At 70.8% G+C, this 57,671-nt stretch carries 49 protein-coding genes and 1 tRNA gene (2 of these 50 cut by a window edge); 16 read left to right on the top strand and 34 right to left on the bottom strand.

The window, feature by feature from the left end; all coding sequences use genetic code 11:
• Positions 1 to 65, bottom strand: partial view of a hypothetical protein gene (locus HS041_RS17785; RefSeq protein WP_230879108.1) — the beginning only. 499 nt of this gene lie to the left of the window's left edge; the window shows 65 of its 564 coding nt (coding positions 1-65); the start codon lies at positions 63 to 65; its stop codon lies beyond the left edge, outside the window.
• 313 nt (positions 66 to 378) lie between these two features.
• On the bottom strand, positions 379 to 2,490 hold the full coding sequence (uvrB, locus tag HS041_RS17780; RefSeq protein ID WP_196441779.1) for an excinuclease ABC subunit UvrB: 2,112 nt from the start codon (positions 2,488 to 2,490) through the stop codon (positions 379 to 381).
• A 149-nt stretch (positions 2,491 to 2,639) separates the two neighbouring features.
• Here uvrB and HS041_RS17775 point away from each other — a divergent pair, with 149 nt between their 5' ends.
• Genes HS041_RS17775 through HS041_RS17765 form a run of 3 tightly spaced genes read left to right on the top strand, consistent with a single transcriptional unit; the run spans position 2,640 to position 6,375 of the window.
• Positions 2,640 to 4,298, top strand: coding sequence for an SPFH domain-containing protein (locus HS041_RS17775; RefSeq protein WP_230879107.1), 1,659 nt, complete (start codon positions 2,640 to 2,642; stop codon positions 4,296 to 4,298).
• A gap of 4 nt (positions 4,299 to 4,302) precedes the next feature.
• The gene (locus HS041_RS17770) at positions 4,303 to 5,556 is read left to right on the top strand and encodes an SPFH domain-containing protein (protein ID WP_196441778.1); all 1,254 of its coding nucleotides are present in this window, start codon (positions 4,303 to 4,305) and stop codon (positions 5,554 to 5,556) included.
• Positions 5,557 to 5,604: 48 nt separating this feature from the next.
• Positions 5,605 to 6,375: a sporulation protein gene (locus HS041_RS17765; protein ID WP_196441777.1), complete on the top strand. Its 771-nt coding sequence runs from the start codon at positions 5,605 to 5,607 to the stop codon at positions 6,373 to 6,375.
• A 169-nt stretch (positions 6,376 to 6,544) separates the two neighbouring features.
• On the opposite strand, the gene HS041_RS39770 is transcribed toward HS041_RS17765, so the two are convergent.
• From HS041_RS39770 to polA, 7 genes are all read right to left on the bottom strand, one after another.
• Complete coding sequence (locus HS041_RS39770) at positions 6,545 to 7,177, bottom strand: hypothetical protein (RefSeq protein ID WP_196441776.1); 633 nt, start codon at positions 7,175 to 7,177, stop codon at positions 6,545 to 6,547.
• Entirely contained in the window at positions 7,170 to 8,174 is a 1,005-nt protein-coding gene (locus HS041_RS17755; protein ID WP_196441775.1) for a DUF1328 domain-containing protein, read from the bottom strand. The genes HS041_RS39770 and HS041_RS17755 overlap by 8 nt, the downstream gene beginning before the upstream one ends.
• Positions 8,175 to 8,315: 141 nt before the next feature.
• The gene (coaE, locus tag HS041_RS17750) at positions 8,316 to 8,909 is read right to left on the bottom strand and encodes a dephospho-CoA kinase (RefSeq protein ID WP_196441774.1); all 594 of its coding nucleotides are present in this window, start codon (positions 8,907 to 8,909) and stop codon (positions 8,316 to 8,318) included.
• A gap of 49 nt (positions 8,910 to 8,958) precedes the next feature.
• Positions 8,959 to 9,417: a GNAT family N-acetyltransferase gene (locus HS041_RS17745; RefSeq protein WP_196441773.1), complete on the bottom strand. Its 459-nt coding sequence runs from the start codon at positions 9,415 to 9,417 to the stop codon at positions 8,959 to 8,961.
• Between the two features lie 114 nt (positions 9,418 to 9,531).
• Complete coding sequence (gene rpsA, locus HS041_RS17740) at positions 9,532 to 11,019, bottom strand: 30S ribosomal protein S1 (protein ID WP_196441772.1); 1,488 nt, start codon at positions 11,017 to 11,019, stop codon at positions 9,532 to 9,534.
• A gap of 233 nt (positions 11,020 to 11,252) precedes the next feature.
• Complete coding sequence (locus HS041_RS17735) at positions 11,253 to 12,365, bottom strand: polysaccharide deacetylase family protein (RefSeq protein WP_307845345.1); 1,113 nt, start codon at positions 12,363 to 12,365, stop codon at positions 11,253 to 11,255.
• Positions 12,366 to 12,479: 114 nt separating this feature from the next.
• The gene (gene polA / locus HS041_RS17730; protein WP_196441771.1) at positions 12,480 to 15,185 is read right to left on the bottom strand and encodes a DNA polymerase I; all 2,706 of its coding nucleotides are present in this window, start codon (positions 15,183 to 15,185) and stop codon (positions 12,480 to 12,482) included.
• A gap of 113 nt (positions 15,186 to 15,298) precedes the next feature.
• Here polA and HS041_RS17725 point away from each other — a divergent pair, with 113 nt between their 5' ends.
• On the top strand, positions 15,299 to 15,673 hold the full coding sequence (locus HS041_RS17725) for a hotdog fold thioesterase (protein ID WP_196442559.1): 375 nt from the start codon (positions 15,299 to 15,301) through the stop codon (positions 15,671 to 15,673).
• A gap of 418 nt (positions 15,674 to 16,091) precedes the next feature.
• Here HS041_RS17725 and HS041_RS17720 read toward each other — a convergent pair whose 3' ends face one another.
• From HS041_RS17720 to HS041_RS17705, 4 genes are all read right to left on the bottom strand, one after another.
• Entirely contained in the window at positions 16,092 to 16,853 is a 762-nt protein-coding gene (locus HS041_RS17720) for an amino acid ABC transporter ATP-binding protein (protein ID WP_196441770.1), read from the bottom strand.
• Positions 16,850 to 17,701, bottom strand: coding sequence for an amino acid ABC transporter permease (locus tag HS041_RS17715; protein WP_196441769.1), 852 nt, complete (start codon positions 17,699 to 17,701; stop codon positions 16,850 to 16,852). Before HS041_RS17715 ends, HS041_RS17720 begins: the two co-directional genes overlap by 4 nt.
• Positions 17,702 to 17,704: 3 nt before the next feature.
• The gene (locus HS041_RS17710; RefSeq protein WP_196441768.1) at positions 17,705 to 18,565 is read right to left on the bottom strand and encodes an ABC transporter substrate-binding protein; all 861 of its coding nucleotides are present in this window, start codon (positions 18,563 to 18,565) and stop codon (positions 17,705 to 17,707) included.
• A 125-nt stretch (positions 18,566 to 18,690) separates the two neighbouring features.
• A complete protein-coding gene (locus tag HS041_RS17705; RefSeq protein WP_196441767.1) occupies positions 18,691 to 21,537 on the bottom strand; it encodes an AfsR/SARP family transcriptional regulator in 2,847 nt (948 codons plus the stop codon).
• Between the two features lie 307 nt (positions 21,538 to 21,844).
• Between HS041_RS17705 and HS041_RS17700 the strand changes: the two genes are divergently transcribed.
• The 8 genes from HS041_RS17700 to HS041_RS17665 all read left to right on the top strand — a co-directional run bounded on the left by HS041_RS17700 (position 21,845) and on the right by HS041_RS17665 (position 30,428).
• Entirely contained in the window at positions 21,845 to 22,408 is a 564-nt protein-coding gene (locus HS041_RS17700; RefSeq protein WP_196441766.1) for an AfsR/SARP family transcriptional regulator, read from the top strand.
• 112 nt (positions 22,409 to 22,520) lie between these two features.
• Complete coding sequence (locus HS041_RS17695) at positions 22,521 to 24,416, top strand: ABC transporter ATP-binding protein (RefSeq protein ID WP_196441765.1); 1,896 nt, start codon at positions 22,521 to 22,523, stop codon at positions 24,414 to 24,416.
• 10 nt (positions 24,417 to 24,426) lie between these two features.
• Positions 24,427 to 24,999 carry a MauE/DoxX family redox-associated membrane protein gene (locus HS041_RS17690; protein ID WP_196441764.1) on the top strand — a complete coding sequence of 191 codons (573 nt, stop codon included), beginning with the start codon at positions 24,427 to 24,429 and terminating at the stop codon, positions 24,997 to 24,999.
• Between the two features lie 7 nt (positions 25,000 to 25,006).
• Entirely contained in the window at positions 25,007 to 25,570 is a 564-nt protein-coding gene (locus HS041_RS17685) for a S26 family signal peptidase (protein WP_196441763.1), read from the top strand.
• Positions 25,571 to 26,378: 808 nt separating this feature from the next.
• Entirely contained in the window at positions 26,379 to 27,674 is a 1,296-nt protein-coding gene (locus tag HS041_RS17680) for an ABC transporter permease subunit (protein WP_230879105.1), read from the top strand.
• 15 nt (positions 27,675 to 27,689) lie between these two features.
• Positions 27,690 to 28,676 (top strand): branched-chain amino acid ABC transporter permease, encoded by a 987-nt coding sequence (locus HS041_RS17675; protein WP_196441762.1) that lies wholly within the window; start codon positions 27,690 to 27,692, stop codon positions 28,674 to 28,676.
• Positions 28,666 to 29,625, top strand: a complete 960-nt coding sequence (locus HS041_RS17670) for an ABC transporter ATP-binding protein (protein WP_196441761.1) — start codon at positions 28,666 to 28,668, stop codon at positions 29,623 to 29,625. Before HS041_RS17675 ends, HS041_RS17670 begins: the two co-directional genes overlap by 11 nt.
• Positions 29,622 to 30,428 carry an ABC transporter ATP-binding protein gene (locus tag HS041_RS17665; RefSeq protein ID WP_196441760.1) on the top strand — a complete coding sequence of 269 codons (807 nt, stop codon included), beginning with the start codon at positions 29,622 to 29,624 and terminating at the stop codon, positions 30,426 to 30,428. Before HS041_RS17670 ends, HS041_RS17665 begins: the two co-directional genes overlap by 4 nt.
• A gap of 609 nt (positions 30,429 to 31,037) precedes the next feature.
• Here the strand turns inward: HS041_RS17665 and HS041_RS17660 are convergent.
• Positions 31,038 to 32,327: an ABC transporter substrate-binding protein gene (locus HS041_RS17660; protein WP_196441759.1), complete on the bottom strand. Its 1,290-nt coding sequence runs from the start codon at positions 32,325 to 32,327 to the stop codon at positions 31,038 to 31,040.
• Positions 32,328 to 32,571: 244 nt separating this feature from the next.
• On the opposite strand from HS041_RS17660, the gene HS041_RS17655 reads away from it, so the two are divergent.
• The gene (locus tag HS041_RS17655; protein ID WP_196441758.1) at positions 32,572 to 33,459 is read left to right on the top strand and encodes a hypothetical protein; all 888 of its coding nucleotides are present in this window, start codon (positions 32,572 to 32,574) and stop codon (positions 33,457 to 33,459) included.
• A 5-nt stretch (positions 33,460 to 33,464) separates the two neighbouring features.
• Here HS041_RS17655 and HS041_RS17650 read toward each other — a convergent pair whose 3' ends face one another.
• A complete protein-coding gene (locus tag HS041_RS17650; RefSeq protein ID WP_307845344.1) occupies positions 33,465 to 34,058 on the bottom strand; it encodes an ANTAR domain-containing response regulator in 594 nt (197 codons plus the stop codon).
• 112 nt (positions 34,059 to 34,170) lie between these two features.
• Between HS041_RS17650 and HS041_RS17645 the strand changes: the two genes are divergently transcribed.
• Positions 34,171 to 34,244: transfer RNA gene (locus tag HS041_RS17645), tRNA-Leu, on the top strand.
• Positions 34,245 to 34,345: 101 nt separating this feature from the next.
• Positions 34,346 to 35,113 (top strand): hypothetical protein, encoded by a 768-nt coding sequence (locus HS041_RS17640; protein ID WP_196441757.1) that lies wholly within the window; start codon positions 34,346 to 34,348, stop codon positions 35,111 to 35,113.
• Positions 35,114 to 35,212: 99 nt separating this feature from the next.
• On the opposite strand, the gene pyk is transcribed toward HS041_RS17640, so the two are convergent.
• The 5 genes from pyk to gltB form a co-directional block, all read right to left on the bottom strand.
• Entirely contained in the window at positions 35,213 to 36,643 is a 1,431-nt protein-coding gene (gene pyk, locus HS041_RS17635) for a pyruvate kinase (protein WP_196441756.1), read from the bottom strand.
• 78 nt (positions 36,644 to 36,721) lie between these two features.
• Complete coding sequence (locus tag HS041_RS17630) at positions 36,722 to 37,105, bottom strand: DUF2784 domain-containing protein (protein ID WP_196441755.1); 384 nt, start codon at positions 37,103 to 37,105, stop codon at positions 36,722 to 36,724.
• Positions 37,106 to 37,264: 159 nt separating this feature from the next.
• Positions 37,265 to 38,947 (bottom strand): S8 family peptidase, encoded by a 1,683-nt coding sequence (locus HS041_RS17625; protein ID WP_196441754.1) that lies wholly within the window; start codon positions 38,945 to 38,947, stop codon positions 37,265 to 37,267.
• A 208-nt stretch (positions 38,948 to 39,155) separates the two neighbouring features.
• Positions 39,156 to 40,634: a glutamate synthase subunit beta gene (locus tag HS041_RS17620; protein WP_196441753.1), complete on the bottom strand. Its 1,479-nt coding sequence runs from the start codon at positions 40,632 to 40,634 to the stop codon at positions 39,156 to 39,158.
• A 14-nt stretch (positions 40,635 to 40,648) separates the two neighbouring features.
• Entirely contained in the window at positions 40,649 to 45,175 is a 4,527-nt protein-coding gene (gltB, locus tag HS041_RS17615; protein ID WP_196441752.1) for a glutamate synthase large subunit, read from the bottom strand.
• A gap of 338 nt (positions 45,176 to 45,513) precedes the next feature.
• Here gltB and HS041_RS17610 point away from each other — a divergent pair, with 338 nt between their 5' ends.
• A complete protein-coding gene (locus tag HS041_RS17610) occupies positions 45,514 to 47,079 on the top strand; it encodes a bis-aminopropyl spermidine synthase family protein (protein ID WP_196441751.1) in 1,566 nt (521 codons plus the stop codon).
• On the opposite strand, the gene HS041_RS17605 is transcribed toward HS041_RS17610, so the two are convergent.
• The 14 genes from HS041_RS17605 to HS041_RS17540 form a co-directional block, all read right to left on the bottom strand.
• Positions 47,048 to 47,665, bottom strand: a complete 618-nt coding sequence (locus HS041_RS17605; RefSeq protein WP_196441750.1) for a hypothetical protein — start codon at positions 47,663 to 47,665, stop codon at positions 47,048 to 47,050. The two genes, HS041_RS17610 and HS041_RS17605, sit on opposite strands and share 32 nt — an antisense overlap.
• 73 nt (positions 47,666 to 47,738) lie before the next feature.
• Entirely contained in the window at positions 47,739 to 48,830 is a 1,092-nt protein-coding gene (locus tag HS041_RS17600; protein ID WP_196441749.1) for a hypothetical protein, read from the bottom strand.
• Positions 48,827 to 49,546, bottom strand: a complete 720-nt coding sequence (locus HS041_RS17595; RefSeq protein ID WP_196441748.1) for a VIT1/CCC1 transporter family protein — start codon at positions 49,544 to 49,546, stop codon at positions 48,827 to 48,829. The genes HS041_RS17600 and HS041_RS17595 overlap by 4 nt, the downstream gene beginning before the upstream one ends.
• A complete protein-coding gene (gene lgt / locus HS041_RS17590; protein ID WP_307845343.1) occupies positions 49,543 to 50,691 on the bottom strand; it encodes a prolipoprotein diacylglyceryl transferase in 1,149 nt (382 codons plus the stop codon). Before lgt ends, HS041_RS17595 begins: the two co-directional genes overlap by 4 nt.
• Positions 50,692 to 50,771: 80 nt before the next feature.
• Entirely contained in the window at positions 50,772 to 51,536 is a 765-nt protein-coding gene (locus HS041_RS17585) for a DsbA family protein (protein ID WP_196441746.1), read from the bottom strand.
• A complete protein-coding gene (locus HS041_RS17580; RefSeq protein WP_307845342.1) occupies positions 51,536 to 52,051 on the bottom strand; it encodes a MauE/DoxX family redox-associated membrane protein in 516 nt (171 codons plus the stop codon). Before HS041_RS17580 ends, HS041_RS17585 begins: the two co-directional genes overlap by 1 nt.
• 348 nt (positions 52,052 to 52,399) lie before the next feature.
• Positions 52,400 to 53,194, bottom strand: a complete 795-nt coding sequence (gene trpA / locus HS041_RS17575; RefSeq protein ID WP_196441744.1) for a tryptophan synthase subunit alpha — start codon at positions 53,192 to 53,194, stop codon at positions 52,400 to 52,402.
• A gap of 73 nt (positions 53,195 to 53,267) precedes the next feature.
• Positions 53,268 to 54,473, bottom strand: coding sequence for a tryptophan synthase subunit beta (gene trpB, locus HS041_RS17570; RefSeq protein WP_196442556.1), 1,206 nt, complete (start codon positions 54,471 to 54,473; stop codon positions 53,268 to 53,270).
• A 44-nt stretch (positions 54,474 to 54,517) separates the two neighbouring features.
• The gene (gene trpC, locus HS041_RS17565; protein ID WP_196441743.1) at positions 54,518 to 55,327 is read right to left on the bottom strand and encodes an indole-3-glycerol phosphate synthase TrpC; all 810 of its coding nucleotides are present in this window, start codon (positions 55,325 to 55,327) and stop codon (positions 54,518 to 54,520) included.
• Between the two features lie 168 nt (positions 55,328 to 55,495).
• Positions 55,496 to 55,948, bottom strand: a complete 453-nt coding sequence (locus HS041_RS17560; protein WP_307845341.1) for a DUF2752 domain-containing protein — start codon at positions 55,946 to 55,948, stop codon at positions 55,496 to 55,498.
• Between the two features lie 64 nt (positions 55,949 to 56,012).
• On the bottom strand, positions 56,013 to 56,411 hold the full coding sequence (locus tag HS041_RS17555; RefSeq protein ID WP_196441742.1) for a DUF4190 domain-containing protein: 399 nt from the start codon (positions 56,409 to 56,411) through the stop codon (positions 56,013 to 56,015).
• Between the two features lie 207 nt (positions 56,412 to 56,618).
• Positions 56,619 to 57,290: a TIGR02234 family membrane protein gene (locus HS041_RS17550; protein WP_196441741.1), complete on the bottom strand. Its 672-nt coding sequence runs from the start codon at positions 57,288 to 57,290 to the stop codon at positions 56,619 to 56,621.
• A complete protein-coding gene (gene hisI / locus HS041_RS17545) occupies positions 57,287 to 57,634 on the bottom strand; it encodes a phosphoribosyl-AMP cyclohydrolase (RefSeq protein WP_196441740.1) in 348 nt (115 codons plus the stop codon). Before hisI ends, HS041_RS17550 begins: the two co-directional genes overlap by 4 nt.
• Positions 57,624 to 57,671, bottom strand: partial view of a cache domain-containing protein gene (locus HS041_RS17540; RefSeq protein WP_196441739.1) — the 3' portion only. It continues 744 nt past the right edge of the window; the window shows 48 of its 792 coding nt (coding positions 745-792); its start codon lies off the right edge, out of view; it ends in the stop codon at positions 57,624 to 57,626. The genes hisI and HS041_RS17540 overlap by 11 nt, the downstream gene beginning before the upstream one ends.

Raw genomic sequence — 57,671 nt, 5'->3', positions numbered from 1 at the left:
CGGCAGCGGGCGCAGCCGGGGGCTCCGCCGTACTCCGGGCACCCGCACTCGGCACAGCTGCGCATTCCGCTCCCGCCTCCGTCCTGATCCCCGAACCCGGCGACCATATCCGTCGGCCTCGCCCGCGGGCGAGCGGTTTACCCGCCCGGGAACGCCGCCTCCCGGGGGCCGGAAAGCGGCGTCTCCGGGCCGAGACGACGCCGGTGACCGGAGGAGCGCACCGCGGCCGCGGGGAAGCGCCCCGGATCGAGAACCGGCGCCGCGGCCGGGCGACGAGAACGCCCGGACCGGCGGAGAGCGGCGCCGCGGTTCAGACTGCGCCGCGGTTCGGACTGCGCCGCGGTTCGGACTGCGCCGTGGATCAGACTGCGCCGTGGATCAGGAGACCCCCGCCTCGCGCATGTCGCGGACCTCGCGCTTGAGCTCCTTGATCTCGTCGCGGAGGCGGGCGGCGACCTCGAACTGCAGGTCGGCGGCGGCCTGGTGCATCTGCTCGGTCAGCGACTCGATCATCTCCTCCAGCTGGGCGCGCGGCATCTCCCCGGCGATGGCCTTGGCGTGCTGCCCGGCGGCCTTGGAGGCGAAGCCGGGGACCGGCGCCTTTCCGCGCGACTGCTGGCGTCCGCTGCCGCCGAGGAGCTGCGCGGTGTCGGCGTCCTCGCGGTTGAGCGAGTCGAGGATGTCGACGATCTTCTTGCGGAGCGGCTTCGGGTCGATGCCGTGGGCCTCGTTGTAGGCCACCTGCTTGGCCCGGCGGCGGTTGGTCTCCTCGATCGCCCGCTCCATGGACGGGGTGATCCGGTCGGCGTACATGTGGACCTGGCCGGAGACGTTGCGGGCCGCGCGGCCGATGGTCTGGATCAGCGAGGTCTCCGAGCGCAGGAAGCCCTCCTTGTCGGCGTCGAGGATGGCCACCAGTGACACCTCGGGCAGGTCGAGGCCCTCGCGGAGCAGGTTGATGCCGACGAGCACGTCGAACTCACCCATCCGCAGCTCGCGCAGGAGCTCGATGCGGCGCAGGGTGTCGACCTCGCTGTGCAGGTAGCGGACCTGGATGCCCAGCTCCAGCAGGTAGTCGGTGAGGTCCTCGGCCATCTTCTTGGTCAGGGTGGTGACCAGGACCCGCTCGTCCTTCTCGGTGCGCAGACGGATCTCGTGGACCAGGTCGTCGATCTGGGACGTGGTCGGCTTGACGACGACCTCGGGGTCGACCAGGCCGGTCGGGCGGATGACCTGCTCGACCACCTCGCCCTTGACCCTGCCCAGCTCGTACGAGCCCGGAGTGGCCGACAGGTAGACGGTCTGGCCGATCCGCTCCAGGAACTCCTCCCACTTCAGCGGTCGGTTGTCCATGGCCGAGGGCAGGCGGAAGCCGTGGTCGACCAGGGTGCGCTTGCGGGAGGCGTCGCCTTCGTACATCGCGCCGATCTGCGGGACGGTCTGGTGCGACTCGTCCAGGACCAGCAGGAAGTCCTCCGGGAAGTAGTCGAGCAGGGTGTTGGGAGCGCTGCCGGCGGCCCTTCCGTCCATGTGGCGCGAGTAGTTCTCGATGCCGGAGCAGGTGCCGATCTGGTGCATCATCTCCAGGTCGTAGCTGGTGCGCATGCGCAGCCGCTGGGCCTCCAGCAGCTTGCCCTGCCGCTCCAGCTCCTCCAGCCTGGCTGCGAGCTCGTCCTCGATGCTCCGGATGGCACCGGCCATCCGCTCCGGTCCCGCGACGTAGTGGGAGGCGGGGAAGATGTAGAGCTCCTCGTCCTCCGTGATCACCTCACCGGTCAGCGGGTGCATGGTGGAGAGCTTCTCGATCTCGTCGCCGAACATCTCGATCCGGACGGCGAGCTCCTCGTACTTCGGGATGATCTCGATGGTGTCGCCGCGCACCCGGAACGTGCCCCGGGTGAAGGCCAGGTCGTTGCGGGTGTACTGCATGTCGACGAGGCGGCGCAGCAGGTCGTCGCGCTCGACCTCCATGCCGACGCGGAGCCGTGCCATGCGGTCGACGTACTCCTGCGGGGTGCCCAGGCCGTAGATGCACGAGACCGAGGCGACCACGATCGTGTCGCGGCGGGTGAGCAGGGAGTTGGTCGCCGAGTGCCGCAGGCGCTCGACCTCGTCGTTGATCGAGGAGTCCTTCTCGATGTAGGTGTCGCTCTGCGGGACGTACGCCTCGGGCTGGTAGTAGTCGTAGTAGGAGACGAAGTATTCGACCGCGTTGTTGGGCATCATCTCGCGCAGCTCGTTGGCGAACTGCGCGGCGAGCGTCTTGTTGGGCTGCATGACCAGGGCGGGACGCTGCAGCCGCTCGATCAGCCAGGCGACCGTGGCCGTCTTGCCCGTTCCCGTGGCGCCCAGCAGGACGTTGTCCTTCTCACCCGCCCTGATGCGCCGTTCCAGCTCGGCGATGGCGGTGGGCTGGTCGCCCGACGGGGTCATGTCCGTGATGACCTCGAAGGGGGCCACCTTGCGCTGCAAATCTGTTACCGGCCTCACCTGTCCCACTGTAGGCGGCAGGGCCGACAATCTTTATTCAACTGTTCGGCAAGCGGCTCGCAAGCCTGATGCCCTCTACTCTTACCCGTGCCTAAGCTCACCGAAAGTGACATAACGGGCTTTCAGTGCATGACTATCTCGGAGGTGTGATGTCCCGGCCAAGAGAGGCCGCCAGACAGGCGGCCGCGGCGGCGGCTCAGGCGATCGCGCAGGGCGGTGACCCGCGCCAGGCGGTCGGGCAGGCCGTCGGCCAGGTCGCGGGGCAGTTCTCCGGGCGGATTCCCGGCGCCGGGCAGGCACCCGGGGAGAAGGGCTTCTCGCTCAACCCGTCCGACTTCCTGGCCGCTCGCGACCAGGGGGTCTCCACCGGCACGATCATCGAGGCCCGCAGCGCCTCCCTGAACGAGGCCGGCGAGATCATCAACCGCAGCTTCAGCGAGCGCGGCCAGAACGGCGAGGCGGTCCACGTGATCTCCCCCGTCGTGATCCCCAAGGGGACCACCGCCCGGGTGGTCGTCCCTCTGGTCGTGCTGGCCCTGCTCGGCGTGGTCGGCCTGGTCGCCACCGGGCTCCCGGAGGGTGCACGGGTGCTGTTCGGCGTGCACTACTGGGCCGTGCTGGTGCTGGCCGCCGCGTTCCTGTGGTGGCGGCGGAGCGTGGTGATGGTGCCCGAGGGCTGCAAGGCCCTGATCACCAAGTTCGGCAAGCTCGTGCAGATAGCCGAGCCGGGCCGGGTGACGCTGTTCAACCCGTGGAAGCGGGTCAGCTACATCGTCAACACCACCCGCGAGTACCCGTTCAACGCCCCCATCCGCGAAGCCCCGACCCAGCAGGGCGTCAAGGCCAGCGTGGACTTGTTCCTGCAGTTCCGGATCGAGGACCCGGCCGAGTTCATCTTCGTGCTCGGCTCGGTCGGCGGCTTCCAGGCCAAGCTGCAGAACGCCATCAGCGAGGTCACCCGCTCCCTGATCTACGCCCAGCGCGCCGAGGACATCTACGACCTGGTGGGCGAGAGCACGCTCGGCATGCTGGAGAGCCTCAACCAGCAGTTCCTGCCCGCCGTACGGCTCACCGACGTGAACATCACCCACGCCGAGCCCTCCAGCCAGGAGTACCGGATGGACCTGGCCGCCCCGGAGATGATCCGGGTGGCCAAGGAGGCCTACACCTACGAGTACGAGCTCCAGCTCCGCAAGGAGCAGAACGAGGGCGACCTGGTCAAGGAGCTCGCCGGCCTGCAGGAGCAGCTCTCGGCCATCCACGCCGAGATCGCCGGCTACCAGGCCCGGATGGACACCGCGCTGGAGCGCGCCTCCCACCAGGCGAAGGCCCAGGCGGGTCAGCGGCTGGTCGAGGCGGAGTCGACCGCCAAGGCCAACGCCGCGCTGCTGGAGGCCCAGGCGCTGGACATCAGGGCGCTGAGCGCCGCCGAGGCCCCGGAGATCCTGGACTACCGTTTCCAGCAGGACCTGCTCGACAAGCTGGAGTCCGTGGCCGCGCACCTGCCCCGCGTGGTCCAGGTCGGCGAGACCGTCGACATCGACCTGCTGGCCCTGGCCCAGCAGCTCGTCGGCGGCCGCGAGACCGCGCTGTTCTCGGACGCGGACATGGCCGCGATCCGCTCCCGGATCACCGAGATCGGCAAGCGCGTCGGGGACCGCGAGGCGGAGATCACCGCCCTGCTCAACCCGGCCGTCGATCCCACGGTGTCCGCCGTGCCCGTCGCCGCGGCGGCGCGCACCGTCCCGAGCCCCGCAGCGAGCCCCGCAGAGAGCCCCGCGCCGCGTGCCGCGCAGGAAGAGGCCTGAGAGCATGAGCAGAGAGTTCTCGAAGATCAAGGAGTCCCTGGCCGCCTGGTCCGACATCCGCCAGCTTCTGCGCGGCGGTGAGTCCGGCCAGCTCGTGCCGGTGGTCATCCCCAAGGACCGCCGCGGCTTCGCCTGGGTGACGCTGCTGTTCGCCTCGCTCTACCTGGCCGGCACCGCGGTGTTCGCCGGCGGCACCTTCGGCCTGCTGGCCGGGGCCGGCGCGGTGTTGTCCCTGTTCGTCGCGGTGATCTGGCTCTGGCGCAGAGCGATCATCGAGATCGAGGAGGGCACCACCGGCGTGCGCAGCCGGTGGGGGGCCGTCACCGGCACCCTGCCCCCGGGCCGGCACTACCTGTGGCTGCCGTGGGACCGGGTCGACGCGGTGGTGGACACCTCCACCGAGATCCCCTACTCGGCGCCGATCGTGGCCTGCCCGACCGCCGAGAACGTGCCGCTGAAGTCGATCGAGTTCTTCCTGAAGTTCCGCATCGTCGACCCGGTCGCCTTCGTCCGGACGATCGGCGCCGGCAACTTCGACCTCGTGCTCAGCAGCGCCGTGCAGGACGCCATCCGCCAGCGCAGCCGCCGGGTCAACACCGAGCGCGCCTACGACCTGCGCGGCTCCGACGTGGGTGACATGCAGGACGCGCTCAACCGCCAGCTCGGCCGGTACGGCGTGCGCATCACCGGCGCCAACATCCCCGACGTGCAGCTTCCCGACACCTACCAGCAGCACTTGGCGACCAGGGAGAAGGTCGCCAAGGAGATGTCGGCCTTCGAGCGGGAGTGGGAGCTCACCCGCAAGCGGAGGATCGACACCCTGCTCATGGAGATCGAACGCTCAAAGAAAACGCGGGACGCGCGTATCGTCGAGGTGAGAGCCGCCGCCAACACCGCGCGCAAGGACGTGGCCCGCATGCTGGAAGAACACGAGACCGAGGCCCAGCGCGTGCGCTGGGAGATCGAGGCCAAGGGCAGGGCCGAGCTCACCTCGGCGGAGAACGAGGCCAAGGCGCTGCGCCGCCTGGCCGAGTCCTACCGCGACAACCGCGCCGTGCTCCAGTACGAGCTGGCCCGCCGCCGCCTGGACGTCGGCGCCCGGCTGGCCGAAAGCGCCCCGCGCCCCGTCGTCGTCCGCACGGCGGGCGGGCAGGGCGACTCGTCGGCGCTGTCCACCCTGCTCATGGCGCAGATCTTGCCGCAGCTCGGCGGGAACGGTCAGGCCAGGCCCTCCGTTGAACACAGCGCAGACCGCTGATCCACTCCGTCCCAACCCACTGAATTCTCTACCTCTGGGAGTCTCCTTATGGTGTTTCGCAAGCTGAAGGCCGCGTTCGGCGCCGGCGTCGAGGTCGACACGGTCCTGCAGAACTCCAACGTCCGGCCCGGCGAGCTCCTGCGCGGGCAGGTCAACTTCCGCAGCACCAGCTCCGACTACAAGGTCGAGGGCATCTTCATCGACTTCACCGCGGTGGTGGAGGTGGAGAGCGGCGACAACGAGTACAAGACGACCTACAGCTTCCTGCGCCACCAGGTCGCGGGCCCGTTCCACCTGGCCGCCGGCGCCGCGCACTCGTCCCCCTTCGAGATCCCGGTCCCCTGGGAGACCCCGATCAGCGCCATCGCCGGCCAGCCGCTGCGCGGCATGCAGCTGGGCGTCTCCACCGAGCTCGCCCTGGCCGGCGCGCTCGACAAGGGTGACCTCGACCCGCTGTTCGTCAACCCCCTGCCCGCCCAGGACTACGTGCTGCGCGCCCTGGACGGCATGGGCTTCCGCTTCAAGAAGGCCGACCTGGAGCGCGGCACCCTGCACGGCTCGCAGATGCCGTTCTTCCAGGAGATCGAGTACTACGCGGGTCCGGAGTACGGCCGTCACTTCAACGAGCTGGAACTGACCTTCATCGCCGGTCCGAACGCGATGGACGTCATCCTGGAGGCCGACAAGCGCGGCGCCTTCGGCGGCAGCCACGACACCTACAGCCGCTTCACGGTCCGCTACACCGACAACCCCGCCCAGGCCGACCAGGCCCTGCGCGGCGGCCTGCAGGCGATGGCCCAGAAGCGCGGCTGGTTCTGACCTCTCCCACGTCGTACGGCCCCGCCCCGGCTCTCACCGTCCGCCGGGCCGGGGCCGTCGGCCGTACGGACCTGCGATCCCGCCCGGTCACCGGAACCGGCCGGCCGGGTCAGCGCAGGCCGGGTCAGCGCAGGCCGGGTCAGCGCAGGCCGGGTCAGCGCAGGCCGGGTCAGCGCAGGCCGGGGGCACGGGCCAGGGAATCCAGCAGGGGCAGGACCTCCTCCGCCGGGCACGGCTCGCGGCGGCCCGCCGACGACCGGCCCGCGGGCGGGCCCAGTACCAGGTTGTACGCCCCCGGGCGGTGCTCCCCCAGCACGACGGTCGCCGTGGCGCCACGGTGCCCGCTGCGGTGGTACCTGCCCGCCTCCAGCCGGTAGACGCGTCCCGCGGGGACCTCCTCCAGCCGCTCGCACGCGGAGGTGACGAAGCGCTCGGTGGGCCGGATCTCGTCCACGCCGTCCAGGCTGTCCACCCGGTAGAGGCGCCGGCCCCGGCGGGTGGCGTCGTCGCGGACGTCGAGGATCTCGTTGAACACCGTGCCGGACAGGACGTAGCTCCACAGGTCCCAGCTGTGCGCGTGGGCGACGGGACACGTCCGCTCCTCGTCGCCCTCCCACAGGTGCAGGCAGAGCCCGGCGAGTCCGTCCCGGTGAAGCGGCACGCACACGAACTCCAGCGGGTGCCTGACCGCCTCGATGCGGCGCCGCCCCGTGCAGAGCTCGGTGACGGCCTGCCGCGCCCATCCGCCGATGCCCTCCACGTCGCCCTCGCGCAGGGCCCGGACCGCGCCCGCCTCATGCATACGGGTTCTCGGGGGCGACCGCGTGCCTGACGACCTCCGCGACGTCCTCGTCGGAGTAGGTGTCCGGAAGCCGCAGCTCCAGCCGGGCGAACAGCTCCCGCGCCTCCTCCACCGTGGGATCGTCGCTCAGCAGCTGGGCACGGCGCAGGTGCACCGGACGCGCCTGGTTGAAACTCTCGTCCAGTTCGTTGCGCCAGTAGTCGTAGTAGAAGCGTCCCTCTTTGATCAGCATGGCCGGGAAACGGGGCCCCCGCTCGGTGATGACCATGCACGACTGCGTCATGTCCCAGCGGAAGATGGTCATGGTGGACGAGAGCCCCACCGCGATTTTGAGGCGGGGGTACCGCTGCTGCCACCAGCAGGCCGCGAGGATCGTGGCGTACAGCTCCACCTGCGTTTCCTTGGTGGTCCAGGACCGCTCGTCCTCGTTGGGGTCGTCGACCATGCGCCGGAAGTAGTTCGCGTACCGCGCGCACAGCTCGTGGTTGGCCGGGTCGAGGATCTCCAGGCGGATGCTCAGCTCACGGCGGTTCTGCCGCGCCCGCCGCACGCATTCGGGGATCACCACCGCCCGCACGAAGGTCGCCGTCCCGCCCCTGAAGATCCACTCTTTGGCCTCGGCCCTGGCTTCGGCCAGGACGCGGGAGATCTCGTTGCCGGTCAGCACCCTCACCTTGGCCGCCTCGTCCAGAGCGGCCCGGGCGTCGGAGAGCATCCCGTCGACGGTGTTGATCCGCTCGAGCTGCTCCGGCAGCTTCTGCAGCGAGGCCTGGGCCGTCAGCAGTGCCTTGCGGGTGTCGGGGTCGGCCTCGCTGCGCCAGCGCTCGCGCAGCAGCGCCAGCGAGAGCGCCGCGAGCGTGACCAGGATGGCGCTGTTGACGTGGGCGACCGAGGCCACCCCGGTGAGCCCGAGCACGCCTGCCACGACCGCGATGACCAGTGCGATCAACGCCTCCGCGTTGGAACCCAGCCAGCCCAGCAGAGCTTTCCCTCGCATGCCACCGCCCTCGCCCCAGACAGCCGACATATCCAAGTTAACGAGGAAACGCAGAAGGTCCAGGGCTTTCCGGCGCCGGCGGCCGTCGCCCCGCTCCCGGGTCCGGGAACGGAGCTCTTGGAAGGCGTCTCTCCGGGGCGGTCAGGCCCTCGCGGAGAGCCCGGCCCAGACCTCCGCCACGCGGGCCTCCAGGTCCTCCAGGGAGCCCTCGTTGGAGATGACGACGTCGGCGATCGCCAGCCGTTCCTCCCGCGACGCCTGGGCGGCGATCCGGGCCCGGGCGTCCTGCTCGGTCATGCCGCGCACGCCCACGAGCCGGGCCAGCCGGATCTCGTCGGCCGCGTCGACGACGACCACCACGTCGTACATCGGGGCGAGGTTGTTCTCCGCCAGCAGCGGCACGTCGTAGACGACGACCGCGTGATCGTCGGCCTGGCTCTGCAGCTCGGCGACCCTGGCCCCGACCAGGGGATGCACGATGGCGTTGAGCGCGGCCAGCTTCTCGGAGTCGGCGAACACGATCGAGCCGAGCTTCTCCCGGTCGAGCGTGCCGTCATCGTGGAGCACCTCGTCCCCGAAGACCGCGGCGACCCGCGCCAGCCCTTCGGTCCCCGGCTCGACGACCTCGCGGGCGATCTTGTCGGCGTCGATCACCGTCGCACCCAGAGCCGACAGCCTCCGCGACACCTCGCTCTTGCCCGACCCGATCCCTCCGGTCAGCCCCACCTTCAGCATGATCCGCAGCATACGGGTACGGCGGGCTTTCCGGGGACCCGGCCCGCGATCACGTGGCCTCCCGGCGCATGTGCACCAGAGTCAGGTGGTCGCTCATCCGCTCCCTGCGGGCCTCACGGTAGCCGTGCCGCCGGTAGAGCCGCAGGTTGCCCTCTGACAGATGCCCGGTGAACAGGTCGAACGCGAGCGCCGCGGCCTCCTCGCCGTGCAGGGCCGCCAGCAGAGCCCCGCCGATCCCCCGGCCCTGCATGTCCGGCGCGACGACCAGCCGCCCGACCAGGCAGGTCGTCTGGGACATCTGGCCCCGGACCGCGCCGACGACGCGCGGGCCGTCGCGGGCGACGAGCACGGTGCCGGTCTCGATGACCCTGCGCACCTGCTCGACCGGCTCGATCAGAGGCGGGATGAACGGGTCCCCGTAGAGCTGGGCCTCGCTCACGTAGGCCGCGCGCTGCACGGTGAGGATCTCTCCCGCGTCCCCGGAACCGGCCCGCTCGATGACTGCCACGGCGCCACCATAGCGGAGGCGGAGGAACCGCGGCGGGGGCCGAAGCCGGGCGGGAAAAGGAGAAGGGCCCCGCCGGAGCGGGGCCCTTCAGGGAACTACCGGTGTCTCAGAGGCTCAGCTCTGACCGCCGGCGAGCTTCTCGCGCAGGGCCGCGAGAGCCTCGTCGGAGGCGAGGGCGCCCGCCGCCGGAGCGGTGGAGCCGCTGGTGGAGCTGGAGGCCGGGGTCTCACCGGAGTAGGACGTGGGGGCAGCCTCGCCCGCCTCGGCCTCGGCCTTGCGGGCCTCCTCGACCTGCTTCTTGTGCGCCTCGAAGCGGGTCTGGGCCTCGGCGTACTGCCGCTCCCACTCCTCGCGCTGCTTGTCGAAGCCCTCGAGCCACTCGCCGGTCTCCGGGTCGAAGCCCTCGGGGTAGATGTAGTTGCCCTGGTCGTCGTAGGTCGCCGCCATGCCGTACAGCGTGGGGTCGAACTCGACGTCGGCGCCCATCGCACCCTCGTTCGCCTGCTTGAGCGACAGGGAGATCCGGCGACGGTCGAGGTCGATGTCGATGATCTTCACGAAGATCTCGTCGCCGACCTGGACGACCTGCTCGGGGATCTCGACGTGGCGCTCGGCCAGCTCGGAGATGTGGACCAGGCCCTCGATGCCCTCCTCGACGCGGACGAACGCGCCGAACGGCACCAGCTTGGTGACGCGGCCCGGGACGACCTGGCCGATCTGGTGGGTCCGGGCGAACTGCTGCCACGGGTCTTCCTGCGTCGCCTTGAGCGACAGGGAGACGCGCTCGCGCTCCATGTCCACGTCGAGAACCTCGACGGTGACCTCCTGGCCGACCTCGACGACCTCGGACGGGTGGTCGATGTGCTTCCAGGACAGCTCGGAGACGTGAACCAGGCCGTCGACGCCGCCGAGGTCCACGAACGCACCGAAGTTGACGATCGAGGAGACGACGCCCTTGCGGACCTGACCCTTCTGCAGGGTGTTGAGGAACGTCTGGCGAACCTCGGACTGGGTCTGCTCCAGCCAGGCGCGGCGGGAGAGAACCACGTTGTTGCGGTTCTTGTCCAGCTCGATGATCTTCGCCTCGAGCTCGCGGCCGACGTACGGCTGCAGGTCGCGGACGCGGCGCATCTCGACCAGGGAGGCCGGCAGGAAGCCGCGCAGGCCGATGTCGAGGATGAGACCACCCTTGACGACCTCGATGACGGTGCCGGTGACGATGCCGTCCTCGTCCTTGATCTTCTCGATCGTGCCCCAGGCCCGCTCGTACTGAGCGCGCTTCTTGGACAGGATCAGACGGCCTTCCTTGTCCTCCTTCTGGAGGACCAGGGCCTCGACGTGCTCGCCAACCTCGACGACGTCCGCCGGGTCGACATCATGCTTGATCGAGAGCTCACGCGAGGGGATGACGCCCTCGGTCTTGTAGCCGATGTCGAGCAAAACTTCGTCTCGATCGACCTTGACGACGGTGCCCTCGACGATGTCGCCGTCGTTGAAGTACTTGATGGTCAGGTCGATCGCGGCGAGGAACTCTTCCTCGGACCCGATGTCGTTGACCGCTACCTGCGGGGTGCTCGAGGTGGCCTCAGTGCTGCTCGTCATGTGTGGAATTGCTCCGAACGCGGACAGATGTCGATGTGGCGAACGCGCGGCAGGCCTCTTATCGTTCAGCCGAAGGAGTTTGGCATCGACGTGATCGAGCGCGAGCCCACTCCGTCCGAGACGCGCGCGAGCCCACAGCGCAGCGATCAGCATATGAGACCAAACGGGCCTGGTCAATCCGGAGGCACGCGCCACCAAGGAGCATGCAGGGGCGCAAACGACGGCAGGAACGGTCAATACGCGTTGACCTGCTGTCTCCGCTTGGAGCTGATATTACCTCGAAGTTTGCCCGGTATGGAGATACGTTCGGGATCACCGTCTGCGGTGTAGCGCTGATCGGGGTGCTTGTTCAGCCATTCCAGCCAGTACTGCGAGCACCACTTGCGGCACTCGCCCTTCTTGCCGTTGCTCTGGATCCGCTGGATGGACCGCCAGTCGTAGTCCTCGGTGAAGGGCGACACCGACGGCTGGGCGCCGGCGAGGAAGACCCCCTTGAACGCGAACGGGGTCCCGTCCCACTTGCCGCGCTGGACCGTGGACCTGGCCCGCGGCATCGCGCCGAACGGCAGCGCGAGCGTCTCCGAGGGACCGGAGCCGAACGCGCCGAGCATCCGCTCGACCCGGACGAGCTGCTCGGCGATCCGCTTGCGGGACAGCCCCGGCAGGTACGGATGGCTCCAGGTGTGGTTGGCCACCTCGAATCCGCGCGAGGTCAGCCACTGCACGGCCCGCGCCTGGTCTGCACGGCTTTGCAGGCCGAACGGCTGCCGGTTCACCCAGAAGGTCGCGACGGGCCGGAAGTCGGGGTACTTCTGGGCGACCTGGTAGATGATGCCGACCGCCGTGTCCTTCACCGGCATGCCCGCGTCGTCCAGCGCGAAGTGACTGGCGTGACCGTCGTCGAAGGTCAGCACGACCGGGTGCTTGCCGGCCGGGATGTCGATCCTGCCGGCGGCGAACTCCCGGGCCGTGATCGGCACGTAGCCGTCCCGGGCCAGCTTCTCCATCTCCCCCCGCACCTGGTCGGGGGTGCGGTCGATGGAGGCCAGCCGCTTCTTCATGATCCGGTGGTACATGAGCACGGGGACCATCCCCGCCTCGTTGGCCTTCACCTGCCGGGCGAACTCCGGAGTGGCGACGATCGGCTCGGGCAGGCCGGCGGAGGGCAGCTCCGCCTTCGGCGGCGTGGCCGGACCCTTCACCACCCCGGGATCGCCCGAGGTCGAGATGTTACGCGCGGGCGGCTCCCCCGGGGTGGGCAGGATCAGGAGCACCCCGATGGCGACGACCAGGACCACGGCGTTGGCCACCATGATGATCTGCGTGAGAAGGGTTGGACTCCGCACAAAACTCCCGTGCCCGTCGTGATTCTGACCTGCCGTCCACCCTAGAACAGAGCCGGACAAGCCAGACCCACCCTGGCAACCACCGTCATAACCCGACGGGCACGGCCGCCGGCGTCAGTGGCCGGCGTCCTGCCAGGTGCGGCCCACGCCCACTGAGACCTCCAGCGGGACGCGCAGCGCGTAGGCCGCGTTCATCCGCGCGCAGACCAGCTCGCGGAGGGTCTCCAGCTCTCCCGGCGCCACCTCGAACACGAGCTCGTCGTGGACCTGCAGCAACATCCGCGAGCCCAGCTCCGCCTCCCGCAGCGCAGCTCGCACGTGCAGCATGGCGACCTTGATGATGTCGGCCGCCGACCCCTGGATCGGCGCGTTGAGCGCCATCCGCTCCGCCATCTCGCGGCGCTGCCGGTTGTCGCTGTTGAGGTCGGGCAGGTAGCGGCGGCGGCCCATGATGGTCTCGGTGTAGCCGTCCTGGCGGGCCTGGGCCACGATCGCGTTGAGGAAGTCGCGGACGCCTCCGAACTCCTCGAAGTATTCGTTCTTCAGGCCCCGGGCCTCCGCGACGGGGATGCCGAGCTGCGCGGCCAGCCCGAAGTCGGACAGGCCGTAGGCCAGGCCGTAGTTCATCGCCTTGATCTTGGCGCGCATCTCGCTGTTGACCTGCTCGGGCTCGATCCCGAAGACCCGGGCGGCGGTCGCCTGGTGGAAGTCGTGCCCGGACTCGAAGGCCGCGATCAGCGCCTCGTCACCGGACAGGTGCGCCATGATGCGCAGCTCGATCTGGCTGTAGTCGGCCGTCAGCAGCGTCTCGTAGCCGGAGCCGACCACGAAGCCCTGCCGGATCCGGCGGCCCTCCGCGGTGCGGATCGGGATGTTCTGCAGGTTGGGCTGCTTGGAGCTCAGCCGCCCGGTCGCCGCCACCGTCTGCTCGAACGTCGTGTGGATCCGGCCGTCGTCGGCGACCTCCTTGATCAGGCCCTCGACGGTGGTGCGGAGCTTGTCCTGGTCGCGGTGGCGCAGCATGATCGTCGGCAGCTCGTGCTCGGTCTGCGCGGCCAGCCACGCCAGCTGCTCGGCGTCCGTGCTGTAACCCGTCTTGATCTTCTTGGTCTTGGGCAGCGCCAGCTTGACGAAGAGGATCTCCTGCAGCTGCTTGGGAGAGTTGAGGCTGAACTGCTCGCCCACGGAGGCGTGGGCCGCCTCGACGGCCTGCTTGACCGCCGCGCGGAACTCGGCCTCCAGCCCGTCGAGGTGGTCGCGGTCGGCGGCGATGCCGGCGCGCTCCATCTCCGCCAGGACCGTCACCAGCGGCAGCTCCACATCCCGCATCAGGCCGGTGCCGCCGCGCGGCTCCAGGAACGCCTCCAGCGCCTCGGCGAGGTCGCGCACCGCCAGCGCCCGCAGGGCGAGGTCACGGGCGGCGTCGGCGTCGACGTCGTCGAAGAGGCTCGCCTGGCCGTCCGCCGCGGCCTCGCCGCGCAGCTCGCGCCTGAGGTAGACGCGGACCAGGTCCTCCAGCGGGAAGGAGCGCTGCCCGGGCGTCGCCAGGTACGCCGCCAGCGCCGTGTCGCAGGACAGCCCGCGCAGGTCCATCCCCTGCGCCCACAGCGCCAGCATCGGACCCTTGGCGTCGTGCACGGCCTTGGTCCTCGACTCGTCGGCCAGCCAGGCGCGCAGGGCCGCCTCGTCGCCCTCGGTCAGCCCGGCCGGGTCGACGAACGCCGCCCGACGGCCGTCCGCCTCGCCGCCCGGCGCGGCGATCGCGATGCCGTCGATCCGGCCCGTGCCGCTGGCGTGCGTGCCCGTGAAGGCCAGTCCGGCCCGCCCGCCGGGCAGCCCGTCCAACCACCCGGCCACCTCGCCGGGGCCCAGGACCGTCACCTCGACCTCGAAGCCGGCGGCGGCCTCGGCCTCCGGCGAGCCGAGGGTCTTGAAGAGCCGGTCGCGGATCTCGCCCCGGAACTCGAGCGCGTCGAGGATCTTGTCGATCTCGCCGCGGTCCCACTGGCCGATCGTGAGGCCGGAGACCTCCCGGTCCAGCGGGACGTCCCGGATGAGCTGGGTGAGGCGGCGGTTCATCAGCACCTGGTCGAGCTTGTCGCGGAGCTTGTCGCCGACCTTGCCCTTGACCTCGTCGACCCGGTTGACCAGCTCCTCCAGCGAGCCGAACTCGCGGATCCACTTGGCGGCCGTCTTCTCCCCCACACCGGGGATGCTCAGCAGGTTGTCGCTGGCGTCGCCGCGGATGGCGGCGAAGTCGGGGTACTGCGCCGGGGTGAGCTCGTACTTCTCCAGCACCGCCTCGGGCGTGAACCGGGTCATGTTGCTGATCCCGACCCGGGTCATCAGCACCGTGATCCGCTCGTCGACGAGCTGCAGCGCGTCACGGTCGCCGGTGACGACCAGCACGTTCATGTCCTGCGCCGCGGCCCGGGTGGCGAGCGTGGCGATCAGGTCGTCGGCCTCGTAGCCCGCCAGCGACAGGTGCGGCACCCGCAGCGCGTCGAGCATCTCGTGGATCAGGCTCACCTGGCTGCGGAAGCTGTCGGGGCTGGCGCTGCGGTTGGCCTTGTAGTCGGCGTACTCCTCGTGCCGGAAGGTCGGCTCGGAGCGGTCGAAGCAGACCGCCACGTGGGTCGGCTGCTCGTCGCGGAGCACGTTGACCAGCATCGACGTGAACCCGTAGACGGCGTTGGTCTTCTGCCCCGTCGAGGTGGAGAAGTTGTCCTCCGGCAGTGCGTAGAACGCCCGATAGGCCAGGGAGTGCCCATCCAGCAGCAGGAGGCACGGACGAGTGGGGGTCGCTTCGCTCTTCGGCACAGCAGAAGCCTAGTCTCCTGGTGCGACAGAAAACCTTGCCTCGCGCGACAGGAGAGATCCCCTTGACTCTGACCGGCCCCGGTGACCCCGCCTCCCTGCAGGAGCTGTTCGGCATGGCACACAAGAACACCCTCGTCGAGCGGATGGGAATCGAGATCGTCGAGGCGAGCGCCGAGCGCGTCGTCGCCAGGATGCCCGTCGAGGGCAACACCCAGCCGTACGGCCTGCTGCACGGCGGCGCCTCCTGCGTGCTCGCCGAGACCATCGGCTCCACCGGCGCGGCCCTCCACGCGGGCGCCGGCCGCACCGCCGTCGGCATCGAGATCAACGCCACCCACCACCGCTCGGCCACCTCCGGGTACGTCACCGGCGTGGCCACCCGGGTGCACGGCGGCCGCACGGTCGCCACCTACGACATCGAGATCACCGACGAGCAGGGCCGCCGCGTGTGCACCTCCCGGCTGACCTGCGTGCTTCGAGACGCCTGACCGTCCATACGGGAATACTCTGCGTGACGGGGATCTCCTGCTTATAGTGGGACCGAGGTCCTCCGCTCGGGCGGGGGGCACGGGTAGGAGCCCCAGGCTCCGCGGAGGATTTCCGCTCCGGGGGCAGGGGTAAGGAAGTCAACGCGAGCGGCATCGGCGCCCGCGGGGAGACCGAGTAGAAAACGTGCGGGGTCGGGGAAGCTCCGCACGGCGCCAAAGGTCTCTCCCGGGCCCGGGCCCCGTCGGCGCAGCCGGGATCGCACGGCCCACCAGGCCGTATGGTCCCGGCTGTGTCATGCCGCTGTGTCATGGCCGGTGTCCCGCCCACCTCGCGGGCCCGCTCCGGCCCCCGGCGGTCGTACGGCCCGCGCCCGGCGAGGCGCGGGCCGTACGACCGCCGGGATCGGACGCCGGGAGATCAGACGTCGGTGTGCGTCGGGTCGAGCACCCGGCGCAGGAACGACTTGGTGCGCTCGTGCTGCGGCGCACCGATCACCTGGGCGGCCGGGCCGTCCTCGACGATGACGCCGCCGTCCATGAAGACCACCCGGTCGGCCACGTCACGGGCGAACGCCATCTCGTGGGTGACCACCAGCATGGTCATCCCCTCCTCGGCCAGCTTGCGCATGACCGTGAGCACGTCGCCGACCAGTTCGGGGTCGAGTGCCGAGGTGGGCTCGTCGAAGAGCATCAGCGCCGGGTTCATCGCCAGCGCGCGGGCGATCGCCACGCGCTGCTGCTGGCCGCCGGAGAGCTGCGCCGGGTAGGAGCCCTCCTTGTCGGCGAGGCCGACCCGGTCCAGGTTCTCCCTGGCGATCCGCTCCGCCTCCGTCTTCCCGCGCCGCAGCACCCGGCGCTGGGCGATCGTCACGTTCTCCAGCACCGTCATGTGCGGGAACAGGTTGAACTGCTGGAAGACCATGCCGACCCGGCGCCGCGCGGCGTCGAGGTCGGCGTCGCGGTCGGTCAGCTCCAGGCCCTCCACGACCACCGTGCCCGAGGTGGGCTGCTCCAGCAGGTTCACGCAGCGCAGCAGGGTGGACTTGCCCGATCCCGAGGGGCCGATGACGCAGACCACCTGGCCGGGGTCGACGGTGAAGTCGATGCCCTTGAGCACCTCCAGGCTGCCGAAGGACTTGTGCAGATCACGGATCTCGACCGCGTGCCTCACCGGGCTCACCGTCCCTTCCCCTGGCGCCGCTCCAGCCGGGTCGCGAGGTAGCCCAGCGGGATGGTGACGAGCAGGTAGGTCACGCCGACGACCAGGATGGGCGTGGCGTTCGCGTGCGTGGAGGCCAGGTCGTTGCCGAACTTCGTCAGCTCCACGTACTCGCCGGAGACACCGAGGAACAGCACCAGCGAGGAATCCTTGAGCAGGGCCACGAACTGGTTGGTCGTCGGCGGGATCACGATGCGCACGGCCTGCGGGATGATGATCGTGACCATCGCCCTGCCGTGCGACATGCCCAGCGAGCGGGCCGCCTCCATCTGTCCCTTGGGCACCGCCTGCAGGCCCGCGCGGAGCGTCTCGGCCATGTAGGCGGCGCCGACGACGGTCAGGCCGAGGATGCCCTGGCCGTAGGTGCCGCCGGGTACCTCGAAGCCGGGCAGCGCCAGCGGCAGGAACAGGATGAGCAGGAAGATCAGCAGCGCGGGGAGACCGCGGAAGATCTCGATGTAGACGAGCGACAGCCACCGGTAGGGGCGGACCGGCGACAGCCGCATCAGCGCGAGCACCAGGCCGAACAGGAACGCGAAGAAGAAACCGCCGACCGAGTAGATCAGCGTGTTCTTCAGCGCGATCGTGAACAGCTCCGGCAGCGACTCCTGCGCCACCTCGGGCTTGGCGAAGTTCTGCGCGAGGCTCGCCCAGTCGACGAACAAAACGGCGGCGACCGCCGCGGCGACCAGGAGGACGTACTGGACGGCCCGGCTGATCTGCTGCTTCTTACGAGGACTGAGCTTGGCCCCGGCGGGGGGGTTCCCGCCAGGGCCGGGCAGCTCAGCCGTCTTCGGCTGATCGGTCATGGATCAGCCGAGCTCGCCGGGCTTCTTGCCGAACCACTTGACGAAGATCTGCTCGTAGGTGCCGTCGGCCTTGGCCTCGGTGATCGCGTCGTTGACCGCCTTGAGCACGACCGGGTCGGCGCCCTTCTTCAGGCCGACGCCGTACTGCTCGCCGGTGTCCAGGCTGGCGACCAGCTCGAACTTCTCGGCGATCTCCGGCTTCTTCAGCCAGGTGAGCACGACGGGCAGGTCCTGGACGATCACGTCGACCTGGCCGGACTGCAGGCCCAGCAGTTCCTTGGGCGAGTCGGCGAACTCGCGGGGGCTGAAGCCCGCCTTCTTGACGTGGTCCAGGCCGGTGGTCGACGCCTGGGCGCCGAGCTTGAGGTTCTTGGCCTTGACGTCGTCCAGCGACGTGACGCCGGTGCCCTTCTTGGCGAGCAGCGCCTGGGTGGCGTCGAAGTAGGGCACCGAGAAGTCGATGTTCGCCTTGCGCTCCTCGGTGATGGTCATGCCGGCGGCGGCGACGTCGCACTTGCCCGCCGCCATGGCGGCGCCACTCTTGATGACGGCGAAGTCGATGTCGACGATCTCCTGCGTCAGCCCCAGCTTCTTGGCCGCCAGGTCCACGATGTCGACGTCGAACCCGACGACCTTGTCGCCCTCCTTGAACTGGAAGGGCTCATAAGGAAGGTTGGTGCAGGTCGTCAGCTTGCCGGGGGTCACCAGCTTGGGACCGCCCGCGGCCGGGGCGCTGGAGGCGCCCTTGTCCGGACTCGCGGTGGTGCTCTCGCCGCCACCGCCACAGGCCGACAGGCCGAGCGCACCGGCGACGACCACCGCGCCCACCGTGAGCGCGCGGCGGGAAACAAAACTCAGGCCCACAACGGCCTCCTTTGGTCAGTGTCGCTTTCTGTATGGATACCTCAGCAGTGGCGATGGTTTCTCACCCGCATGAAGATGCAGGTCACCACTGTGACACAATTCGGACAACAAGCTCGGTCGCGCTGTCACAGGGCGCCCAGGAACTCCCGCACCTCATCGGCTTCGGATACGCCGAGTTCCGTCAGCACCGCCAGCGCCTCGGCCCAGCACCGGCTCGCCGATCCGGCGTCGCCCGCCGCCCGGTAGACCCTCCCGAGCAGCGACAGGGTACGCCCCCCTCCGTAACGGTCCGAGGTCGCGTCGAACATGTCGAGTGCCCTCGTGGCCGACGCGAGGGCGCCCGGAACGTCCCCTGCGGCCAGCTGCGTCTCCCCCGTCTCCCGCAGAAGGACGGCCGTTCGGGTCGTGTACCCGATGCGCTCGGCGATCTCGAGGGCGTCCGCGAGGGCGGTGAGCGACTCGCCGAAGCGGCGGGCTGCCCGGTGCGTGGTGGCCAGGTCGTCCAGCGCGTCGATCTGACCGGGATTGTCGCCCACCTCCCGGCAGATCCCGACGGACGCGACGTTGCAGGCGATCGCCTTGTCGTAGCGGCCCGCATCGCGGTGGACGGCCGCGAGGTTCGCCAGCGCGTACCCCCGCGCCAGCGCGTCACCGGCCCGCCCGGCGACGGCCAGGGCCGTCTCGTGGTGACGGGCCGCCTCGTCCATGAGACCCATCAGATGGCAGGTGGCACCGAGGTTGATGTGGCTGCGCGACTCTCTCCCGCCGTCCCCGATCTCCTGACGGACCTTCAGGCACTCCCGGGCGTACGCCAGGGCGGACGGGAGGTCCCCGTGCTCACGCCTGAGTTTGCATAGTTCATCCAGGGTGTCCGCCACGGAGACCGGGTTCCCCAGCCTCCTCGCGACCGGCAGTATCGCCTCGTTGACGCGGGCCCATTCCCCGGTGGAGCCCCGGAACCGGAACAACCAGGTCAGCGCGCGGGCCGTGGCGACGGCCGGCTCCTCGCACCCCGCCAGCCGCAAGCCGGTCCGGACCGCGGCCAGCAGGTTCGCGCGTTCGTCGTCGAACCACTCCAGGGCCTTCCCTGCTCCGGTGAACGGACCCGCGGAGGGAGGGCGGGCCGCGGGCGTCCCCTCCGTCAGCACCCGTACCGCGTGCCCGGCCAGGAGGCGGTATTCGCCGAGCAGCCGGTTGACGGCCGCGGTGATCTCGTCCGGCGGCTCGCGCTCAGCCTGCTGGGCGGCGTAGAGCCGTACGAGGTCGTGCATCCGGTACCGGCCCGGCTGGTACGGCTCCAGAAGCTGCGTCCGGACGAGATCGAACAATGCCGTCCCCGCGGCGGCGGGCGTGGCGCCGAGAAGCGCGGCCGCGCTCTCGACGGTGATGTCGGGGCCGTCGATCAGGCCCAGGAGGCGGAACGCCCGGGCGGCTTCCGGCCGGCTTCCGAGCAGCTCGTAGCTCAGCTCGAAGCTCGAGTTGACCGACAGGTCGTCCAGTTCGAGTTCTGCGAGGCGGCGGCGGTGATCCATGAGGTGCTCGGCGAGCGTCGTGAGGGACGAGCCCATCAGACTCTCGGCGCGGGCTCCCGCGATACGCAGCGCGAGCGGGAGATGACCGCAGAGCCGGGACACCGCTGCCGCGGTCTCCCTGCCGGACTGCTCGTTCCGGCCGTTCACGACCCTGCCGAGGAATGCGACCGCCTCGTCCTCGGTGAACACCCCCAGACGGATCCGCCGGTCGACGGGCAGCGTCGCCAGGGAGTCCCTGCTGGTGATGACCGTGGCGCAGGCGGGACCCGCCGCCAGCAGAGGTCTCACCTGGGGGACGTCGACGGCGTTGTCCAGCACCACGAGAACCCGCCGGTGCGCCAGGACGCTGCGGTAGAGGGCGACTCGCTCCGCCTCGGAGGGGGGCGGCTGGGTGGAACCGAGCGCGCGGAGGAACCCGGCGAGCACGTCGGCAGGCCGTTCGGGCGTGCGCTGGATCCCGCCGAGATCGACGTAGAGCTGCCCGTCCGGATACCGGTCGCGCAGCCGGTGGGAGACGTGCACGGCGAGCGTCGTCTTGCCCACGCCCGCCGGACCGGTGATCAGCACGACGGGAGATCTCCCGGCATCGACCGCGCCGACCAGTTCGGCGATCTCCCCGGCCCGGCCGGTGAAGTCGGCCACGCCGACGGGCAACTGGGCGGGGACCTGTCTTTCCTCGGCCCTGTCCGCGGGTGAGGTGCCCGGCGACCGGGCCACGGTCCCTTCGAGGATCTCCTGGTGCAGCCGTTGCAGCTCCGCCCCCGGTTCCATGCCGAGTTCCTCGACCAGGCAGCGCCGGGCCCGCGCGTAGGCGGCCGCGGCGTCCCCTCTGCGCCCGGCCCGGCGCAGCGCCATCACCAGGGAGCCCCACAGGGACTCGGAGAGGGGGTACAGGCGTACCAGGGACTCCAGCTCCGGCACCAGTTCACCGTCACGGCCGAGGGCCAGCTCGCCGCGGGCGCATCTTTCCAGGGCCGCCAGCCGCATCGAGTCGTACCGGGCCCGTTCGTCGAGGATCCTGCGCGTGTCGATGCCGGCCAGCAGCTCTCCGCGCCACTCGCGCAAAGCCGCGCGCAGGCGCGGGACGGCCTGGCACGGATCGCGGACGCCGTCGGCCGCGGAGATCGCCCGTTCGAAACGCTCGACGTCCCGGCTCCCGGCCGCGACCGTCAGCCGGTATCCGTCCGCGTCCCTTTGCAGGTCGGCTCCCTCGCCTCCGGCGAGTTCCTTGCGAAGCCGGTAGACGTAGGCCTGCAGGCTCGACCGGGCCGCAGAAGGCGGGCGCCCGTTCCACAGCTCGTCGATCAGCCGGTCCTCGGCGATCGCCTGATCGGCGTCCAGGAGCAGCAAGGCCAGCAGGGTCCGCTGTTTCGGGGCGGTGATCCGGATCTGCCGGCCGTTCTCGTGGATCTCCAGCGGGCCCAGCATCCGGAAATCCACCGGACCTCCCGTCGCCTACCGCCCGGGGGCGATGCCCCCACATTCGACCATCGGCTTGTCGGCGCCCTGCTGCCCGTGTGCGCAGCAGGGCGACGCGATCAAACATTTCATAGTCGATCATGACCCACAAGTGTCGCCTCTCCGATCCTTCCCGTTCTCCCGCCGGCGTCCGCGGGCCGGGCGCCAGCGACGCACCAGTGACCCGCCAGCGGCAATGACCACGATGGCGCCTGCCTGCCCCCGGCAGGCGATCGCGGTCGGGAGAACCGGCCGAAGACGGGTTCCGAGAGCATCGACCGGAGGTGGCGTGGAATTCCGCATCCTGGGTGCGCTGGAGGTAGCGCACGCGGGCGAGACCATCCCGCTCGGCGGATCGCGGCAGCGGGCTCTGCTGGCCGCACTCCTGCTGCGGGCCAACGACGTGGCCGGTGTCGACCACCTGGCCGAATCGATCTGGGAGCGGGCGCCCGCCTCCATACGTTCCAATCTGCGCACCCACGTCGCGGGGCTGCGCCACGCGCTCGCCCCCGCGGGGGCGCGGCTGGTGACGGAGCCCTCGGGTTACCGCCTGAACGTCGGAACCGACGAGCTGGACCTTCTCCGCTTCGAGAAGACGGCCGCGCTGGGCGCCGAGCTCCTGGACAGGGGCGAGCTCGACGCGGCGGCCGACCGCTTCCACGCGGCGCTGCGGATCTGGCGTGGCGCACCCCTCGAGGGGCTGTCGCTCGGGCCGTTGCTGCAGGCGGAGGTCGCCCGGCTGGAGGAGCGACGACTGTGCGTCACGGAGCGGTGGCTCGCGGTTCGGCGCTGGTGGACGATCTCGAAGCGGTCTCGAAAGTGGTGGTCGAGCGCAACGGCGGTTCCATCATGACCGCCTTCCGGGTGGACTCCATCCCCGCGATGTGCGTGGTCGACGAGCTCGGCGTGGTCCTCGCCAGCGGCGGCAGGATGGAACAGGTGCTCGTCAGCCAGGTCTCCCGGGCATGAGCCGCCGCACGCTCCCGCTGAGCACGGCGGGCAGGGCCGTCTCGCTCGGCTGGCGCGCCGCCCCCGTCCTGCTGCTGTCCTACACGGTCTTCACCGTGGTCGCGGCGGGCCTCCCGGTGCTGGTCGCCTGGCTGACGAAGGCCGCGCTGGACGGCCTGGTCCGCGGGGCGGAGGAGGGCGCCCTCCTGGGCCTGGCCGCCGCGCTGGCCTGCGCCGGAGTCCTGTTCTCCATAGCCCAGCACGCGGCGGAGTTCCTGCGCGCCGAGACGCACCGGCGCATCGGGCTGGCCAGCAAGAACCTCCTCTTCCGCGCGGTGGAGCGGTTCGTCGGCATCGCCCCGTTCGAGCGGCCCGAGTTCCACGACAGGCTCCGGCTCGCCGAGGAGGCGGGCTCGACCTCGCCCGGGAACGTCGTCAACGGGCTGCTCCAGGGAGCGCAGGGAGTCCTGGTGCTCGCCGGTTTCGCCGGCTCCCTGGTCTTCATCAATCCGGTGCTGGCGCTGATCGTCGCCGTGTCGACCCTTCCGGCGCTGGTCGCCGAGAACTCGCTGGCACGCGAGAAGGTCGGGATGATGGCCAGGATCAGCCCGATGATGCGGCGCGAGATGTTCTTCAGCCGGTTGCTGACCGACAGCCAGCCGGCCAAGGAGGCCAGGCTCTTCGGCTTCTCCGCCTTCATGCGCGAGCGCATATCCGCCGAGCGGACGGCCGCCAACGAGGCCGAGCACAGGCTGGACCGCAAGCAGTTCACCACGCAGAGCGGGTTGTCGTTCGTCTCGGCGGGAGTCGCCGGGCTGGGCCTCGTCTGGACCGTGCTCGCCGCCCGCAGCGGCACCCTGTCGCTGGGCGACGTGTCGATGCTGGTGGCGTCCCTGGCCGGGACCCAGACCGCCCTGTCGCAGCTCGTCCAGCACTACGCGGCCACACGCCAGGCGCTGCTGATGTTCGGCCACTACCTGGAGCTCACCGAGGCCGAGACCGATCTGCCGGTCCCGGTCCCCGCCCGGCAGGCCCCGCCCCTGCGAAGCGGCATCGAGCTGCGCGACGTGTGGTTCCGCTACTCCGACGAGCATGACTGGATCCTGCGCGGGGTGGACCTGTTCATCCCCCACGGCTCGGCCCTGGCGCTGGTCGGCCGCAACGGCGCCGGCAAGAGCACTCTGGTCAAGCTCCTGTGCCGGTTCTACGACCCCACGCGCGGGGCGATCCTGTGGGACGGCGTCGACCTGCGGACCATGGACCCGCACTCCCTGCGGGCCCGTGTCTCCGCCGTCTTCCAGGACTTCATGCAGTACGACATGACCGCCGCCGAGAACATCGGCCTGGGGGACGTCGACGCGCTCGGCGACCGGGCGGCTCTGGCCCGGGCGGCGGACGTCGCGGGGATCCACCGGACCCTCGCGGCCCTTCCGGGGGGATACGACACCATGCTGAGCCGGTCGTTCGCCGCCGAGCCGGAACCGCCCCCCTCCGCCGAGGCGACCGACGGCGGTCCGGCCGGCGAGCTCTCCTCCCCGGCCTCCGGCTTCACCCTTTCCACCGGGCAGTGGCAGCGCCTGGCCGTCGCCCGCGCGTTCTTCCGCGGACGGCGCGACCTGCTGATCCTCGACGAACCCAGCTCGGGCCTGGACGCCGCCGCCGAGTACCGGCTCCACTCGATCCTGAGGCGGCACCGGTCCGGCCGGACCAGCGTGCTGATCTCGCACCGCATGAACACTCTGCGGGACGCCGACCTCATCGTGGTCCTGGTGGACGGGCGCATCGCCGAGCGGGGAAGCCACACCGGCCTCATGGCGGCGGAGGGCGAGTACGCCCGGCTCTTCTCCCTCCAGGCCGAGGGATACACCGAGCCGGCCGCCAGTCTCGGCATGAGCGATACCGGGTCACGTTGAGGAGATGGTCATGCACTACCTGGAGCTGTCGTGCCGGGCGCTTCTGGCCCTCGTCTTCACCGTGTCGGTGGCGGGCAAGGCCAGGAACACGGCCTCGTGGCGGTCCTTCACCCGGTCCCTGACCGACCTCGGGATCACCGCCCGGTGGGCGCCTCCGGCAGCCGTGGCCGTCACCGCCGCAGAAGCCCTGACCGCGGCGTCACTGATCGCGGCGTCACTGATCGCGGCGTCACTGGTCGCGGCGCCCTCCGCACAAGCCGGCTACGCGCTCGCGGCGGGCATGGTGCTGACCTTCACCGCGGTGATCTGGCGCACCGTCCGGCGCGAGGTGACCGTGCGGTGCGCCTGTTTCGGACCGTCCGGGGCGCCCATGAGCCGCCGTCACCTGCTCCGCAACGGCCTGCTGCTGGCCGTCACGGCAGGCGGCTGGGCACTCGCCCGGCCCGGCGGAACCTATGAGATCGCCGGCGTGGCCATCGCCCTGAGCGCCGCGTTCGCCGCCGGGACGCTCATCGTCCGTTTCGACGACCTGGCGGCCCTCGTCGCCGGGCCGCCGGGAAAGCGCCGGGAAAGCGTGCGGTGAACGGGACATGCTCGGTGTGATCGTCGTCGGCGTGCTGTCGGCGGCCGGTCTCCTGCTGGTGTGCGCGCTCCTGGCGGTGCTGACCGGCCGGGTGTTCGCGGTGAGCGTGAACGGCCGGAGCATGGAGCCGACGCTCCGGCCGGGCCAGAGAGTGCTCATCCGGCGTCGTCCGGGCCGCGGACTCCGGCCGGGAGCCCTGGTGCTGCTGAGAGGCCCCGGCACCGCCGGAGGCGCCGTCCCGGGGAACGGGTTTCACGACCCGCCGGGTACGGCGCCGCTCCTCATCAAGAGGGTGATCGCCGTGCCCGGCGATCCGGTGCCCGCGGAGTTCGAACGCAGCACGGGGACGCCCGCGGGGTCACCCGTACCGGAAGGGAAGATCATCATCCGTGGTGACAATCCCCGCTACAGCGTGGATTCCCTCATGACCGGGTTCTACGGCATCGACACGGTCATCGGCACGGCCCTGCGCCCTCCGGCCGTGTGCCGCGGTCGTCTCTTCCGAGCGATCACCGGCGGGGATGCGGAGTCCCCGTCACGGGTCCGTTCCGATCCGCCGGCAAAGACGTGACGCCGCCGGAACCCGCGCAGCAGCCCGCCCGCCTGAGCCGCCCGCACGGAGGCATGCCCGCACAGCGGTCACCTGGCGCCGGGCGGAACGGAGCGGCGAAGAGGCCGGGGCGGTACGGCCTGAGCCGGAAGCCCTCGGCCTGATCTTCAACCGTGCCCCCGACCGGCTCGACGAACCGGTCGGGGGCTTCGGCGTGCAGCGGCCGCCCGGGGCCGGAGGACGTCTCGCCGCCGGACCGCACGCCCGCAGCACGGTCCAGAACACGGCTGCGTTCCGTAACGTCTCTCCTGGCTCGCCGCGTCCATCCGGCGGGGTCAGGGACATGTCTGATAAATGATCAATGAGCCATGACATCGACCGCGCACTCACCCTCATGGGCATACGGCCAGGTGAAACAGATTTGAAAAGATCGTGCACCATCACCCATCCCTCCATCTCACCAAATTTCCGGCAAAAGGGGCACATGGAGCAGGGCGGGCGCCCGGCGGGTGCGGGCGAGCGCGCCGAGACGGCTCAGGCATCCCCGGAATGGACGTCCGGCCCGTCACAACTTCCTTCGGATGAGCCTAAAACCCGGACATCCCATCATTCGATGCACCTGCCGACGCGCCCAGTCGCCCGGTTTGTCGCCTCTGACCAGGGCAGTTATGCTCACGTCAGGGAAACACCATGGTCACCGATTGGTGACGAACGGACTATAAACGGGCGACCCCCATTAAGCTCCGGCCACGGCGCCGCAACCTCCTCGCGGCCGCCGTGCCAAGACGCCGGGTCACGAACCCGCCATGACCTTAATGAGGGAGCACCATTGCGCAGAGCCGTGATCGCGTTCACGGCCTTCCTGGGTGGACTCATCTTCCTGCTCGCCGCCGGCCCGACCACCGCGTGGGCAGAGGGCGAGGGCCTGAAGGGCACACTCAAATTCCAAGGCCAGCCAGTGAACGGCGTGAAAATTGCCGTCGCCGCCGAAAACGGCGACCCCGTCGGAGAAGCCACGAGCAACGCTCAGGGCGAGTGGACGATCTCCGTCCCCGAAGCCGGCAAGTACCAGGTCACCCTGGACACCAGCACGCTCCCCCCGGGCGTTCAGGTCAGGGACGGTAACAACAAGCGCACTCCCACCGTCTACGAGAGCAACGTCTCCAACGTGCTGTTCGCCCTCGTCCCGTCGGGCCAGGGCGGCAAGGAGACCGGCGCCACGCCGGCCCCGACGGAGCCCTCCATGTGGGGCAGGGCCCCCCAGCTCATCTTCGAGGGCATCAACCTCGGGCTGGTCATCGCCCTGGCCGCCATGGGCCTCTCCCTCATCTTCGGCACCACCGGCCTGACCAACTTCGCCCACGGCGAACTGGTCACCCTCGGCGCCCTGCTGGCCTACATGGTCAACGTCGGCTTCGGCCTGGGCGTCATCCCCGCCGCCTTCATCGCCGTCATCCTCGGCGGCATCCTCGGCTACCTCCAGGACAGGCTCTTCTGGGGCTGGCTGCGCAACCGCGGCAGCGGACTGATCGCCATGATGATCATCTCGATCGGCGTGGCGCTGTTCCTGCGCTTCCTGTTCCTGTTCCTGTTCGGCGGTGAGACCGAGCAGTACACCGAGTACAACGCCCAGCCGGGCATCCAGGTCGGGCCGATCATCGCCGCGCCCAAGAACTTCATCGTGATGGCCATCGAGCTGGCCGTCCTGATCTTCGTCGGCATCGCCCTGCTCAAGACCCGCACCGGCAAGGCGGCCCGAGCCGTCGCCGACAACCCCGCGCTCGCCGCCTCCTCCGGCATCAACGTGGACCAGGTGATCCGCATCATCTGGACCGCCGGCGGCGCGCTCGCGGCCCTGGCCGGCGTCATGCTCGCCCTGTCGCAGAGCCTGAAGTACACGATGGGCCAGGAGATCCTGCTGCTCATCTTCGCCGGCGTCGTCCTCGGCGGTCTGGGCACCGCCTTCGGCGCGCTCGTCGGCTCCCTGGTGGTCGGCCTGTTCGTCCAGGTCTCCACGCTGTGGATACCGCCGGAGCTGAAGAGCGTCGGCGCGCTCGGCGTGCTCATCATCGTCCTCCTTTTCCGGCCGCAGGGCATCCTCGGCCGCCGCGAGCGCATCGGCTGACGGGGGAGAACCACCATGGACTGGACAACGATCTTCGTAACCACCGTCGAGGCCGCCATCGGCCTCGAGACGGTCGTCTACGCCCTCGCCGCCATCGGCATCAACATCCAATTCGGCTACACCGGCCTGCTCAACTTCGGTCAGGCGGCCTTCCTCGGCGTCGCCGCCTACGGCCTGGCCGTCACCGTGGCCACCTTCGGGCTGCCCTTCTGGCTCGGCATCGTCATCGGCCTGATCGCCACCGTGATCCTCGCCTTCCTGCTGGGCATCCCCACCCTGCAACTGCGCGCGGACTACCTGGCGATCGTCACCATCGCCGCCGCCGAGATCGTCCGCCTCGTCTTCCGCTCAGTCGCCTTCAAGGACGTCTTCGGCGGCTCCGACGGACGGCAGGGCTTCTCCGACGGCTTCTACGCGCTCAACCCGTTCCCCCGGGGGGAGTACGGCATCGGCCCCATCGGCTTCAACGAGCGCGTGCTGTGGATCCTCGTCGTCGGCTGGATCCTCATCGTCCTGGCCTGCCTGCTCGTCTACCTGCTGATGAAGAGCCCCTGGGGCCGCGTGCTCAAGGCCATCCGCGAGGACGAGGACGCCGTGCGCAGCCTCGGCAAGAGCGTCTTCTCCTACAAGATGCAGTCGCTGGTCCTCGGCGGCGTCATCGGCTGCCTCGGCGGCTTCGTCTACGCCCTCGGCAACGCCTCCGTCCAGCCGGACGTCTTCGGCACCGAGCTGACGTTCTACGCCTACACCATCGTCATCCTGGGCGGCGCCGCCCGCGTGCTCGGCCCGGTCCTCGGCGCCGCCATCTTCTGGGTGCTGCTGGTCTTCATCGGCAACACCCTCAGCGAGCTGGTCGCCGCCGGGTACATCACCTTCATGACCACCACCCAGGTGGGCCCCGTCCGCTTCATGCTCGTCGGCCTGGGACTGGTCCTGCTGCTGATCTTCCGGCCGCAGGGCATCTTCGGAGACAAGAGGGAGATCGCGATCGATGCACGCTGACGAGGGGACGACCCCCAGCAGCCGCAAGGCGGCCCTCGCCGCGTTCGCCGGCCTGCCCAGCGAACCCGGAGTGCCCAAGCCCGACCCCATCCTGGTCGTGGACAAGGTGGTCCGGCGCTTCGGCGGCCTCACCGCCGTCAACGTCGACCACGTCGAGATCCAGCGCGGCTCCATCACCGCGCTGATCGGCCCCAACGGCGCCGGCAAGACCACCTTCTTCAACCAGCTCACCGGTTTCGACACCGCCGACGCGGGCGAATGGACCTTCAACGGCCGGAAGATGAACGGCGTGCCCGCCCACAAGGTGGCCCGCCACGGCATGGTCCGCACCTTCCAGCTCACCAAGGCCCTGTCCAAGCTGACCGTCATGGAGAACATGCGGCTCGGCGCGCAGGGCCAGCGCGGCGAGAACTTCTTCAACGCGCTCATCCCCTCCCTGTGGAGGGGCCAGGAAGACGAGATCACCGAGCGCGCCGAGAAGCTCCTCGCACGCTTCAAGCTCGACGCCAAGTCCGAGGACTTCGCCGGCTCCCTCTCCGGAGGCCAGCGCAAGCTGCTGGAGATGGCCCGCGCGCTCATGGTCGGCCCCGAGCTGGTCATGCTCGACGAGCCCATGGCCGGGGTCAACCCCGCGCTCACCCAGTCGCTGCTCGGCCACGTCAAGGACCTGCGCGAGCAGGGCATGACCGTGCTGTTCGTCGAGCACGACATGGACATGGTCCGCGACATCAGCGACTGGGTCATCGTCATGGCCCAGGGCGCCGTCATCTCCGAGGGCCCCCCGGACACCATCATGTCCGACCCCCGGGTCATCGACGCCTACCTCGGCGCCCACCACGACGCGCCGCTCTCCGCCGAGGAACTCGAGGAGCAGCTGCACGAGGCCGAGGCCGAACTCCAGGCCGAGGCCGAAGGCACCCCGGCAAGCACGAAGGAGGCCGCGGAATGAGCCACCCCGACGTCCCCGCCGAAGACGGAGCGGTGCCGGCCTCCGCCGTCACCGACCGCAGCGCCCACCTGGCGGGCGCAGAGAACGCGGTGCTCCGCTGCGACGAACTGCTCGCCGGCTACCTCCCCGGCGTGAACATCCTCAACGGCGCCGACCTGTACGTCGGCCCGGGCGAGCTGGTCGGCATCATCGGCCCCAACGGCGCCGGCAAGTCCACCCTGCTCAAGAGCATGTTCGGGCTGGTGAACATCCGCAGCGGCACGGTCACCCTCAAGGGTGAGGACATCACCAACATGAAGGCGCACGACCTGGTCTCCCGCGGGGTCGGCTACGTCCCGCAGACCAACAACGTCTTCCCCAGCCTGACCATCGAGGAGAACCTCGAGATGGGCGCCTTCCAGATGCCCAAGAGGTTCAAGGAGCGCTTCGAGTTCGTCTGCGACATCTTCCCCGCCCTCGGGGAACGCCGTAAGCAGCGGGCCGGATCGCTCTCCGGCGGCGAGCGGCAGATGGTGGCGATGGCCCGGGCCCTGATGACCGAGCCGTCGGTGCTGCTGCTCGACGAGCCCTCGGCGGGCCTGTCGCCCAAGCTGCAGGACCTGGTGTTCATCCAGACCCAGCAGATCAACAAGGCCGGCGTCACCATCATCATGGTGGAGCAGAACGCCCGCCGCTGCCTGCAGATCTGCCACCGGGGCTACGTCCTCGACCAGGGCCGCAACGCCTACATGGCCAGCGGTCGCGAGCTCATCAACGACCCCAAGGTCATCGAGCTGTACCTGGGCACCCTCGCCCGGGCCTGACCGGTCCCACCGCGAAGGGCCCCCGACCGTTCCGGTCGGGGGCCCTTTCCGCGTCTCCCCGCGCCCTCCCCGCATGTCTCCCCACATGTCCCCCCGGGCCCCTCCCTGCGCCCTTCTGCCCCGTCTCTGCGCCGCCCGGCACGGGAGCCCGCCCCCCGGCCCTCCGGATGCCCCGCCGACCGGCACGGGAGCCCGCAGGCCCCCGCACCGCCGCACAGACCCCATCCCGGCCCGGCGACACCTTCAGCGGCACCGAGCCGCCCGCCTCACACCCCGCACACCGGGCCCGGCCGCTTCCGGGCATCCCCTCGCCGGACCCCGGACCCGCCCAGCGCGGACCCCGGCACACCCTCGCCGTCACCCGGGACCACTGCCGGCCCCCGCGATCCGCCCCCCGGCCCGCGCCGTCCCCGCACCCTCGGGCGGGCCAGGCAGAGCCGTTGAAAACCCGTCCCAGGCTCTTCCCGAACCGGGGGCAGCCCGGCCGGCGGGCCCGCCGAACCGACCACCGCGCCGGGAAGCCCGCCACCGCGTCCACGCCCGGCGCACACGAAAAAAGGGGGCCCGGTCCTCGCGGACCGGGCCCCCTCCCCTAGACCGTGCGGCCGATCAGCCGTCGATCTTGCCCGAGCGGAACTCGAGCTGCTTGTTGGTGTTGTCGTCGCCGTACTGGTAGATGCCGATCGTCGCCTCGGCCGGGTCACCGGCGTCGTTGAACTCGATCGGGCCGCTGGCGCCGTCGAAGTCGAAGTCCTTGTCGGCCTTCAGCAGCTCCAGGCAGGCCTTGTAGCTGGTGCACTTCTCGCCGCCCTTGCTGACCTCGATCAGCTTGGAGGCGATCGCCGTACCGGAGTCGTCCTTGGCCAGCTCAGCCGCGAGCGCGACCAGGATCGTGGCGTCGTAGGACTCCGGACCGTAGTTGAAGTCCTTGAGGGCCGGGTCGGTCTTCAGCATGCGCTCCCGGAAGTCACCCTTGACCTCGGCGCCGGGCTGGGTGCCCTTCACGCCGGTCAGCGTGCCCTTGGGGAACTTCACGTAGTTGGTGTTCGACAGGTTGCCGTCCACCATGTACCACTTGTGCTTGTCGGCGGTCAGACCCTGCTTGACCAGCTCCTGCATGACCTTGGCGGTCTCCTCGAAGCCGATCAGCACGATGCCCTTCGGCTTCTTGGCCGCGATCTTGGAGACGTCGGCCGCGAAGTCGGTGGCCTTCGGGTCGTAGATGATCTTCTCCACGACCTCGCCGCCACCGGCCACGACGGCCTTCTCCACGTTGTCGGCCAGACCGGTGCCGTACGCGTCCTGCAGCGCCAGAATGCCCACGGTGTCGTTGCCGTCGGCCACCACCAGGTCACCCAGGACACGGCCCTGGAGCACGTCCGGCGGAGCCGTACGGAAGTACAGGCCCTTGTCGGCGTAGGTGGTGAGCTGGTCGGAGGTGTTCGCCGGAGAGAAGTGCACCACACCGGCACCCGTGATCTTGTCGATCACCGAGAGCGACACCGACGACGACGCCGCACCGATGATCGCGTCCGACTTCTGCGCGAGCAGCTTGTCGACCGACTGCGAGGCGATGTTGGTCGTAGTGTCACCCGAGTCGGTGTGAACCTTCGCCACGGGCTTGCCGAGCACGCCACCCGCGGCGTTGATCTCTTCGATGGCCAGGTCCACGCCGGCGAACTCCGGCGGGCCGAGGAAAGCGAGCGAACCGGTCTGCGGCAGCAGGGTGCCGATGGTCAGGGTCCCGTCGCCCTTCGCCGCCGCCGCGCCCGGAGCCGACGACTCCGGAGCGGCCGAGGTGGTCGACTTGGGCTCCTCGCCACCACTACAGGCCGTCAGAGCGAGGCTCGCCGCCGCGGTGACGGCCAGCACGCGCCCTAGAGGGGCAATGCGGATCATGAAGTTTCTCCTTCATCCAGGCTGGGATATGTCAGCACCGCCGACCCGTCCCGATTGAATGACGGAAACGTATAAAACCCCGAGGGCAAGCACCAGGCATGCGCCTGAACTGAGGACACTTGGATGCGGAGTCGTAATAAGTCCTCAACCTGCGGATCCGTCCGTCACACCCCCCACGGACCCCACAAGCGCCGACAGCACCACGGGACTTCACACGGCGGAGTCAACAGCATACCCTGCGGCCATGATCTTCGGCAGGACGCTCGCCGCCATCATGACGGTGACCAGCATCGCCGCCCTCACCGCCTGCAGCCGCACCCCCCGACCCGCGCCGGCGGACCCCACCGCCGCCCCACCCGCAGGCCTCACGATCGGCATCGCCCAGTATCGCGGCGACGAACCCGCCCACCGCCTCCAGGCGACCGTACGCAACCAGGGCCCCCACACCGTCCGCTTCACCGCCGTCCGCCTCGAAAGCGGCTCCTTCGAGCCCCTGCCCCCGGCCGCGTTCGACCACACCATCGGCCGCACCCCCCGCACCGACCTGCCCATGCCGTACGGCCGGGCCCGCTGCAACCCCACCACCGTGCCCGAACCGCAGCCCTCAGCCGTCATCGCACGCATCAGCCTCGGCGACCAGCCCCCGCACGACGTACGCTTCCCGCTCCCCCACCCCGACCCACTGCTGAGCAGACTCCTGCGCGCCGAATGCGAGGCGCACATCATCCGCCAGACCGCCGACTTCGCCTTCGGCGACGAATGGACCCACCACGAGGGCGGCGAACTCCTCGCCCTCCGCGGAACACTCCACGTCACCCGGCGCGGCGGAACCTCCCCCGTCACCATCCAGGACGTCGGCGGCACCACCCACTACACCGTCGACCCCCGCCCCGGAAAACGCCGCCCCATCGCCACCCTCGAAGGAAACGCCGCCGAACTCGCCATCCCCGTCGAGATCACCCCCGGCCGCTGCGACGCCCACGCCTTCGCCGAAGCCAAAAAGGCCTACCTGTTCCCCGTCTGGGTCTCCATAGCCGGAGGCGAGACGAGATCACTCATCGTCACCCCGCCGAAGAAGACCCAGGACGCCATGCTCGCCTACGCCCGCAAAGCCTGCGGAGTGCCCGGCTGATCCCCTCAGCCCTCCCCCTCGCCCCCGGAAGCCGACCCGACCACGATCTGAGCCACCTCACGCATGCTCAGCCGCCGATCCATCGACGCCTTCTGAATCCACCGGAACGCCTGCGGCTCACTCCACCCGTGCTCCGCCATCAGCAGCCCCTTCGCCCGCTCCACCAGCTTGCGCGTCTCCAACCGCTCCGAGAGGGTCCCCACCTCCCGCTCCAGCGCCGCGAACTCCTCATGGCGGCTCACCGCCATCTCGATCGCCGGAACCAGATCCGACTTCGTGAACGGCTTCACCAGGTACGCCATCGCACCGGCGTCCCTCGCCCGCTCCACCAGATCCCGCTGCGAGAACGCCGTCAGGATCAGACACGGCGCGATCCGCTGCGACACGATCTGCTCGGCGGCCGAGATCCCGTCCAGCACGGGCATCTTCACATCCAGGATCACCAGATCGGGCCTGAGCTCCGAGGCCAGCTTCACCGCCGCCTCCCCGTCCCCGGCCTCCCCGACGACGGCGTACCCGTCCTCTTCCAGCATCTCCTTGAGATCGAGGCGGATCAGCGCCTCGTCTTCCGCGATCACCACTCGCCGCTGCGTACTCACGAGCAAGAGAGTACCGACGTCCGCTAGATTAGGACCACGCCGGTCCCTGTGACTGATCCACTTTGGGTAAGCTCACAGTTGGCGCACACAATCTGGACAAGTCCAGAAATATGCCCCGATAGACCAATCGGCAGAGTCGATGGCCTCAAAATCCATTCAGTGTGGGTTCGAATCCCACTCGGGGCACACATAGCGGGGTCACCCGACCAGGGTCGGGTGACCCCGCCCCTTGAGTGCTTTCTGCGACTGCGCGAGAACTGTCGGTGACAACTGGCATGGTCGATCCCATGCACCCCCGTGAGACCGTTGACCGTGCCCTCCGCCTCTCCGCCCTCGGTCTGGTCGATCGCGAAGTCGCCGACCTCTGCGGCGTCTCTCTCGGCGCCGTACAGAAGTGGCGGACAGGGTCGCGGCGTACGAACAACGACGAGGACGTCAGGAGGCATCATTCATGCCCCCGCTGCCACGGACGGGAGCTGGATCATGAAGCCTACGCCTACTTGCTCGGGCTCTACCTGGGCGACGGTCACATCGTCCTCTGCCGGAAAGGCGTCTATCAGCTCTCCCTCTTCTGCGGCAATGATTGGCCCGGGTTGATAGAAGCCGCTGCGGACACGATGGCAACGGTGATGCCGACATCATCCGTGAGCCGCCGTTCCCTCCAGGGCTGCACAGAGGTCAAGAGCTACTCCAAGCACTGGCTCTGCCTGTTCCCCCAGCACGGTCCCGGCCGGAAACACGAGCGCCGCATCACGCTAGAGCCATGGCAGCGAGAGATCTCGGAGGAGCATCCAGGACTCTTCGTCCGAGGTCTGATGCACTCGGACGGCTGCCGGAGCATGAACCGCGTCCGCCGCCACTTCAACGGCAGTGATCATTGGTACGAATATCCCCGTTATCTGTTCACCAACGAGTCCAGGGACATCCTCGAACTGTGCGGCGAGGCACTCACCCTCCTCGGCGTGGATTGGCGCTACTCGCGGCACAACGCCGTCTCCGTGGCGCGGCGGGAGGCCGTCGAGCGGTTGGACGGGTTCGTGGGGCCGAAGTACTGAGAGTTGGGGGGACAGGAGGGACTCCCCCTCGCATGAACCGGGGTGCGCCTGATCGGGAGGCGCACCCCGGGATCAGTGTGCGGGAGCCGTACGGCAGGCTCAGGCGGGGTGGGCGACGGCGGAGCCGATGGTGTGGACGCGCAGGGCGTTGGTCGAGCCGGCGGTGCCGGGCGGGGAGCCGGCGACGATGACGACCTTGTCGCCCTTCTCGAGGCGGGCGTGCGCGAGGAGGGCGGCCTCGACCTGGCGGACCATGTCGTCGGTGTGGTGGACGAAGGGGACCTCGAAGGTCTCCACGCCCCAGGTGAGGGCGAGCTGACCGCGCACGTGGGCGGCGGAGGTGAAGGCGAGCAGCGGGATGGGCGAGCGGTAGCGGGCCAGGCGGCGGGCGGTCTCGCCGGACATGGTGAAGGCGACCAGGGCCTTGGCTCCGACGATGGCGCCGACCTCGGCGGCGGCGCGGGCGATGGCGCCGCCGGTGGTCTCCGGGAGCCGGTCGAGGCTGTGGGTGGCCTCCAGGACGGACTGCTCGGCCGCGGTGGCGATGCGGCTCATGGTGGCGACGGACTCGATCGGGTAGCTGCCGACGGAGGTCTCGCCGGAGAGCATGACGGCGTCGGCGCCGTCCATGACGGCGTAGGCGACGTCGGAGGCCTCGGCGCGGGTGGGCCGGGGGGCGCTCATCATGGAGTCGAGCATCTGGGTGGCGACGATGACGGGGCGGGCCTTCTCGCGGCAGAGCTCGATGGCGCGCTTCTGCACGATGGGGACCTCTTCGAGGGGGAGCTCGACGCCGAGGTCGCCGCGGGCGACCATGATGCCGTCGAAGGCTTCGATGATCTCGGGGAGGCGGTCGACGGCCTGCGGCTTCTCGATCTTGGCGAGGAGCGGGAGGCGGACGCCCTCCTGTTCCATGATGTTGCGGACGACGTCGGCGTCGGAGGGGCGGCGGACGAAGGAGAGGGCGATGAGGTCGAAGCCGGTGCGCAGGGCCCAGCGGAGGTCGGATTCGTCCTTGTCGGTGAGGGCGGGGGCGCTGACGTTGACGCCGGGCAGGTTGAGGCCCTTGTTGTCGGAGATCATGCCGCCGATGACGACGCGGGTGGTGACGCGGGGGCCGTCGACACGGGTGACCTCGAGGTGGACGCGGCCGTCGTCGACGAGGATGCTGTCGCCGGGGCGGACGTCCTTGGGGAGGCCGAGGTAGGTGGTGGAGACCTGCTCGCGGTCGCCGGGGACCTCTTCGGTGGTGATGGTGAAGACGTCGCCGAAGCCGAGGCGGACGGGGCCTTCCTCGAACTTGCCGACCCGGATCTTGGGGCCCTGCAGGTCGGCGAGCACGCCTACGGCGCGGCCGAGGTCGGCGGCGACCTCCTTCACCCTGTCGTAGACCTCTTTGTGCAGCTCGTGGCTGCCGTGGCTGAGGTTGAAGCGGGCCACGTCCATGCCTGCGGCGATGAGTTCGCGGAGGCGCTCGGGTGAGGAGGTGGCGGGACCTAGGGTGCAGACGATTTTCGCGCGACGAGTCACGGGTCCCACCTTAATTGGTACAGACCACTTGGGCGTGACGAGGGTCATATGATCGGTGAAAAACTCGGTGACGTAACGCTACTCCTGGTTGACGGCAGGTGGCGAACCGGCCCTTCTCCTCCGGTGGAGGTAGCCGCTCCAGGAGGCGAGCACGAGGGCGGCGACGCCCAGGCGGGCGAGGTTCGTATGTTCCTCCGGGTAGATCACTCCTTCGATGTAGTGGTCGATGAACCCGCTGGGCGGCAGGCCCTGCTCCCCGGCGTTGCGCCGCCCCCAGTCCTCGACGACGGTCAGGGGGCATTCCATGCCGGTGACGGCGGAGGCGACGCCCCAGGCGGCGACGGCGAGGTGGACCCCGATGAGGCGGGGCCAGCGCCAGGCGAGGAAGCCGCCGACGGCCATGAAGACGAGGAAGAGGAAGTGGAGCACCATCGCGGCTTCCCCGATGAGGCGGTACGTCATGGTTTCAGGCTAGGCAGCCGTGGTGGGGGCGGCATCCGTATTCATACTCAGGTCCGCCGTTTCCTCGTCCGGCTTCTCCTCGCCTCCCCACCGGGCCCTCCCGTGCCTCCTGCCCGGATCCGCCGCTTCACCGCCGGGTTCCCGCCGGGGCGTCCGGGGTCAGCGGGGGATCGTGGCGGCCTTGGCGGCGTTGACGATGCCCCGGCCGTAGAAGCCGTTGCGGGACTTCTTGCCCTCGCAGGTGTGGGTGTCGGTGTCCTCGCCCAGGCGGTAGGCGTACGCGCGGGGTGAGGGGCAGGCTTTTCTGGTGGCGGTGGCGTAGAGCAGGCGCTCGACTTCGGCGGGGGGCATGGTGACGCCGTCGGCGGAGGGCTCACCGAAGCGGCCGATGAGGATGGCGGCGACGCCGGTGGCGTGCGGGGCGGCCATGGAGGTGCCGGCGAGGTACTGGTAGTAGGCGCAGCGGCCGTTGCGGCAGTCGCGGACGACTGCGGGGCTCTTCGGGTCGCCGGTGCTCGTCAGCAGGCCTTCCTTGCGGAGGACGTGTTCGGGGGCGGCGGCGAGGATGGTCCTGGTGATGTCGGCGTCGCCGGGGCCGTCGTATTCGTCGCCGCCGGGGGCGGCCAGGTCGGTCTGCTCGATGCCGTAGTCGGAGAAGTAGGACTTGCGTTTGCTGGGCCCGGTCGCGGAGACGGAGATGACGCCCTTGGACTCGGCGGGGACGTTGAGGCAGGAGTTGTCGATGGTGCGGGGGCGTTCGGTCTCGAGCGGGTAGTCGGGGCTGGTGGTGTCGGTCCTGGGTTTGCCGAGGTCGGTGGAGCCGTTGCCGATGGCGCTGATCAGGGTGACGCCGTGGGCGCGGGCGTAGTCGAGGGCGCGTTGCATGCCGGTGATGACGCCGCGCTGTTCGAGTTGCTCCGCTTTGGAGTCGGCGGGGTTGGCTTTGCAGTTGAACAGCCAGGGGTCGACGTAGTAGCTCATGTTGACGACGTCGATGCCGTTGTCGGCGGCGTAGGTGAGAGCGTCGAGGCTGGGCTTGAGGAAGAACAGGCCGGAGTCCTGGCCGGCGCGGAGGTTGACGATCGTGGCTCTGGGGGCGACTCCTGCGATGCCCAGGCCGTTGGCGGGGGATGCGATGGTGCTGGCGACGTGGGTGCCGTGGCCGTCGTCGTCCCAGTCGGCCGGGTCTTTGCAGCCGGGGAACTCGCAGGGCCCGTCGAGTTCGGCTCCGTTGGGGTCTTCGGGCCTGTCGGTGACGAAGTTGCGGCTGCGGGTGGCGTCGAAGTTCGGTGCGATGTCGGGGTGTTTGCCGTCGACTCCGGTGTCGATGACGCCGACGAGGACGGTGGGGGCGCCCGCTGCGGTGGCGTGGGAGCCGTCGGCGGTGGCGCCGATCATCTTCATGTCCCACTGCCGTCCGGCGAGTGGTTCGGGGCCGGCCTGTCCGAGGAGGGCTTTGGCGTCGGGGAAGGCGCCGGTGCGGGCGGGGGCGGCGGGAAGCGCGGTGGCGTGGCCGATTCTGCGGTCGGAGGAGACGCCGGCGATGGCGGCGTCGGCGGCGAGGTCCTCGACGAACCGGGCTCCGGGGCCGGTGGGGGCCTTGGCGGTGATGTAGCCGAGTCGGGGGTCGGTGGACAGGACCGTTCCACCGTTGCCGGTGATCGCCTTCAGCGCCTGTGCGTGGGCTCCGTCGGCGTAGAAGACGAGGTAGTCACGGAGGTGCGGGGCGGGGGCGCCTGCGGTGGAGGCCCCGGTGAAGGGCGTGGTGAGGGCCGTGGCGAGGGTGGCCGCCAGGGTGATGGCCGCTGTCGTGCCTGTGAGGCGCCCGCCTGCGCGTTTCATCGAGTCTCCGTGCCTGCCGCTGGACCAAGGAGAAGTATCTTTCAGGCATACAGCGGACAAAGCAACCTGAATACTTTCTTCAGGCGATATTTACGGTACGGCGGGCAGGAGCTGTCCCGGTACGGCAGGCCGTGCCGGGGCCCGCGCGGCGGAACCCGTTCCCTCCCGCCCCGCGCGGACGGCGGGGCGGGAGGGAACGCCGGATCCGTCAGACCAGCGGGCGGGCGGTCGGCGGGATCGCGACCGGCAGGGCGGTCTGCCCGGTGAGGTGGCGGTCGACGGCCGCGGCGGCCGAGCGGCCCTCCGCGATCGCCCAGACGATCAGCGACTGGCCGCGGCCCATGTCGCCGGCGACGAACACGCCCTCCACCGCCGACTGGTAGCCCTTGTCCCGGGCGACGTTGCCGCGCGCGTCGTAGAACTCCCCGGAGGCCAGAGCCTCGAGGTCGGTCAGGAGTCCGCCCTTCTCCGGGCCGGTGAAGCCCATCGACAGGGTGATCAGCTCGGCCGGGATCTCCCGCTCGGTGCCGGGGATCGGCTTGAACCCGGTCTGCGGGCCCTCGACCTCGACCAGGCGCAGCGCCCGGACGTTGCCGTCGGCGTCGCCGACGAACTCGGTGGTGGAGACCGCGTAGACCCGGTCGCCGCCGCCGTCGGCCAGTTCCTCGTGGGCGCTCTCCATCTTGAACAGGATGGGGAACGTGGGCCACGGCTGGCTGCCGGGGCGGGCCGCCGGGGGCTGCGGCATGATCTCCAGCTGGGTCACCGAGGCGGCGCCCTGGCGGATCGCGGTGCCGATGCAGTCGGCGCCGGTGTCACCGCCGCCGATCACGACCACGTGCTTGCCCTCGGCCGAGATCGGGGGCTCGGCGAGGTCGCCCTCCTGGACCTTGTTGGCCAGGGGGAGGTACTCCATCGCCTGGTAGACGCCCTTCAGGTCGCGTCCGGCGACGGGCAGGTCCCGCCACTGGGTCGCGCCGCCGGCGAGGACGACCGCGTCGAAGTCCTCGCGCAGCTGGGCGGCGGTGACGTCCACGCCGACGTTGACGCCGGTGCGGAACTCGGTGCCCTCGGCCCGCATCTGCTCGAGCCGCCGGTCGATGTGCCGCTTCTCCATCTTGAACTCGGGGATGCCGTAGCGGAGCAGGCCGCCGATCCGGTCGGCCCGCTCGAACACCACCACGTCGTGCCCGGCCCGGGTGAGCTGCTGGGCGGCGGCCAGGCCCGCGGGGCCCGAGCCGACGACCGCGACGCGCTTGCCGGTCCTGGAGGCCGGGACCTGCGGGGTGACCCAGCCCTCGTCGAAGGCGCGGTCGATGATCTCGACCTCGACCCTCTTGATGGCGACGGGGTCGGAGTTGATGCCGAGGACGCACGCCGCCTCGCACGGAGCCGGGCACAGGCGGCCGGTGAACTCCGGGAAGTTGTTGGTGGCGTGCAGCCGCTCGATCGCCTCGTGCCAGTCGTCCCGGTAGACCAGGTCGTTCCACTCGGGGATGAGGTTTCCGAGCGGGCAGCCGTTGTGGCAGAACGGGATGCCGCAGTCCATGCAGCGGGACGCCTGCTTCGTCAGCTTCTCGGCGGGGAAGTCCTGGTAGACCTCACGCCAGTCGCGGATGCGCACGTCCACCGGGCGGCGCGCCGGCAGCTCGCGGCCGTGGTTCAGGAAACCCTTCGGGTCAGCCATCGGTGTTACCTCCCCTATCCCTGGACCGCGGCGGTCATGACCGCCTCGTCGATGTCCCTGCCTTCGAGCCGCGCCGTCTCGGCGGCCTTCAAGACCCGCTTGTAGTCGGTCGGCATGATCTTCCCGAACCGGGACGGGTCCCAGTCGGCGAGCAGTTCCTTGGCGACCGTGGAACCGGTCTCCGCCAGGTGCGTCTCGATGATCTTCCGGAGCTCTTCGGAGTCGTCCTCGCTCAGCGCCTCGATCTCCACCATCTCGCGGTTGACCCGTGCCGGGTCGAGGTCGAGCAGGTAGGCGACGCCGCCGGACATGCCGGCCGCGAAGTTGCGGCCGGTCGGGCCGAGGACGACGACCCTGCCACCGGTCATGTACTCGCAGCCGTGGTCGCCGACGCCCTCGACGACCGCGGTGGCGCCGGAGTTGCGGACGCAGAACCGCTCGCCCATGACACCGCGGACGTACACCTCGCCGGAGGTCGCGCCGTACAGGCCGACGTTGCCGGCGATGATGTGGCCCTCCAGGGAGGCCTGCTCGTGCGGGCGGAGGGTGATCCGGCCGCCGGACAGGCCCTTGGCGAGATAGTCGTTGGCGTCGCCGGTCAGCCGGAGGGTGATGCCCCTGGGCACGAAGGCGCCGAAGGAGTTGCCGGCCGAGCCGGTGAAGCGCACGTCGATGGTGTCGTCGGGCAGACCGGCGCCGCCGTACCGCTTGGTCACCTCGTGGCCGAGCATGGTGCCGACCGTGCGGTTGACGTTGCGGATGGGCAGTTCCAGGGTGACCCGGCGGCCCTCGTTGAGGGCGCCCTCGGCGAGCTGGATCAGGGTGTTGTCCAGGGCCGCGGCCAGGCCGTGGTCCTGGGCGACGGTACGGCGCAGCGCCGCGCCGGCGGGCAGCTCGGGCCGGTGCAGGATGGGCGAGAGGTCGAGGCCGGCGGCCTTCCAGTGGTTCTCGGCCGAGGTGGTGTCGAGCAGCTCGGCGTGGCCGATGGCCTCGTCCAGGGAGCGGAAGCCCAGCTGGGCGAGGTACTCGCGGATCTCCTCGGCGATGAACTCGAAGAAGTTGACCACGAACTCGGGCTTGCCGCTGAAGCGCTTGCGCAGCTCGGGGTTCTGCGTGGCGACGCCGACCGGGCAGGTGTCGAGGTGGCAGACGCGCATCATGACGCAGCCGGAGACGATCAGCGGAGCGGTGGCGAAGCCGTACTCCTCGGCGCCGAGCAGCGCGGCGATGACCACGTCGCGGCCGGTCTTGAGCTGGCCGTCGACCTGGACGGTGATCCGGTCGCGCAGGCCGTTGAGCAGCAGCGTCTGCTGGGTTTCGGCCAGGCCGAGCTCCCAGGGGGCGCCGGCGTGCTTGAGCGAGGTCAGCGGGGAGGCGCCGGTGCCGCCGTCGTGACCGGAGATGAGCACGACGTCGGCGTGGGCCTTGCTGACGCCCGCCGCGACCGTGCCGACGCCGACCTCGGCCACGAGCTTGACGTGCACGCGGGAGACGGGGTTGGCGTTCTTCAGGTCGTGGATGAGCTGGGCGAGGTCCTCGATGGAGTAGATGTCGTGGTGCGGCGGGGGTGAGATGAGGCCGACGCCGGGGGTGGAGTGCCGGGTCTTGGCGATCCACGGGTAGACCTTGTGGCCGGGCAGTTGCCCGCCCTCGCCGGGCTTGGCGCCCTGGGCCATCTTGATCTGCAGGTCGTCGGCGTTGACGAGGTACTCGCTGGTGACGCCGAAGCGGCCGGAGGCCACCTGCTTGATGGCCGAGCGTCGCGCCGGGTCGTAGAGCCGCTCGGGGTCCTCGCCGCCCTCGCCGGTGTTGGACTTGCCGCCCAGCCGGTTCATGGCGATCGCGAGGGTCTCGTGCGCCTCCATGGAGATGGAGCCGTAGGACATGGCGCCGGTGGAGAACCGCTTGACGATCTCGCTGACCGGCTCGACCTCGTCGATGGAGATGGGCTCGCGGACGCCGTCGCGGAACGTGAACAGGCCGCGCAGCGTCATCAGCTTCTCCGCCTGGGAGTCCACGAGGCTCGTGTACTCCTTGAAGATCTCGTAGCGGCGGGTGCGGGTGGCGTGCTGCAGCTTGAAGACGGTCTCGGGGTTGAACAGGTGCGGCTCGCCCTCGCGGCGCCACTGGTACTCGCCGCCGACCTCCAGTCGGCGGTGGGCGTTGGCGGCGCGCGGGTAGGCGCGGCGGTGCCGCTCGGCGGTCTCGCGCGCCAGGACGTCGAAGCCGACGCCGCCCAGGCGGGAGGTGGTCCCGGCGAAGCAGGTGTCGACGACCTCCTGGCCGAGCCCGAGCGCCTCGAAGATCTGCGCGCCGGTGTAGGAGGCGACGGTGGACACGCCCATCTTGGACATGACCTTCAGCACGCCCTTGCCGTACGCCTTGATGAGGTTGCGCACGGCCTTGTACCGGTCGACGGCCAGGACCCCGGAGTCGACCATGTCCTCGACGGTCTCGATGGCGAGGTAGGGGTTGACCGCGCCGGCGCCGTAGCCGATGAGCAGGGCCATGTGGTGGCACTCGCGGGCGTCGCCGGCCTCGATCACCAGGCCGACACGGGTGCGGGTCTTCTCGGCGATGAGGTGGTGGTGGACCGCGCCGGTGAGCATCAGCGACGGGATCGGGGCGAGCACGTCGGAGGAGCCGCGGTCGGAGAGCACGATGATGCGCGCTCCGTTCGCGATGGCCTCCGAGACCTCGGCGCGGATCTCCTCCAGGCGGCGCAGCAGGGCCTCGCCGCCGCCGCCGACCTCGTACAGGCCGGAGACGACGTGCGGCTGGAAGCCGGGGAGCGCGCCCTCGTCGTTGATGTGGATGATCTTGGCGAGCTCGTCGTTGTCGATCACCGGGTACGGCAGGACCAGCTGGCGGCAGGAGGCCGGGCCCGGGTCGAGCAGGTTGCCCTCGGGGCCGAGGGTGCTGGCCAGGGAGGTGACGAGCTCCTCGCGGATGGCGTCCAGCGGCGGGTTGGTGACCTGCGCGAACAGCTGGCTGAAGTAGTCGAACAGCAGCCGGGGCTTCTCGCTGAGCACGGCGACGGGGGTGTCGGTGCCCATCGAGCCGATCGGCTCGGCGCCGGTCTTGGCCATCGGCGCGAGGATGATCCGCAGCTCCTCCTCGGTGTAGCCGAAGGTCTGCTGCCGCTTGACCAGGGCCTCGCGGGTGGCGCCCTCGACGCCGTCGGGCAGGACGCCGCGGGTGCGGGCGGGCAGTTCCTCGAAGCGGACCAGCCCGGCGTGCAGCCACTCGGCGTAGGGCAGTTCGGCGGCGAGCTCGGACTTGATCTCGTCGTCCTCGATGATCTTGCCGCGGGCGGTGTCGATCAGGAACATCCTGCCGGGCTGCAGGCGGCCCTTGCGGACCACGCGCTCGGGGGCGATGTCGAGCACGCCGGCCTCGGAGCCCAGGACGACGAGGCCGTCGTCGGTGACCCAGAAGCGGCCGGGGCGCAGGCCGTTGCGGTCGAGGACCGCGCCGACGAGGGTGCCGTCGGAGAAGCTGATGGAGGCCGGGCCGTCCCAGGCCTCCATCAGGGAGGCGTGGAACTCGTAGAACGCCCGCCGCGCGGGGTCCATCTCGGTGTGGTTCTCCCACGCCTCGGGGATCATCATCAGCACCGCGTGCGGCAGCGAGCGCCCGGCGAGGTGGAGCAGCTCCAGCGCCTCGTCGAAGGAGCCGGTGTCGGAGCTGTCGGGGTCGCAGATCGGGAACAGCCGCGACAGGTCGCCGGGGATGTTCGCGGTGGCCAGCATGGCCTCGCGGGCGCGCATCCAGTTGCGGTTGCCCTTGACCGTGTTGATCTCGCCGTTGTGGGCGACGTACCGGTACGGGTGCGCCAGTGGCCACGACGGGAAGGTGTTGGTGGAGAAGCGCGAGTGGACCAGCGCGATCGCGGTCTCGTAGCGCTCGTCGCTCAGGTCGGGGAAGAACGGCTCGACCTGGCCGGGGGTGAGCATGCCCTTGTAGACGATGGTCCGGCTGGACAGCGAGGGGAAGTAGACGTCCACCTCGTGCTCGGCCCGCTTGCGCAGGCAGAAGGCCAGCCGGTCGAGGGCCAGGCCCGTCTCGCCGCCCGGGGAGGCGACGAAGAGCTGGCGGAAGAAGGGCATCACGGCGCGGGCGCTCGGCCCGGGCAGCGCGCGGTCGACCGGGACGTCGCGCCAGCCGAGGACGGTCAGGCCCTCTTCCGCGGCGATCTCCTCGATCATCCGCACCGCGATCTCGCGGGCCTCGGAGTCGGAGGCCAGGAAGGCCGTGCCGGCGGCGTAGGCGCCCGCGGCGGGCAGCGGGAAGTCCACCACCGCGCGGAGGAAGGCATCGGGGATCTGCGTCAGGATGCCGGCGCCGTCGCCGGTGTCCGGTTCGCTACCCTGGGCCCCCCGGTGGTCGAGATTGCACAGTGCCGTCAGAGCCTTCGCAACGATGTCGTGGCCGCGTCGTCCGGCCACGTCGGCGACCATGGCGACACCGCAGGCGTCATGCTCGTGCGAAGGGTGGTAGAGGCCCTGGGGCTCGGGAAAGCCGAGGCGGGCAGCAGGCATTGAATCCCTCCCGTCGTCTTCTGCTTCATCTGGACAAGCAAAGGGACGACGTTGGCCCTGCTGCGTGGTGTGTAGACATTACCGTACCCCGCCGGAAACCTGCCTACCCGGCCCCTATCGCAGCTATTTGATGCTGGTTCATCCCATTCGCCTAACGGGGCCTTCGGGAAGGGTATTCCAGCTGGTCACGTGAGGCAGGTCATGCTCCGGAGAATCTCGGTCCCGCCCGCCCCTCGGCGGCCCGCCACGCCGCCGCGGCCCGCCCGCCCCGGCCGGCGGATCCCAGGCGCGACCGCGGTGGCCGGTCACCGCGCGGCCGTTCCCCTAGGGTTGGGCTCATGAACGGGATCGAGGAGCTGCTCGGGCAGGCCGGGGTGGACGGCAGGCGGCTGCGGACGGCACTGGCCCTGCTGGGCGGCGGACGGTGGTGGACGCTGGCCGAGCTGGTCCGTGAGACGGCGACCTCGCGGCGGGCGATCGAGGCCCTGCTGCGGGTGGCCGAGCTGGAGCGCTCCGGTGACCGGTTCCGGCTCCGCGAGCCGCTGCCCGGCCTGCCCGGTCCGGCGGCCGGGGCCCCGGCCGACCCGGTGGCGCACCTGCTCGGCGAGCACGCCGAGCTGCTGTCCCGGATGGAGGAGCTGGTCGCCAAGGCGCCCCGGGGCCGCCAGGCACTGGACCACGTGGCCGCGACGGCCGAGACCGTGCTCCGGCGCGCACTGCTGATGGAGACGCGGTTCTGGCTGCCCGGGGCCCGGCTGCTGTGCGTGGGCGACCACGACCTGACCTCGCTGGCCACGGCGATGCTGCAGCCGCACGCCGAGGTCGCCGTGGTGGACGTCGACGAGCGCATCCTCGCCTACATCGCCGAGCAGGCCGCCCGGTTCGGGCTGAACGTCCGGACCCGCTGGGCCGACCTGCGGCTGGGCCTGCCCGCGTCGGTTCGGGGCTGGGCCGACCTGGCGATCACCGACCCGCCGTACACACCGGAGGGCGTCGGGTTGTTCACCGCCCGCGCGGCGGAGGGGATCGGGGACCGCGAGCGGGGGCGGATCCTGCTGGCGTACGGCGCCGGCGAGCACACCCCGGCGCTGGCGCTGAAGGTCCAGCACGAGCTGGGCCGCCTCAACCTGGTCAGCGAGGCGATCTACCCCGACTTCAACCGCTACCTCGGTGCCGAGGCCATCGGTTCGGCGGCCGACCTCTACCTCCTGCGCCCCACCACCAAGACCTGGCCCGCCGTCGCCGCCCGCGTCGACGCGCTCGGCACCGCCATCTACACCCACGGCCCCCAGTCCGTCGAGTCCCGTCCCGCCGCCCCGCACGCCGCGCCCGGCGAGGAGGAGGGGGACGGGTTCAGTCCGGCGGTGCTGGTGGGCGAGTGGCCGCGGGAGGTGCTGCCGAAGGTGCCGCGGGCCCGGCTGTCGACCTGGCTCGCCAAACCGTACGCCGCCGACCCCGCGCAGGTCGCGATCGCCGTGCCGGCCGGGCTGGAGGCCGCGCTCCCCCGCCTGCTCCTGGCCACCCGCGCCCGGCAGGTCCGGGTCACCCTCGCAGCACCGCCCCGGGACCTGCCCGCCGGGCTCCTGTCCCCCGTCTACGACCTGTCCGTCAGCCAGACGACGGTCCACGCCGTACGGCGGGCGCTTCCCGGGGCGGACGGGGACCGGGTGCTCCGCCGCGTCCTCGACAACGCCCACGGCAAGCTCGCCAACATCTGGCGGGAGGCGCTCATCGGGGTCCGCGGCGAGCTGACCAAGAAGCAGGCCAGGGCGGTCATCGCGGAGATCGCCCCCTGGGCGGAGGACGTCACCGTCCTGGAGCTGCCCGCCCACCGCCTGGCGGAGCTGCCCGCCGCGGTGGCGCGCTCCCTGGCTAGACCAGCCGCTTCTGGATCGCCAGGCTGAGGCTGTCGACCGCCAGCTGCGGATGGGTCAGGTCCACCCGTCCGCCGGCGCCCACGGGGGCGACCCAGCTCACGGTGGCGTAGTGACCCAGCGCTCGGGCCTGCGCCCAGCTCCGGGAGGCGTCGAAGCCCTCGGGCGTGCCGGGCGCGGGCCGTACGAACCCGCCGTCCTTCAGCGCCGCGACGAACCTGTCGGCGGCGGCGGAGTCGGCCAGGTTGACGATGAGGAACTGTCCCCAGACCCGTCCGTCCGAGGTCAGGTAGTGGGCGCGCATCGCCTGGCTGCACCCGGCGACGGCGGACTGCGCGCCGCCCCATACGGCCTCGGCGCAGTCGGTCAGGACCTCGGTGCCCTTGCTCACCATGGTGGTCTCGCCGGAGGTGACCGAGTCCCCGGGGAAGATCTCGGCGACGGTCAGCGGCTCGGGGTCGAGCGCGCGGGTGGCGATCGGCGCGTAGTGGCCGCTGCTCGGCTGACTCCGGAAGGTGGCCGCGCGCGGGTCCTCGCGCCCGCCGGCCGACTGCCACCACAATGCCGCCGCCCCGGCGGCCACGAGCACGGCGACGACTGCGATCCACTTGCGCATGGGCACCGAGCCTACCGGGGCGGGCGCGGCAACCGGCGGCGATCCCACCGGCCGGGACGGCGGCGGGCGGCCGCTACGGGGCCGGGGTCTTGGGCGCGACCGCGACGACCCGGCGGAACACAGCCTTCTCCGGCCCTCTGACGGTCAGCGCCAGGGAGACGAAGTCGTCCTTGGCGTCAGGGTCGGCGCCGTCGGCCCGGCCGATCCAGACCAGCCCGGCGTAATGCCCCATGGCGTGGCCGCTGGCCTCGGTGTGCCCGCCGGCGGGGAAGACCGCCTGACCGGAGTCCAGCGCCAGCGGCCAGCCGCCCCTGTGCAGGGTGGTCAGAGAGGTCACGAGCGCGTCGGCGGAGGCGGTGTCGCGCAGGTTGAACAGGGTGTACTGGGCGACGTAGCGACCGTCGGCGCTGGTGTAGAGGCCCCGCAGGACCTGGGTGCACCCGCCCTGGGCGAGCCGGTCGGCCAGGGCCTGGCCCCACACCGCCGCCGCGCAGTCGGCGTCCAGCTTGGTCCCCGCCAGCTTCAGCGTGACCCGCCCCTCCTTCAGGGTCTTCTCCGCGAAGACGTCCTTCAGGGTCAGCGGATCGGGGTCGGCCGTGCGCTGCGCGATCGGCGCGAACACCTTCGAGGAGGCCCACCCCTTGTAGGTGTCGGGCCGGGGCTCGGTGCCGGTCGCCGAGGTCCCGGCCCGCTCCGGCACGAAGTCGTTGCCGATCGCGGAGACCACGAGCATGAACACGACCAAGGCGGCCACCGCCGCGATCACCGAGCCCCCTGCCACGACCAGCTTCTGCTGCCCCTGGGTCAGGCCGCGTTCCTCCAGCCAGGAGATGCTCCACTCCTGCGAGCGGGCGGAGCCCCGGCGCTTCGGGGACCTGGCGGCCGGGCGGCGATCCCGCGACCTGCCGGAGGCCGGCCGCTCCCGTGGAGCCCCCTCGGGGGCGGACCGTGCCCGGGAGCCGCCGGGGGCGGAACCGGGACGCTCCTGCCGTCCGCCGGAGGCGGGCTCGGGATGCTCCTGCCACTCCCCCGGTCCTGCGGGGGCCTGCTGGTCCTGCCACCCACCGGGGACGGAGGGCCGGCGTTCCTGGGGCCCTCCGGGGGCGGGACGCTCGGGGGACCTGGCCGGGGAGCGGCGGCGTCTGCGGGCGGGGGTGGCGGTCACAGTGCGGTCCCTCCCAGGAGGTTGCCCAGGGCGAAGGTCAGGGCCGCGGCGACCGCGCCCACGACGAGCTGGCGCAGCCCGCTGTACCACCAGCTGCGCGCGGTGACCCGGGAGACCAGCGCGCCGGCGCCGAACAGCGCCAGGCACGAGACCACCGCCGAGGTCACCAGGCCGGTGACCCCCAGCAGGTACGGCAGGAGCGGCAGGAAGGCGCCCGCGGCGAAGGACAGGAACGAGGAGACCGCCGCGGTCCGCGGCGAGGGCAGATCGCCGGGGGTGACACCGAGCTCGGCCCGGGAGTGCACCTCCAGGGCCTTCCTCGGGTTGCGGGAGATCTGCCGCGCGACCTCGGCGGCGAGGGCGGGCTCGACGCCCTGCTCCACGTACATCCTCGCGAGTTCCTCCTGCTCGGCCTCGGGGTGGCGCTGGAGCTCGCTCCGCTCGACGTCGATCTCGGCGAGGGCGAGCTCCCGCTGGCTGGCCACCGAGACGTACTCGCCTCCGGCCATGGAGAACGCGCCCGCCGCGAGCCCGGCCACCCCGGCCAGGGCGATCACGCCGGTGTCGTCGCTGCCTCCGGCGACGCCTGCGATCAGGGCGAAGTTCGAGACGAGCCCGTCCATCGCGCCGAACACCGAGGGACGCAGCCATCCGCCGTTGACGTCACGGTGCTGGTGATGGATCTCGACGCGCTCCTCCGGGCCGCCGTCGCTCACGACTTCCCTTTCTCCCCCTCGGCGGCCGCGCTCACCGTCCGCGGGGACGTGCCGTCCTCGCTCGCCGCGCTGTCCCGCTCGGGCTCGTCGGCCTGGTCGGCCGGGTGCGCGGGGTCGGCGGGCTCCGCACCGTCGGCGGCGGCCTCCTCGGGCTCGGGCGCGGCCGTCGTGCCGGACGGCTCCGCCGCGGTCTCCGCCCCGCCGCCCGTGGTCCCCTCGCCGGCGGTCGCCGAGTCCCCGCTCTCGGCGTCGGCCTGGTCGGCGGGATGCGCGGGATCCACCGGATCGTCGTCCTGCTCGCCGGCCGGACGGACCTCCGCGGCGGTTGCGGGCTCGGCGGCTTCTTCGGTTCCCGCGAGGGCCTCGCCGGTCTCCGCCGTGGCGCCCACCGACTCCTCGGTGGTCTTGTTGCGGGTCCACCAGAAGAAGGCGAGCGCCCCGATCAGCAGGACGATCGACGTCCACTGGTTGAGCCGCAGGCCGAGGATGTGGTGGGCGGTGTCGATGCGCAGGCCCTCGATCCAGAACCGGCCGACGGTGTAGCCCGCGACGTAGAGGGCGAACACGCGGCCGTGGCGCAGCGCGAACTTCCGTCCCGCCCAGATCAGCACGAAGGCCAGGGCCAGGTCCCAGATCGACTCGTACAGGAACGTGGGGTGGTAGGTGTCCTCGCCCGGGATGGTGCCGGGCTTGGTGGGGTCGATCTCCAGGCCCCACGGCAGGTCGGTCGGGCTGCCGAACAGCTCCTGGTTGAAGTAGTTGCCCCAGCGGCCGATGGCCTGGGCCACCGCGACGCCGGGGGCGACGGTGTCGGCCACCGCGGACAGGGAGATGCCCCGGCTCCGGCAGCCGAACCACACGCCCAGGGCGCCGAGCGCGATGGCCCCCCAGATGCCCAGCCCGCCGTTCCAGATGAACAGCGCCTCGATCGGCTCGTTGGGCGCGTCCTCGGCGAAGTAGAGCTGCCAGTCGGTGATGACGTGGTAGAGGCGCCCGCCGACCAGGCCGAACGGCACGGCCCAGACGGCGAGGTCCACGATGGTGCCCGGGGCGCCGCCTCGGGCGCGCCAGCGGCGCTCGCCCATGATGACGGCGACGACGACGCCGAGCACGATGCACAGTGCGTAGGCCCTGATGGGGACCACGTCGAATAGATGCCAGACCCCTTGGGACGGGCTGGGAATCGAGGCGAGGGGCATGTCAGGTGACGTTACCGTGTCCGAGGCTACTTCGCGGCATCAAGGATCGCCTGGCGGAGCTGCGCCGGGGCGAAGGCCACGTTGTTGTCGACCGCGGTGCCGTCGATCTTCAGGGTCGGGGTGCCCTCGATCTTGGCGGCCTCCAGTTTCTTGTCGCTGTCGGAGACGTGGGCGGCGGCGTGCTGCTGGTTCCGCACGCAGGCGGCGAAGTTCGGGTCGGTGATCCCGGCGTCCTCGCCCCAGGCGACCAGGTCGTCGAGCGCGAAGCCCTCGGCGGTCTCGGGGGGCTGCTCCTTGAAGAGCCTGTCGTGGTAGGTCATCCACGACGGTCCGGCGGGCACGCAGCGGGCCGCGGCCGCCCCGCGGACGGAGTTGCCCCGCGTGACGCCCTTGTTCATCTCCTGGGGGAAGATCGTGACGGTGTGGAAGACCACCTTGGCCTTGCCCTCGGCGGCCAGGTTCTTCAGCGTGGCGGCGCTGGTCTCCTCCAGCGCCTTGCACGCCGGGCACTGGAAGTCCTCGTAGACGTCCACGACGGGCTTGCCCACTCCCGGCTTGGCCATCACGACCGTGCCGTCGGCGGCCCGCGTGATCGGCGCGAGCGCCGTGGTGGTCTGCTCGGGCCGGCTGCTCTGCGCGGCGAACCACCAGCCCGCGCCGATGGCGGCGACCGCCACGACCGCCGCGGTCGTCATGGTCGCGACGCGCCTGGCCCGCTCCTTCTTGCGCTCCGCCTCGCGCTGCGCCTTGATCCGGTCCCGGGCCGACTGGTCCCGCGCGGCCTTGCCCATCAGTGGTCCTCCTCCTGCCGGGGCTCCTCGTCGTCGCCCTCGGTGTCGTCGTATTCGTCGGGCTCCTGGCTCGGGGTCAATCCGAGGACCGAGTCGAGCGCGAGCCGCCCCGGCGGGAACCAGGCGACGATCACGCCGAGCGCGAAGAGGCCGAAGTCCCGCAGGATGTCGATGAGATAGCTGGGCTCCTCGCCCGCCGCGAGCTGACCGCCGCCGCCGAAGCAGCCGCAGTCGATCCGCAGGCCGCGCGCCCAGGCGGAGGCGATGCCGATGACGAACGCCAGCATGAGCAGCGCGGAGACGATGCCCGCGACCCGGGTGAGCAGCCCGACGACCAGCAGCACCCCTATGACGATCTCCAGGATGGGCAGGCCGTATCCGACCGCCGTGGCGAGCGACTCGGGAAGCAGCTGGTACGCCTTGACCGCCTCGACCGACAGAACGGGGGTGCCGATCTTCCCGCCACCGGCGACGATCAGCACGGCCGCCAGGATCAGCCGCGAAACGGTCGTCACCCAGGGTAGCGCCGAACGCGGCTTCGAAGGCTCAGGCTTGTCAGAAGTCACGATGGTCATCGTCTCCTATTCCGCACCCCGGGCGCGGCGATTGCCCGCGGATGCGCCCGGTACCTGAGGAGAAGCCCATCATGATCGGGATAAGTGCCGGATAAGCCGCGCGGCGCCGGAGCCGCCGCGCCCGCGACCGGCCCGGCGGCAGGCCGGCACGGTGAGTGAGCACCGGGCCGGACACACCGCCGGGAGGAGCCTCCCGGACGGTCGGCTCCGGTGCGGCTTGGCGGCCGGTCCGGTGGAGCGGGCCGGGGAGGGCGGCGCGCCCGGCCGGGCGCGCCGGAGGACAGACGGTCAGGCGCGGACGCCCGCCGCCAGCTCGGCGCCCAGCTCGCGTACGGCCGCCAGGCCGGAGGCCTCGTCGGGGGCGTCCAGGATGCGGCGGATGAACGCCGAGCCCACGATGACGCCGTCGGCGTAGCCGGCCACCTCGGCGGCCTGCCTGCCGTTGCCGACGCCCAGCCCCACGCAGACCGGCAGGTCCGTATGGGCGCGGGTCCGCTCGACCAGGCCCTGTGCCGCCGAGCTGACCGAATCGCGGGCGCCGGTGACGCCCATCAGCGAGGCGGCGTAGACGAACCCGGTGCAGCAGTCGGCCACGGCCTGGATGCGCTCCTCGGTGGAGCTGGGGGCGACCAGGAAGACCGTGTCGATCCCGGCGTCGGCGCTGGCCTGCCGCCACGGACCGGACTCCTCCGGGGTCAGGTCCGGGGTGATGGTGCCCACCCCGCCCGCGTCGGCCAGGTCGCGGGCGAACCGCTCGGCCCCGTAGCGGTCGATCGGGTTCCAGTAGGTCATCACCAGGGTGGCGGCACCCGTCTTGGCCACGCCCTCGACCGTGCGCAGCACGTCGGCGATGCGGGTGCCGTTGGTCAGCGCCCGGTGCACGGCGTCCTGGATCGTCGGCCCGTCCATGAGCGGGTCGGAGTACGGCAGGCCGATCTCGATCACGTCGCACCCCGCCTCGACCATGGCGGTGGCGGCCGCGATCGCGCCGTCCTTGGTGGGGAATCCGGCGGGCAGGTAGCCGACGAGGGCGGCGCGCTCGTCCGCCTTCGCCTTGGCGAACACCGTCTGGAGAGTCGTCATTGTGTGTTCCGTTGCGGTTCGGGGCCTTCTCGATCCCCTCCGGCCCGGAGCAGGAGGGGAAGCGCGCCGGCTGTCAGAGGTTGAAGTACTTCATCGCGGTGCCCATGTCCTTGTCGCCCCGGCCCGAGAGGTTGACCAGGATGGTCGCCTCGGGGCCGAGCTCGCGGCCGAGCTTGAGGGCTCCGGCGAGCGCGTGCGAGGACTCGATCGCCGGGATGATGCCCTCGGTCCGGGCCAGCAGGGCGAAGGCCTCCATCGCCTCGGCGTCGGTGATGCCGTGGTAGGTGGCCCGGCCGCTGTCCTTGAGCCAGGCGTGCTCGGGGCCGACGCCGGGGTAGTCGAGACCGGCCGAGATGGAGTGGGACTCGATCGTCTGGCCCTCCTCGTCCTGCAGGACGTAGGTGCGCGAGCCGTGCAGCACGCCGACCGAGCCGGCCGTGAGGGTGAGGGCGTGCTCGCCCGTCTCCAGGCCCCGGCCACCGGCCTCGTAGCCGTGCAGCGCGACGTTCTGGTCGCCGATGAACGCGTGGAAGATCCCGATCGCGTTCGACCCGCCGCCGACGGCCGCGCAGACGGCGTCGGGCAGGGCGCCGGTCAGCTCCAGCATCTGGCGGCGGGCCTCGACGCCGATGATCCGGGCGAAGTCGCGGACGATCTCGGGGAACGGGTGCGGGCCCGCGATCGTGCCGAACAGGTAGTGGGTGCTGTCGACATTGGTGACCCAGTCGCGGAAGGCCTCGTTGATGGCGTCCTTGAGGGTCTTGCTGCCGTTGTGGACCGGGACCACGGTCGCGCCGAGCAGCTTCATCCGGGCCACGTTCAGGGCCTGGCGCTCGCAGTCGACGGCGCCCATGTAGATGACGCACTCCAGGCCCATCAGGGCCGCGGCGGTCGCGGTGGCCACGCCGTGCTGGCCCGCGCCGGTCTCGGCGATCACCCGCTTCTTGCCCAGGCGCTTGGTCAGCAGGGCCTGCCCGAGCACGTTGTTGATCTTGTGTGCGCCGGTGTGGGTCAGGTCCTCGCGCTTGAGGATGATGCGGGCCCCGCCCGCCTGCTCGGCGAAGCGCGGCACCTCGGTGAGCGTGGTCGGACGGCCGGCGTAGGTGCGCAGCAGGTGGTCGAACTCGCGCAGGAACGCCACGTCGTTCCTGGCGCGGTCGTACTCGGCCGCGACCTCGTCCAGCGCCGGGATGAGCGCCTCGGGCACGTAGCGGCCGCCGAAGATCCCGAACTTGCCGTGCACATCCGGATCGTCGCCGTGCACGCCGTTTCCGGCCAGGTCCGCGGCGGTGAGGAGGGTTCCCTCTGTCGGTGTCACTTGTCTCACTGTCCCTCGGGTCGGGATGCGGGGTGGGCTCCGGCGGTCACCAGGTCCACCACGGCGGCGCGCGGGTCCTTGCCGGTGACCAGGCTCTCGCCGACCAGGACGGCGTCGGCGCCGGCCCTGGCGTAGGCGAGCAGGTCGTGGGGGCCGCGCACGCCCGACTCGGCGATCTTGATGATGCCCTCGGGGATCTTCGGGACCAGCGCGGCGAACACCTCGCGGTCCACCTCAAGGGTCTTGAGGTTCCGCGCGTTGATGCCGATGATCTTCGCTCCGGCGTCGAGCGCCCGGTCGAGCTCCTCGGCGGTGTGCACCTCCACCAGCGGGGCCAGCCCGATCGACTCGGCCCGCTCGATGAGCGAGACCAGCGCGTTCTGATCCAGCGCGGCCACGATCAGCAGCGCGAGGTCGGCGCCGTAGGCGCGGGCCTCCCAGAGCTGGTAGGAGGTGACGATGAAGTCCTTGCGCAGCACCGGGATGTCGACGACCGCGCGCACCGCGGCCAGGTCGTCGAGGCTGCCGCCGAAACGGCGCTTCTCGGTCAGCACGCTGATGACGTGCGCGCCGCCGGCCTCGTAGTCGGCGGCGAGGGCCGCGGGGTCGGCGATCGCGGCCAGCGCCCCCTTGGACGGGCTGGAACGCTTCACCTCGGCGATGACCGCCACCTGGTCTCCGCCCAGCGCCTTGTAGGCGTCCCGGGGAGCGGGCGCGCGCTCGGCGCGCTCCTTCAGCTCGGCCAGCGAGACGGTCCGCTGCCGGTCCGCCAGGTCGGCGCGGACCCCGTCGATGATGTCGTCAAGAACGCTCATTTGCCCTCCTCGCGAAGCTCGTCGATCAAGTTCGCGAACACCGCCGTGTCCGCGGTCCGCTCGCTCCGCTCGCCCACGAGTAGGTCCCTCCCGATCGATTGCCCTTGTCCCGCCGATGCTATCGGCCTGACCGAGGTCACTCGGCCGTGGGGTGAGACATGTCGCGCCCTACGGGGCCAGGAATCGTCCGGGAGGGAGGTTGCGCACCACCCAGAAAACGACCGTCACCGCCAGCAGGATCCACGCGTGCGCCGGTCGTACGGCCCCGCCCGCGAACGGTTCCCCCCGCCAGGACCGCAGCGCCCAGCGCCCCCACAGGAAGATCATGAGCGGGACGGCCGCGACCAGGAGCGGGTTCAGCTCCAGAGCCGTGACCGGGTCGCCGTGGGCGAGCGCGTGCACGGCCCGCAGGCCGCCGCAGCCGGGGCAGTGGAGACCGGTCAGCACGAGGAACGGGCAGGAGGGGTAGTGGCCGGGCTCGTTCGGGTCCACCGCGCCCACGAAGGCCACCGCGGCCCCCGCCGCCACCGCCGCACCGGCCGGGGCCGGCATGCTCCGCCACCGGGGCCGCCTCGCCGAGGCCTCCCCCGTCACCGCCCGCGCACCGCGACGACCTGCCACGCGGCCACGATACCCGGCGGGAGGGGAGCCCGCCCGTCCGGAGGAGCGCCGGTCACAGCTCGGCTCAGAACGCGACGCCCGAGTTCGCGGCGACCTCCAGCCCCCACCAGCCGAGCATCACCGCGAAGCCGAGGAGGAGCAGCCAGCCGAAGATGCCGAAGTAGGACAGGATCAGGCCGGCGACGCCCGCGCCGCGGCCCTCCTCGCCCGTCCGCTTGATCTGGCTCAGCGAGATGTGGCCGAGCACGATGCCCACGACCGAGGCGAGCCCGCAGGTGAAGAGCCCGACGATGCCCATGATCAGCGAGGCGATGGCCATCCCGTTGTTGCCACGGGGCGGCTGGGGGCCGTAGCCGTACGGGTCGTAGCCGCCGCCGGGACCGTAGTCTCCGGGGCCTTTGGGAGGTCCGTAGCCGCCCCCGGGCGGTGGCCCGTACCCACCCGGCTGATTGCCATAACTCATGATAAATCCCCTTTTATACGAGATGCGGGCCGCAGCTTAGCGACAACTTGTCTCCCCCGAAGATCTACTGCCGCTCCGTGGGCAAGTTGTGACCACCATAAAACGGAGATGGCAGGCATATAACTGATATGCCTGCCATCTCCCGGAACGGTCCCGCCCCCGAACGGCCCCGCGCGGCGGACGCCCCGCGGACGTGCGCGGGGCGTCTCACCGGTCCTGCCGGAACCCGTCCCGCCCGGCCGCAGGATCGGCCTCGGAAGCGGCCTCAGAAGCGGCTCCGGAATCGGCGGTGGGGTCGGCGCCCCGGTCGAGCGCGTCCCACAGCGCCCGGTCGGTCACCGGCCCCGTGGCGGGCCCGCCCGCCGTACCGGACTCCGGCCCCCGGCGGTCGTACCGGGCGGACATGCTCGGCCACCGGCCACCCCGCAGCACGACCGTCACCCCCGCGGCCAGCAGGACCAGCCCGCCCGCCGCGGCGGCCAGCGGCCAGCCCCAGTGGACCGCCGCCGAGAAGGAGTCCGCGTCCGCGGCCGCCGCACCGGTCAGCTTCTCGGCGCGGGCCCCGGCGAGCGTCGCCGGGCTCGCCCCGGACCAGACTCCGGCGACCGCCCCCAGCCCGCACAGCGCGACCACCGCGCCGACGGCCCGGCGCGGCCACCCGCGCGTGGCGAGCACCGCGACCACCGCCGCGAGCGCGGCCAGCGCCACCGGGCCCAGGAAGGGCGCGAGCTCGGAGCCGGCCAGCGGGACCGGCTCGGCGCCGCCGCCCGCCCCGCCGGGGTCGAGGGCGGCCCAGTCACGCCCGGCGGCCAGGAGCACCAGCCCGGCGCCCGCCACGCACGCGAGCACCCAGGCTCCCAGCTCCCGCCGGGCGTTCACGCCGGGGCCACCGTGAGCTCGTCGGCGTCGAAGCAGGTCCGGTCGCCGGTGTGGCAGGCCGCGCCGACCTGGTCGACCTTGAGCAGGATCGTGTCGCCGTCGCAGTCCAGAGCCACCGACTTGACGTGCTGGGCGTGGCCGGAGGTCTCGCCCTTCACCCAGTAGGAGGCCCGGCTGCGCGACCAGTAGGTGGCCCGGCCGGTGGTGAGCGTGCGGTGCAGGGCCTCGTCGTTCATCCAGGCGAGCATCAGCACCTCGCCGGTGTCGTACTGCTGGACGATGGCGGGCACCAGCCCGTCGGCGGTGCGCTTCAGCCGGGCCGCGATGGCGAGGTCAAGGGACATGCGGCAATTGTGCCGCAACCAGGGCGAGGGGCAGGTC

Origin of the sequence: Planomonospora sp. ID67723, assembly GCF_015711605.1 — a bacterium.
Taxonomy (GTDB): Bacteria; Actinomycetota; Actinomycetes; order Streptosporangiales; family Streptosporangiaceae; genus Planomonospora_A.
Note: the sequence above shows the minus strand (reverse complement) of the source record. Positions and strands in the feature narration are given on the sequence as shown.

What these genes read in the sequence shown, in the direction of transcription:
- HS041_RS17675 (WP_196441762.1), top strand. Translation starts at nt 27,690, where the DNA reads ATGGACTGGACAACGATCTTCGTAACCACCGTCGAGGCCGCCATCGGC.
- gltB (WP_196441752.1), bottom strand. Translation starts at nt 45,175, where the DNA reads ATGCCTGCTGCCCGCCTCGGCTTTCCCGAGCCCCAGGGCCTCTACCAC.
- HS041_RS17725 (WP_196442559.1), top strand. Translation starts at nt 15,299, where the DNA reads ATGGCACACAAGAACACCCTCGTCGAGCGGATGGGAATCGAGATCGTC.
- HS041_RS17605 (WP_196441750.1), bottom strand. Translation starts at nt 47,665, where the DNA reads ATGCGCAAGTGGATCGCAGTCGTCGCCGTGCTCGTGGCCGCCGGGGCG.
- HS041_RS17640 (WP_196441757.1), top strand. Translation starts at nt 34,346, where the DNA reads ATGCACCCCCGTGAGACCGTTGACCGTGCCCTCCGCCTCTCCGCCCTC.
- coaE (WP_196441774.1), bottom strand. Translation starts at nt 8,909, where the DNA reads ATGCTGAAGGTGGGGCTGACCGGAGGGATCGGGTCGGGCAAGAGCGAG.
- HS041_RS17665 (WP_196441760.1), top strand. Translation starts at nt 29,622, where the DNA reads ATGAGCCACCCCGACGTCCCCGCCGAAGACGGAGCGGTGCCGGCCTCC.
- trpC (WP_196441743.1), bottom strand. Translation starts at nt 55,327, where the DNA reads ATGAGCGTTCTTGACGACATCATCGACGGGGTCCGCGCCGACCTGGCG.
- HS041_RS17660 (WP_196441759.1), bottom strand. Translation starts at nt 32,327, where the DNA reads ATGATCCGCATTGCCCCTCTAGGGCGCGTGCTGGCCGTCACCGCGGCG.
- hisI (WP_196441740.1), bottom strand. Translation starts at nt 57,634, where the DNA reads ATGTCCCTTGACCTCGCCATCGCGGCCCGGCTGAAGCGCACCGCCGAC.
- HS041_RS17715 (WP_196441769.1), bottom strand. Translation starts at nt 17,701, where the DNA reads ATGACCGATCAGCCGAAGACGGCTGAGCTGCCCGGCCCTGGCGGGAAC.
- HS041_RS17765 (WP_196441777.1), top strand. Translation starts at nt 5,605, where the DNA reads ATGGTGTTTCGCAAGCTGAAGGCCGCGTTCGGCGCCGGCGTCGAGGTC.
- HS041_RS17620 (WP_196441753.1), bottom strand. Translation starts at nt 40,634, where the DNA reads ATGGCTGACCCGAAGGGTTTCCTGAACCACGGCCGCGAGCTGCCGGCG.
- HS041_RS17685 (WP_196441763.1), top strand. Translation starts at nt 25,007, where the DNA reads ATGCTCGGTGTGATCGTCGTCGGCGTGCTGTCGGCGGCCGGTCTCCTG.
- HS041_RS17585 (WP_196441746.1), bottom strand. Translation starts at nt 51,536, where the DNA reads ATGGGCAAGGCCGCGCGGGACCAGTCGGCCCGGGACCGGATCAAGGCG.
- HS041_RS17695 (WP_196441765.1), top strand. Translation starts at nt 22,521, where the DNA reads ATGAGCCGCCGCACGCTCCCGCTGAGCACGGCGGGCAGGGCCGTCTCG.
- HS041_RS17770 (WP_196441778.1), top strand. Translation starts at nt 4,303, where the DNA reads ATGAGCAGAGAGTTCTCGAAGATCAAGGAGTCCCTGGCCGCCTGGTCC.
- HS041_RS17670 (WP_196441761.1), top strand. Translation starts at nt 28,666, where the DNA reads ATGCACGCTGACGAGGGGACGACCCCCAGCAGCCGCAAGGCGGCCCTC.
- rpsA (WP_196441772.1), bottom strand. Translation starts at nt 11,019, where the DNA reads ATGACGAGCAGCACTGAGGCCACCTCGAGCACCCCGCAGGTAGCGGTC.
- HS041_RS17690 (WP_196441764.1), top strand. Translation starts at nt 24,427, where the DNA reads ATGCACTACCTGGAGCTGTCGTGCCGGGCGCTTCTGGCCCTCGTCTTC.
- HS041_RS17630 (WP_196441755.1), bottom strand. Translation starts at nt 37,105, where the DNA reads ATGACGTACCGCCTCATCGGGGAAGCCGCGATGGTGCTCCACTTCCTC.
- HS041_RS17755 (WP_196441775.1), bottom strand. Translation starts at nt 8,174, where the DNA reads ATGCGAGGGAAAGCTCTGCTGGGCTGGCTGGGTTCCAACGCGGAGGCG.
- HS041_RS17610 (WP_196441751.1), top strand. Translation starts at nt 45,514, where the DNA reads ATGAACGGGATCGAGGAGCTGCTCGGGCAGGCCGGGGTGGACGGCAGG.
- HS041_RS39770 (WP_196441776.1), bottom strand. Translation starts at nt 7,177, where the DNA reads ATGCATGAGGCGGGCGCGGTCCGGGCCCTGCGCGAGGGCGACGTGGAG.
- HS041_RS17625 (WP_196441754.1), bottom strand. Translation starts at nt 38,947, where the DNA reads ATGAAACGCGCAGGCGGGCGCCTCACAGGCACGACAGCGGCCATCACC.
- HS041_RS17655 (WP_196441758.1), top strand. Translation starts at nt 32,572, where the DNA reads ATGATCTTCGGCAGGACGCTCGCCGCCATCATGACGGTGACCAGCATC.
- HS041_RS17555 (WP_196441742.1), bottom strand. Translation starts at nt 56,411, where the DNA reads ATGAGTTATGGCAATCAGCCGGGTGGGTACGGGCCACCGCCCGGGGGC.
- trpA (WP_196441744.1), bottom strand. Translation starts at nt 53,194, where the DNA reads ATGACGACTCTCCAGACGGTGTTCGCCAAGGCGAAGGCGGACGAGCGC.
- HS041_RS17775 (WP_230879107.1), top strand. Translation starts at nt 2,640, where the DNA reads ATGTCCCGGCCAAGAGAGGCCGCCAGACAGGCGGCCGCGGCGGCGGCT.